Genomic DNA, 57,671 nt, shown 5'->3' with positions numbered 1-57,671 from the left:
CGGTTCCGTCCCACCGGCAAGGTCAATGACGGGGTGCCCGAGATCGGGACCGTCTATCCCGATGCTTTCGATGTCCGGCATTTTGCAGTCCGCAACATGCCGGCGCGCTGGGCCCCGTGGGAATGCGCGCGGCTGATCGGCGACCTGTTCACCGACAAGCTGCGCTTCCCCTGCCCGGCCGCGACCATGCTGTGTCTCGTCTATCCCGACCAAGAGGCTGCATCGGCGAAGGCCGGCTTCAAGTTCATGCGCACGACCAGCCTCGCCGGAACCCGCAGCGCCCGGTTCCTGCCCCGGATCGGCGAACAGGCCGCCGAGTGGCAACATGTTCAGGCCGAGCTCCAGGAAGGCCGCCGCCTCGTGCGGGTGTTTTATGGCGTGACGACCTATTCGCCGCTTGGCCAGGGCGACCGCCACGAACGCGCGATCAAGTCGATCTACAAGGCTGCAGGCTGGGATCTCACCGACGAACGCTACCTTCAGATCCAGGGACTGCTCGCCGCCATGCCGCTGACGCTTGCCGACGGGCTCGGCGCCGACATGGAGCGGCTGAAGCGGTTCAAGACCGTCCTGTCGACTACCGCGGCCAATATCGCGCCCATGCAGGGCGAGTATCTCGGCAGCGTCCACCCCCACCTGCTGTTCGTCGGTCGGCGCGGCCAGCCCTTCTTCTGGTCGCCGTTCGAGAACGAAGCCGGCAACCACAATGTCGCGATCTGCGGCAAGTCGGGATCGGGCAAGTCGGTGCTGCTCCAGGAGATGTGCGCCGCGCTGCGCGGCGCAGGCGCGCAGGTGGTCGTGATCGACGATGGCCGCAGCTTCGAGCATTCGGTCAAGCTGCAAGGCGGCCGTTTTGTCGAGTTCACGATGAAAGCGGGCTTCTGCCTCAACCCCTTCTCGATGATCGACGCAGCCCGCGCCGCCGAGGACGAGGATTATCGCCTCGACTGCTTCGGGATGATCAAGGCGATCGTTGGGCAAATGGCCCGCCACAGCGCGAAGCTGACCGATACAGAGCGCGGGCTGATCGACCGGGCGGTCAACATGGTCTGGGCCGAACACGGCGCTGCAGCCACGGTCACGACCGTCGGCGAGATGCTCGGCAATCTTGGGCATGACACCGCGACCGATATTGCGACCGCGCTGGCCCCGTACATGGCGGGAGGGACCTACGGCGCCTTCTTCGAAGGCCAGGCCAGTCTCGACCTCGATGCGGATTTCACCGTGTTCGAGATGTCCGACCTCGCGAGCCGGGAGGATCTGCGCAGCGTAGTGCTCTCCGCGATCATGTTCATGACCAGCCAGGCGATGACGCGCAGCCCAAGGTCGCTGCGCAAGCTGCTGCTGATCGACGAAGCATGGTCGATGCTGAAGGGCGGCTCGATGGGTGAATTCGTCGAAACCTATGCCCGCACCTGCCGGAAATATGGCGGGGCGCTTGCGACAGCCACCCAGTCGCTCAACGACTACTACAAGTCCGACGGGGCGACGGCAGCGCTGGAGAACAGCGACTGGATGCTGATCCTTCAGCAGAAGCCGGAGACGATCGCCGATTTCAAGGCGAGCAAACGCCTCGATATGGACGATCGCACCGAGACGCTGATCCGCAGCCTCAAGCGCTCCGGGAGCGACTATTCCGAGGTGTTCATCAAGGGGCCGGAGACCGAGGCGATCGGACGGCTCGTGCTCGACGACTATTCGGCAACGCTCTTCTCGAGTTCGCCCCAGACCTTCGCCGCCATCGATGCCGAGATCGCCCGCGGCCACCAGCTCGCCGATGCCATCGAGCGCATCGCTCATCCCAATCGCTGACACCTCTTCATCAAAGGATCTCTATCTCCATGCCTCTCCACCTCGTCACCCCGTTCGACCGGACGGATGCGCCCGAAGACGAACAACCCCTATTCCCGTCGGTGCCGACCTGGCGCTCGCGCATCGCCGATGGCTGCTACATCGTGCTGCGCGGTAGTCTGTTTCTAGGCTCGTCCTATCTGATGGCTCTGGGCCTGCCGCTGCTCTTCTTCCTGCTTCTATCGGGCGGCAATCCCGACGCCTTCTTCGCCCATGTCGCCAATCTCGGTGATCGCTTTTTGGCGGCGGATTTTACTCGGCGCGTCACATTCGTCGATCAGTGCAAGTTCGTTCTGATCGGTCTCGCCACGCTCGTCGTCGTGTGGCGCATGCCGCGCTTCATCCGTGATCTCGACCGCGAACTCTCGGGAGAAAAGCTGTGAGGAACATTCTGGCAACATCCAACCTGCGCGGGCGGCTGGCATCGATCAATCTCACCGCTGTCGTGCTCGGCGTCGGCATGATCGGGCAAGTCCTGTGGGGCGTCTGGACGACCGACAAGGTGCTCACCCTTGAGAAGCGCGAGGTCGTGACGGTCCAGCTGAGCCGGATCATGGGCGACTTCATCGAAGCCGAAGCACGATCTGGTCGTCCTCCGGAAGAAACCAGGCTGCGCGTGCAGGCCTACCTCAAGGCCGTGGAAGCCTCGGTGCAGCAGCTGGGCCGCGAAGGCCGCACGGTCCTCGTTGCCGAAGCCGTGGTGGCCGGGAGCACGCCGGACCTGACGCAATCTGTGCGCGCCGATGTTGTGCGCCGGATGGGAGCCATCCCCGATGCTGCCCGCTGATCGCCTGATCCGCTCTGCGTCCGCGCGCCGTCTCGTGCTTTGGGGCGGGCTTGGCGCCGGGGCGCTGGCACTCTCCTCGCTCGCCGCCTTCGCTCAGGGCCACGCGCTCATGATCAACGTGAGCCCCAGCCTGCCCTACTGGGCCCTCTGGGTGACGCGCGGGGCGGCCGTGCACCGCGGGGATATCATCCTATTCGATCCGCCTGCTTCCTCGTTGCTGGTGAAGCATTTCGGAGCGGCGCCGAAACCGTTCGGTAAGCGGGTGAGCGGCGTGCCGGGCGACATCGTCACCGAGCAAAACCGCACCTACTTCGTAAACGGGCAGGCTGTCGCAAAGGCCAAGCTCGCGAGCCGCCTTGGTGAACCCCTCGCGCTCGGCCCGACGGGCCGCGTTCCGAAAAGCTGCTATTTCGTCACAAGCGAACACAAGGACGGTTTCGACAGCCGCTACGCCGCAATCGGTTGGATTTGCGGCCCACGCATTCTCGGGGTCGGGAGGCCGATCCTGTGAGGCTCCTTACCTTCCCCATATGCGCCACTGCGCTGGCGCTGGCCATAGCGCCAGAAGCAATGGCTCGCGATTACGGTCAGAACGGCACGGTCTGGCCAGTCATCGAACCGGACCTGCTGCAGCAGATCCATGCCAGGCTTACGCAGCTCGAGAAGACCGGCGAGACCGCCCGCATCAATGAGGAGCTGAAGCGGCGCACGATCGCCCGGGTCAACCGGCCAGAGCCTGTCGCAGGTCTCTCCCTCGCTCCGGCAACACGCAGCTGGCGTTTCGATCCGACGATCACCGTCGAGCGCGACATTGCCGACGACAAGGGCCGGGTCATCATTGCCGCAGGCACAAGGGTCAATCCGCTCGATACCGTGCCGCTGCGGGCTCCGCTCGTCTTCCTCGATGGCGACGACCCGGCACAGCTCGCCTGGGCCACCCGTCGCTATGCCAGCACAAAGGCCAAACTCATCCTCGTGGCCGGCGCGCCGCTCAAACTCATGAAAGCCCGCCAGCGGCGCTTCTACTTCGACCAAGGCGGCACGCTGGTGAAGCACTTCGGCATTCGCGCAGTACCGGCAACCGTCGAGCAGCAGGGTCGCGCGCTCCTCATCACTGAACAGCCGGTCACTCCCAACGAGCGGGCGCCATCATGAGCAGGAAACATCGCCTTCTGTCATGGCTTTGCGGAGCACTTCTGCTCGCCAGCATGAACATCATCTCAGCCGCTCCAGCCCAGGCTGCGGCCGGTCCCGGCCGCTGCACCGGGAAGTTCGTCAATCCGATCACGGACATCTGCTGGTCGTGCCTTTTCCCGATTTCGATCGGAGGCTTGAAAATCTGGCCGTCAAGTCGGCCCGACACCAGCAACCCAGCTCTCCCCGTTTGCCTCTGCGGTTTGCGGCCCGGTATCGCCATGGGGTTCTGGGAGCCGGTCCGGCTTGCCGACGTCAGCATGAAGCCTTGGTGCTTCGTCAATCTGGGCGGGATGAAGCTCGATCCTGGGTTCGACATCGGCTTCAAGTCGATGGCGGGGCCATCTGCAGTTGGCGGCAATACCCAGTACAACTCGCAGTGGCATGTCCACTGGTATGCCTATCCGCTGATCTACTGGATGGAGATCGTTGCCGACTTCCTGTGCCTCGAGTCCGGCTCGATCGACATCCTCTACATCACCGAAATCGATCCGCTTTGGCAGGACAGCGAACTCACCGCGATCATCAACCCCGAGGCGGTCCTGTTCGCCAATCCGCTGGCGCTTGCGGCCTGCGCGGCCGACTGCGTGGCGGCAACGGCCAAGCTGCCGACCGATGAACTGTTCTGGTGCGCGGGCTGTCAGGGCACGATGTATCCGCTTAACGGCAATGTCTCGGCGACCATTGGCCATGTCCAAGCCTCGCGGCTCGCGCTCGCCCGCTTCTCCTACAAGCTCCACCGCGAGCTCGTCGCCTGGGGGACGATGGGGAGCAAGGGGCTTTGCGGCAAGTACCTGATGCCGGTGATGCGCAAGCAGCAATACCGCTTCCAGGCCACCAATCCCAATCCGCAGACCAAGGGCCGCTACGCCTGCGCGCCCATTGGTGCCTCCACCACCTTCATGTCGGCAGGCCAGGTCTATCCCGCCATTGGCGAGGACATGGGCTATCTGGTCTGGCGCAAGCGGAACTGCTGCGCACTATGAAAACCATTCCTCATCTCATTGTGATCGCCTCGCTTTCGAGCCTTGCCGCTTTCGCTGGCGCGTCGGCGCAGACGGCCGAACCGGACCTTGATGTGGCGGCCATCCGGGCACGCGCCAGCGCTGGCGCCAGTGATGCCGACGCGCTCTCTGCCAATGCTCGCGCAAGGGCCGAGGCGCTGGCGCGGGAGGCCATGACAAGCACCAGCGAGGCCGAGGCGCACGCTCGCCGCTTCACCCGTGAGGCCGCCGCAAGTGCTAAGCACGATCCGGCCAGCACCTTCGACTTTGACCGGATGGTGGCCGATGCCGGCACCATGACCAGCGAAGGCATGGGCGATGCGCCAAGGTTTATAGCCTTTGCTTCGCTCTCGATGCCGCCGGCGGCGTTACGGGCAATGATCGACGACGTGGCCAAGGCCGGCGGCATCGTCGCCCTGCGCGGTCTGCCTGGCAACAGCGCCAAGGCTCTGACGGACGCATTGGCAAAAGTCGCAAAGCCCGGCGAGCAGCTGGACGGCGTCGGTATCGACCCGCGGCTTTTCCGTGCTTTCGGGATCGAGACCGTGCCCACCTACGTCGTCACCAGCAGCGACTTCGATCTGTGCGACGGGTTCGATTGTCGGACGCAGGTCCCGCCCCACGACCGGATGAGCGGCAATGTCAGCGCAGCCTACGCCCTTGAGACCTTCGCGCACGGCGGCGGCCCCGGCGCTTTGCTCGCGGCCCAGCACCTCGCCCGTCTTGAAAGGCAGGATCCATGAAACGACCAATCCTCTGTCGCGCAGGCGTGTTCGCGCTCCTGCTCACCCTCGCCGGACCGCTTCACGCCCAGACAACAACCGATGCTGCCAAGGCGGACGGCAAGGCATTCGGGCGAGACAAGGCGGCATCCGCGCAAAGTGCGGCAACCACAAACCCGGATGCCAGTCGCATCCCCAATTTCGGCGGCACACCAAGTCAGTCGGGCTATTTCGACGATCCGGACCGGATGAGCCGCGAAGCGGCTAGCCAGGCCACCACCAGTACCGGCTACAAAGCCATGCGGGACTCGATGGACCGGCGGGCCCAGTTTGCCCCTCAGGATCTCGATGCGACGATCGCGCGCAGCAATGTAATCAGCGATGATCCGCTCGCCTATACAAGCGGGATGGCCATCGGCGGCACGCAAGGACGCTGCGTGCCCTTGCCGCCGGCCAGCGGAACCGCAGCGCGCTACATGGCAACCTGTAATGTCGGCTACACCGCCAGCCAAGAAACCCGGACCTGCCCCGTGACATTGACCGCGCGGGTCGAGCAACGTCAGGTCTACGGCTACTATTGCGTTGGCGGCAGCGGGGTTGACCCGGCTTCGGTCTACAACTGCAACCGCTACCCCGCGCCGCAATGCACGGTCACGCAGTCCTATCCGATCAACCTGTGCGATCCCTATTTCGGGATCTACTGGGGCTGCAACTCCGGCGATCTGAGGGTTGACCTCGTCAGTTGCACCGCGCCGGTCGAGGGCGCCACGCCCTATACGGTGACGGGCGAGAACGTCGTCACGACGACACGCGACGAAAGCCAGTGCGCTGGCCTCGCAGCCGACAGCTCATGTCAGCAGGACACTGAGACGTGCACCGACAGCGATCCGGTGACCCGCATTGTCGATGGCATCGCCGTGACGCAGCCTTGCTGGGCATGGAGCCGTAGTTACAGCTGCGCACAGTTTACCGAGGCTCAGGACTGCCAGACACTTGAAGACACCCCGGGCTGCAAGCTCGTGCGCGAAGACTGTCTTGCTGGCGAGCCCTGCCGCACCTGGGAGCGGGTTTATGATTGCCCGGTTCCGGACCAGCCCGCGAACAGCAATCAGTTCATCTGCGATGGCGATGTCTACTGCATCGATGGCTCGTGCGAGACCATCCAGCGCGAAGCCAATGACGAGTTCAAGGACGCGGTTGTCGCGTTGAACGCGATGAATCAGGCCCGCCGCGAATTCGATCCTGACAATCTAACCCTGTTCAAGGGGACCCGCGAAAGCTGCTCCTCGAAGGTTTTCGGCATTCTCAACTGCTGCAAGGGCAAAGGCTTCCCGCTGATTCCGGGCATCCAGCTGCTCGTGGCACTGGGCTGCAGCCGCGAGGAGATGCTGCTGCATCAAAAGGACGCACAGGGTCTGTGCGCCTACGTCGGCACTTATTGCTCGTCCTCCTTCCTTGGCGTGTGCCTGACCAAGCGGAAGGTCTACTGCTGCTTTGAATCCAAGCTCTCGCGGATCCTGCAGGAACAAGGCCGCCAGCAGCTGAACAAGCCCTGGGGCAAGCCGAAGACGGAGCAATGCTCCGGGTTCACAATCGACGAGTTCGCCCGGCTTGATCTGAGCCGAATGGACTTCAGCGAAGTCTATGCCGAGTTCACCGACGCCGCCCGCCTGCCTGATGAACTGCAGGCCACCCAAGAAATCCAACAGAAGATCGAGGACTATTATGCCCGCGCACGCCAATAAGGCCGCGTGGCGGCTGCTTGCCGCCTGCGCGATTGCCAATGCCGTTTGCGTCCTTCCGTCCGCAAACGCGCAGACGGCCACCACCCAGACCGATGCGCCACCACGCGCCGAGACGAGCGAGCGGCAGGACAGCTTCTACTGCGAGGAGCGCCGGCTTGGGTACTGGTTCTACTGCAACCGGCCCAAGCCGCCGGAACAGCAGGCACCCGCGCCGGCTGCGAGCGCCACGAGCCAGCTTGACGCAATCACGGCGACCTTGCGGGAGCTCAAGGCCAAGGCGATCCTCGAGCCCACGCCTGCTAATGTGACGGCCTACATTCGGTTCCAGCGCGCCCAGCTCGACCGGGCTTCACTCTTCAGCGACGTCTGGCAACGGGCGATCTGGCAGGATCCCGAGCTCGACTACACGCTGCAGCGCCCGGTTTCGACGCTCGGCAAGCGCCAGTGGCAGGATTCGCGCAGCGCGGAACGGAACGCGGCAATGGCGCAGCTCTCCGATCGCTACGGGCTCTTCTACTTCTTCGCCCAGAGCTGCGGCGCCTGCGAGGTCATGTCGCCGATCGTACAGAGTGTTGCCTCGACCTGGCATATCGCTGTCCGAGCGATTTCGACCGACGGCGGCCCATCGCGGCATTTCCCGAATTACACGGTCGAGACCAACCAGCGCACCCGCATGGGCCTGGAGCCCAAGATTACGCCAGCTGTCGTGCTCTGGGACGCCCTGACCGGCCGCCCTATTCCGATCGGCTACGGCGTGATGAGCGCCGACGAGCTTCAGGACCGGATTTACCTCCTCACATCGAAGGAAGCTGGACGTGACTACTAGGATGAAAAGAGTCGTCGCTGCGATCCTTGCAGCTACCCTTCCTCTCACCAGTGCATCGGCTGACGTCGGCAGTTCGATGGACTCGTTTCTGAACGACGTCGGCGGCGCAGCCAACGTCAACGGGCCGACCGCGTTCCAGGGGCAGTCAGCTGGCTATTACAGCCTCGGCAATGTCTGGACGCGCTTTCCCCAGAAGACGACCAACATTGCCAACCTGCAGCTGCCGCGCGCCCGCGCAGGGTGCGGCGGTATCGACATTTTCGCGGGATCCTTCAGCTTCATAAACGCGAGCGAGATCGTGGCGATGCTGAAGGCGGTCGCCAACAATGCCGTCGGCTTCGCCTTCAGCCTGGCGATCGACACGGTCTGCCCAGAATGTTCGAAGATCATGCAGGAGTTCAGCCAGAAGGCTCAGCTCATGAACAACCTCAACATCAATTCCTGCGAGATGGCACAAGGATTGGTGGGCGGAATCTGGCCGAAAGGCGACCTTGCCGACAAGGCGGTCTGCGAAGCTATCGGCAACTCCGAGGGCATTTTCACCGACTATGCCGCGGCCAAGCACGGCTGCGGCACCAGGGGGCAGCGTTCGAGCACGACTGCGCAAGGCTCGGGCAAGTATGACGACGTCAATCCCGGTGTGCCGCGAAACTACACCTGGACGATCCTCAAGAAGTCGGCGTTCTTCTCGCCCGGAGGCCGCTTCGACGAAGAGCTCGCCGAATATGCCATGACGCTGTTGGGCACGATCATCTACGTGCCGCCCAAGGACGATGAACCGGGCAAGTTCGTGCCGATCGTTGGCGAAGCCTCGTCGACGCTTGTGACCTCGTTGCTCGATGGCACCACGAACGGCAATGTCCTCATTTTCGACTGCGACGAGACGGAAAAGTGCCTCAACCCGGGTTTCAAGTCGCTGAGCCTGCCCGCATCGAAAGCGCTGCGGCCGCGCGTCGCGGCACTCATTGGCGGGATGGTTCAGGCGATCCGCGATGATGCGGCGATCACCGAAGAGCAGAAGGAGCTCCTGCAGGTCGCATCGATCCCGCTGTACAAGATCCTGACCGTCCAGGCGGCCTATGGCCGCGGCATGCCGACCGACGACCGCGAGACCCTGGCCGAGATCGCCAGTGTTGACCTGCTGTTTGCCGTGCTCGACCGCATTGTCAGCGAGGCTGGCCGCTCGATGTCGAGCTTCATTGGGGCCGACGAAGCGAAGATCGCGATGTGGCAGAGCCAGGTCAATGTCGTGCGTCAGGCGCTGGCTGACCGGCAGGCCAACACGCATCTAAAGGTCAATGCGGTGCTGCAGATCATCGAGAAGACGGCGTTCATCGAGAACGTGCTGGCCGCCTCGATGTCTCCCGGCATGGCCGCATCGCTCGACTGGTCGCGCGGCGTCCAGAGCCGCGCCCTCACCCACTGACCGGGCCAACCACATCCAGGCGGAACAATAGACATGGTGGAGATTTTCACGGTCGGCGGCGGCGACTATCTGGTCAACGTCTTCCAGGCAGTCGCTGCCTGGACCGGCAACGGCGGCTACAAAAGCCTGCTCCAGGTGGTCATGGTGATGGGCCTTGGCCTGTCCGCCCTGACCCTGGCGTTCAATCAGGACTGGCGCGCCTGGATCAACTGGTTCCTGGGCGCCACGCTCATTTACTCCTGCCTGATGGTGCCGCGGCTCGATGTCCATGTGACCGACCGGCTCAACCCGAGCCTTGCGCCGGCCAATGTCAGCAACGTGCCACTGGGCCTGGCTCTCATGGCGAGCTTTACCAGCCAGGTCGGCGATTATCTGACGGGCTCGGCCGAGGTGGTGTTCGGCCTGCCAGGCGATCTCAACTATTCAAAGAACGGCATGATCTACGGCGCGCGGCTCTACGATGCGACCCGGTCCTTGCGGATTTCCGATCCCGAGTTCGCCGCCAATCTCGATGAGCATTTCCGGCAGTGCGTGTTCTACGACGTCCTTCTCGGCCGCTACTCGATGAAGGAGCTGGCGGAGACAGGTGACATCTGGGCGACGATCGCGCCGGGCAGCCAGGCACGCGCCCAACGGTTCCTGACCCGCGATGCGACCACGGGCCAGGTGAGCTCGAACATCGTGACCTGCCGCGAGGCCTACGACACGCTCAATGCGCAGTGGGCCGGGCTGGTCGATGCAATGGGTTCGGTGTTCGGCCGTCAGCTCTACCCCAACCAGACAGCCGCGCTCGCCAAGGCCAAGCTCTTTGCCGATCTGCCGGTGGCCTATCAGTACCTGACCGGGGTCTCGGCCAATGCAACCGAGATCTTCAAGCAGACGCTGACGATCAATGCGATGAGCCAGGCGATGCACTCGATGTCCGGCAGCAGCGGTACGGGCAATGTTGACGTCTACGCCCAGACCCGCGCCGACATCCAGACCGAGCGGACCTATGGCTCGATCGCGAGCAACGCGATGAAGTGGGTCCCGCTCCTGAACGTCGTGCTGACCGTGCTGTTCTACGCCCTCTTCCCGGTGCTTTTCCCGCTGTTCCTGCTTCCCAAGACGGGGCCGGTCGCACTCAAGGGCTATGTGACGGGCTTCTTCTATCTGGCGGCCTGGGGGCCGTTGTTCGTGATCCTCCACATGATGCTGATGTACAAGGGCGCCGCCGACATGAGCGCGGTCACGGGCAGCAGCGGCCTCAGCCTTGCAAGCTTCACCGGCATGGCTGACGTGAACAGCGATATTGGCCTGCTGGCAGGCTACCTCATCGCCTCAGTCCCGTTTCTGGCAGGGGGTGTGGCGAAGGGCGCCATGGCAATCTCGCACCACGCGACGAGCTACCTCAACCCTAGCCAGAACGCGGCGGAAGAAGCGGCCCGAGAGGCGAGCACCGGCAATGTCTCGCTCGGCAACACCAGCTTCGAAAACTCGAGCGTCCTCACGCGTCAGTTCGCCCAAGGCACGTTTGCCCCAAGCTTCACCTATGGCGCGCCGCAGACGCGGACATTCAGCGACACCGGCTCGATGACCACGAGCTTCCCGGATGGCAGCTACGACCAGATCCCGACCTCCAGCTATCCCTTCACGCCGACGCTGGGCCAGGAATTCACGGCGCGCCTTTCGACGATGGCGTCGCAGGCCCGCGCCAACAGCGAGACCTATACCAATGTCGCCACGGAATCGACGACCAGCGCTGTCACGAAGTTCCGCGAGCTCAGGGACCAGTTCAGCCGAGGCGCATCCTTCGAGAGCGCGACCGGCACCTCGAACTCCGACAGCATCCAGACTGCATTCAGCGAAGTCGATCAGGCATCGACCAATCTGCAGCAGCAATTCGGGCTGTCCCGCAGAGCGGCCGATGACATCTCCACGGCCTGGTTCCTCGGTGGCGAAGCTGGGGCAAAAGCCGGAATTTCAAATGGCGTGCTCTCTGGGAGCATCGGAGCGAAGGGCGGTGGGACACGCACGTGGACCGACAGCGACATCGGCATCGCTTCGGAAGACCGTTCGCGGATCTTTGGGAGCCTGTCCCAGATGTCTGACAGCCGCAATTGGTCGAGCACCCGCGATGGGTTCGTTCGCTCGGTCAGTACCGCATCAAGCTCGTCGATCTCGAGCACCGCAAGCGGCATGAATGCCTCTCTGACGGAAGCACAGAGCTTCACTATCGAGGCTCGCCGAGCCGAGGAGCTTGCCAATCGTCTTGAGAGCCAAGCGTCTTTCTTCGAGGGAAACAGCGCTGCAGGCAATCTCAATCTGTCCCAAGCCTACCGAGAATGGGGTCTTGCCGAGATCGAAAGCAACCGCGATTATTATGGCAACGCTCGGTTCGACGACGTGACATTCCAGCTCAGTCCGGAAGGCCAGGCATTGCAGGCAAAGTTCGTTGAAAGTTATGCCGAGCAGCTTCGCGACGGGATCGACGATCGCCTCGTACTCGCCACCGGACTGCCCGTATCCCGACCGGTCATTTCAAGCGCGGGCTCAGTCCGCAGCCGGGCACAGACCGGCGGCGGGGGTTCCGGTTCAGTGCCCCGCGTGGGAGCCGGCGATCTCCATGAAGAGGTGCAAAGGGCTCAGGCGGTCGGTCGCCAAAGGATCAGCGGACCCACCGGACGCCTCGACGCCGTTACAAAGGGAGCCCAAGGCGCCAGTGCAGAGGCAGCGGATGAAGTGAAAGAGTGGTGATCTGCAGAGATCACCACAGTCCGAATGACGCACCAGCTAAAAATGCGAAAACGGCAACAATGACGAAGACCCCGATAATCGTCAGCTTACGCCCCCAAGGGTCGGCCCAAGACTTCTTGATACGATACTCTATCAGGCGATTCTCGCGGAGCGCCTGATCAAGCTCCGACAGACCTTCCCAATTTCGGGATGCCGGTCGGTTGCCAGTATCGATGTCAAAGTTGCTCATGATCGCATTCATCTCGCTGCTCCTTGGAACATAGCAGAAACGAGGATGGTAACCAGCAAAACATGCCCTGCATCGGAGAGTGCGCAGCCTCTCCTCCAATTCGGTCTAGGCCGTCACGTATCGGCGCCTTGATCCGGCAAGAGCATCATCTCGCTTCGGATGCCTGGACGGGTCATCATGTCCGCGACAGTCGGCAAACTTTGCGACATTGCATCAAGGAGATCAGCCTCTAACGCCCGCATCTGTGGGATGTCGATTTCAGGCGACTTCGGATTGTCCGAGCGACCTAACGTGTTCAATAACTGAAGGACTTCCCAGTCTCGGAGAACATAGATCTGAGCTGCGTTATCGCGCCAAGCACCTAGGATAATTCGAGTAACCGAGTGGTCCTGGCCAGTGACCTGATCCTCAACTGAGGCGATAAGAAAGGGAGCGGGCAATCGCGTGCAGGTCGCCAGAGCCGATTGGAGGTTTTCCCCTTCCTTCAGCGCTCGATCGAAAAGTGTGTGCCCCACGCCGACAAGACGGGTCGGGCCTTCGCCATTGCCCAAGCGAGCATTGCGATCGAACAGCAGCCCCTTGTAACGATCTTGCATGGCGTAGTCTTCATCGGCCCATTTATCGGGCGTCAGAACGTCGAGACCATCGTCCCTCCGGAAAACGCGCCGCCCCTTCGATTCCATCATCATCGCGAAAAAACGTTCGAGGTCCGGCAGATCAACCTGCGGAAGATTTCTTCCAACTTGGGCAAAGTCGAAGCGAGTGACATTGCCAAGCATGGTCTTGACCTTATCGACTAGGTCTTCTCCGCCAATCGTAGCAGATTCCCGGTCGAACCACTGATCGAGGCTTTCTCGCGGCTGGGTCTGGCCTGCAGCAAAAATCTTCTCGAAAGCACTTGGCCCAGTCATGCCTATGACGAGCTGGCTGATGTCTTCTCGCTCATCCATTGCCTCGTCCAAGGTGCGCTGGATTCGCTCGAGCTTGGCGTTCAGGAGGTCCCAAATGCGCGCCTCCACCGTGTCTGGGTTCCTCAGGATGAACACTTGAACCGGCCTTGTCTGACCGTAGCGCGACAGGCGGCCGACACGCTGATGAAGCCGCATGGGATTCCAGGGCATGTCGACATGAATGAGCGTCGCGCAGCGCTCCTGAAGATCGATCCCTTCGCCCGCTGCCTCGGTTGAAACCAGAAAGCGGATCGTGCCTTGGTTGAAGGCTTCCGCTGCCGCATCGCGCGACCAACTTTTCGGGCCCCGCGAACCGTCCGCCTTGGTAACTTCGTCCAAGCGTTCATCACCGTTGATGAAGCCGCAGCAACCGTGACCAAATCGAGCATGCAGGGCATCAACGACGAGAGCCTGGGTTGCTTTGTATTCGGTGAAGAGCAGCACTGGCTCGCCGGTGGGCAAATCGCTCTCGATGAGATCTACCAGTCGCTCGATCTTCCGCTCTTGCTGAATGGGTGCAGCCAACTCAAGCAGCTCATCCAGGCGAGCGATCTCGCCCTCCATCAGTTCGGCGAGCATCTTGCCCCACGCCTCTTCGTCGGCCCGCGCGCGGTCGTCCAATGTCTCGTCGTCATCACCCTCCGTTATGGACACAGACGGCGTACGAGCCTGCTCAGCAACATCTGCCAGTTTCGCGCGGCGTTTGGTCAAGGCGCTACGAATCGCAGCAATCGAACTCGCCGCAAGCTTCTGCAGCGCAATCAGCAAGAGCATTCTTGCCGACTGTGCCCGACCATCGAGGGTCGATGCATATGCTCGCCCATCGATGATGAAGGCACTCAACGTTTCGTAGAATGCGCTTTCCGCAGCGCTAAAGGCGTACTCCCTTGTTTGCACTGTGACCGGCGTGAAAAGGCGGTTGCCTTTGAGATCGGTAACGGTCGCCTTGTTATTACGGATCATCACATCCGGAAGCTTGGCCAGTTGCTCGTCGATGTCGTGCTCGGGTCCGAACTGATCCGGATCAAGGAGGCTCAGCAATGACAGAAAGCCGAAGTCCTTGCCCCGATGTGGTGTGCCCGTGAACAGAAGAAGAGAACGAATTCTGTGCCGTTCCTCCAGCGCGCGAAGGAGCTGAAAGGAAAGGGTCTCTCCCGTGCGTTCATCCGCGTGCAAATGATGCGCCTCATCGACCACGACCGCGTCCCAAGGATCGGCCGCAAGAAACCGGCTGCCTTCAGCCCGTCCGTCGGCGACTTCCCGGCGCAGCGTGTGGACCGACGCGACCACCATGTTTGCCGTATCCCAGAAATCCACAGCAGGTGTATCAACGGAGCGATCGTAGACCTGCAGGCGGATATCAAACATCTGCCGCAGGCGTTTCTGCCATTGGGGCACTAGCTTTGCTGGTGCCAATACCAGCAGGCGGCGAATTTGAGCCCGAGCAACCAGAGGCATGAGCACCAGACCGGCTTCGATCGTTTTGCCCAACCCCACGTCATCGGCCACCAACCAGCGGAACGGGAAAGTTCGATTAACCTTGTGACAAACCCAGAGTTGATGCGGGAGCAGCTGGACGCGTGATCGAGAAAACACCCCCCACTGATCGTTAACGGACCGGATTGCCATGGCGCTGGCCCGCATCAAAGTCTCGGCACTGTCGTCGAAAGTCCCGGTCGACAGCGCTTGATCTAGCGACCGAGCAAGCGTGAGTTCTGTGCGAAGAACCTGCTGGATCGTCGCGCCGAAACGCGCAACGACGAATTCTCCTGCATCGGCAATAACTTGTCCCACGCCGTGGCGTGGGTGAGTGACTCTTGCGTCAGCGGCCAGTGTTTCAGGCATCGTCATCTTCTGCATCGTCCCAATTATTGTCTGGCCATTCGTCGACGTCTGCATCGTGAAGGATCGACACGAGGTCATCGCGGTGCTTGGCAAGTGTGATCACGTGCAATGGCAAATCACCATCGCCATCGAAATGAGCGGCATCACCAATGCGACGCTCTACCGCTCCATACAGGGCGCGTCCCTCGTCGATGCCACGCTCAAACTGGCCCATGCCGAGCGTGTAAGCGAGGCGGCGGACGCGTTCCGCCGCACTCCAGCCATACGGCATGATCTGCTCGAATTGCGCCTGAGAATAGATACCTTTGCGGCCCAATTCGCGCACAAGCCAGTTGGCGCCAATGCCAAGCGATCTTGCTAGAGGGGCTGCTTCAATGCCCATACGAGCGGCGACGTGAGAGAATGCCGGTCGCAAATGTCCGCGCAGGCTCACGTCACCCTCTTGGGCGATCACCGCAGGCAATTTGCGGAACAGTCTCTGGTAGCTTTCGAGATGCCGCGCGATCATGCATAGATCAGGAAGGCATCTGCGCCACATCAGGTAGTTTTCATCGGCATCTGGATCGCTCCAGGCTCGGAGGCGCTCGACAAAAGGCCTCAGCTCCTCGTCACAAGGGTCGATTGTCGCGAGTTCGTGCCACCAGCCATCTTGGATTGCCTTGGTAACAAACTGCCGGGATTGAGCCGGCTTAATCCTCCCCAGTGTCTGGAAGGTTGCGAGGGAAAGCATGGTGAACCAGGCGGGCTTATCTCCATCAGCGAGGGCTGCTGACGAAAAATCTTCAGGATACACGGCTCGATCATAGGCAGCCCGCAAATCCCCATGATTGTCGCGCCACCACTGCGCGATCCTTGAGAGCGCCTCCGCAGCGTCAGGTTGCCATGGGCTGATTGGATCGACCGGTGTTGAAGGGAGGCCGAATGAATACCCTAGCTTGGCGAGCAACCGGTTCTTCTCGTCTTGCCTCAGCCCGGCCAGCAGAGGGGAGTTGGCGAGTTCGTCGACATTGGGTAGCCACTTTGCCGCGCTCGCTAATAGTGCGACGGTCCGATCATCCGCACCGACCAGATAACGAATGAAGGCTTGCTGGCGTGCGGCGCTGTCACCGGCAGTCTCAGCCCATTTGGCGACGGGTAGCTGACCTGCCTGTTCACGGGCGAAGGCAGCGAGCTCAAAGGCGGCGCCTACGTACTCTGATGAAAGGCGGCCCGAAGGAGGAGCGAATGCAGCCCTGCCTTGTTCATCGTTGTCGCCCAGCGGAAACGCTAGAAGACGGATCTGCTGCCAACTTCCATCTTCGGCGAGCCAGAGCCGCTCACGCAGTAACTTGCGGAATTCTGATTGTTCCTCACCGGTCATCGCCTGCGAAACTGCTTCCTCGCAAAGACAGGAAATGCGTCCCGCCAGCCCAGGATCTATGCCCTCGGCTCCAGCAAGGTTTTCGGCCAAGGTCACGACATCCAGTCGTTGACCCGAAGGCAGCCCAACAGATTTCAGAAGCTGTCCTGTTTCCTCAGTGACAACTGCATTCTTGAATTCCACTTCGGCGAGCAAATTCGAGATCGCAGCTTGAGCATCGCGATCGGCAAGCGCTCCCGACAAGCGCCATTTGACATCAGCCGCGCGCGTTGCACCGCCGAAAGCCAGCGGCACCACGGGGCGCTCCGCCCATAGCCTCGCAAGGCCTTGGCCTGACTTGTGTAGTGACTGTTCGGACCCCTGGCTTGCCAGATCTTGTGCAAAAAGCTGCACTAGCTTCTGCCAAAAATCCTCCCGTCCTTCCGGATCGAGACCTGTCGCTCGCGCGAAGCTTGACCAGTCAGCAAGACAATGGTCGTAAAAAGCGATGAGCCGTGGCCCAAGAGCAATGCCAAGCCGGGCAAATCGGCTATCCTTCTCATCGGCCGTGCCAGACAATTGGGTACGCCCCGGGTCAACCGGAAAGCGGCCTTCCAGAAGCCAGCCCCCCCGGCGACGTTCACCAACGAGCGGGACAAGGTGCCAAAACTGCGGCACATCATGCGGAAACGAGTAGGGCCCATTACGTCCGAAGGGCAGGAAGAGCCGGAAATCACTCCCTAAATCGAAGCGCAATACGTGGCGAGTAGCATCGATTGTCAGCCAGCTCACGCCATCGACAAGAGGATGCTCCTCATGTCGGAACACGGTCTCACCGTCTGGAGCCACCACCTCGATGGATGCTTCCTGACCGAGCGCCGCCAAGAACGGAGCCGCATCCCGAAACGCTTCCCATGCGTCTAGCGCATCTTCTGATCGGCCTGGAGCAACCGGAAGTTCGATGAGAGTCGCTTTGCGCCCCCTGTCATGGAATGGGGTGACCGTCCTGCTTCCCCCTGCCCAATCTGCAGGGATCATGCCTCCCAAGATCCGGATAGCTATGCCTCCGCTGGCGAGGCGAACTTCGTCGGCGAGCATATGCACGGTCTTGAATCCAAGGCCGAAGCGACCGGTTACCCGATCTCCATCTTTGGCAGAGTGATTGATGGCTAGCATATTCGAAAGGTCCCGTCGGTGCCCTTCTTCCTCTGCCTTACGTGGATCACTCCCTGGTTGATTGATGGGGCGCCCCCAATGGATCACTCGCAAGCAAGTGATCACTTGATCGTCATTGTAGATCGCTTCTACCCGGAAGCGTCCGATACCGTGCCATTGCGCTTGGGCATCGACAGCATTCTGGTACAGTTCGAAAACCACGCGATGGGGAGCATAGCCCATCTCGTCGATCTTCTGGCGGGTGGCTTCGAGAAGCTCCCTCGCCCCGTCGTCCGACTGCGCGGCTGCCCAAAGTGCGTTGCGCGCCTTGTCCCGGTCGCGTGGTGCGTCGCGATGATAATCATTCAATGCCGCGCGCATTACGGGCCCGGTCTTGATGCCGGCCAGGCGATCATGAAGCACCTCCTGCAACTCTTCACAGGTGTCTGCGAGCGTGCGCTGATCGCTTGTAAAATAGCTATCCAAGAGCTCCGACAATGCCGCCTTGTGACGTTCGAAGCCTAGCATCAGAGCCGGCGCCAGTTTTTTGATGAACTGATCCAACAACAGCCGCGCCTCGGCTTCATCGGATGGCGATACCGGTCCGATCACGAGGTCATAGACGTGTCGATAGCCATATTCGTTGCGCTCAATTCCTCTCTGAATACAATCCAGCAGCAGCGCATCGTCTTTGCCAGACAGCGGAACGGTGCAGTCCGTTCCAGCAGCTGATCGCACCGTAACGTGCCCGTGTTCCGGCAGCTCGACTGCAAAACGCAGTTCAGCAAGCCGGTCCAAATTTGCGTTGGTCAAGCCACGGTGTTCGTCGGCCAAATTGTCGAGATCATCGCAAATGCGGTGGAATGATCGCTGACCTTCCCATCTGGCCGCGAGCGACTGGATCCTGTCATCACGACCAAGCATCGCCAGAGCTAGCAGAATCCCATCATGCACATCGTATTGGCTGACTGGAGTGAAGGCGCGCTCGACACTCTCGAGCCAGTCCGCCTTGGCAGACTTGCTGGTTGGAATGGTGTCTGTTTTTTGATCGTCGGGCTGTTCCAGTTTGCCTGCATAATCGTGTGCGAGGAGCGCCGCAGGGTCGATACCTGCTGCTCCTAGCGCAACCCTGTCTGCCCTGCTGAACCCACCTGCTTCGGTCGGTACAAGGAGATCGGGCGGCAGATAGCTGGACGCATGTGTCAAAGCACGCAGATTTCGGGCAAATGTTGAGCGGTAAAGGCGCCGTGCTGCTTCAGCATTCGTGCCGAGCCCGCTCAGTGCAGCCATTGCATTCATTTGAGCAACGGTGTCGGCAAGAGAGGGCGCGCTCAAAACTTCAGCCATCCCCGCGATGACCTCATCGGCCACGCCGTCGCGAAGAGCCGCAGAGATCAGAGGCCACGCTTCTGCATCAAGGCCAACATTCGAGGTCGCCAGCTTGGCTAGCTCATCTAGGTGCTCGACGACATCAAGGCAAAGGCCGGTGGCTCCGTGGTCAGCGGCAAGGCGGGCGGCAAAGAGAAATGACTGGGACCGATCGGGTCTTAGCCTCGCCAAGTGCCGCTGCACACTTTCTTCGCGAAGGGAGCCGGGAAGTATGCTTGCGAACAGAAGTCCGCCTTGGTCGATAATCAGCTCCTCGAGCGCATGTTCAGCATCCAGAGGCAGGTCGAGGACTTTGATCGGTGTCCAAGCATTCCCGTCCGCAGCAATCCAGGCGGTCGCCTGAAGCTTTTCTATCAGATCAACAGGCACTTGGTCGATTGCGCCCAATGCTGAAGCAATTTCCGAGGTAAACTGATGGGGATTTGGCGCGGACAATGCTGTGCGGATCGCGGCTTCAGGCCCCCAGCGCCCGATAAGCCTGTTTTGAACCGCCGCTGCTAAAGGATCGCCCCAAAGCTCGACCAGACGGGTAAATGGCAAGAGCGCAGGTGCAACATCCGAAACACGACCGCTGAACAGATCAGTGGCCGGAAGAAGGGGTTCATGCTGGTCGGATCTGTGCAAGGGCAGCGACTTCAAAACATCGTCATCGATCCCTGACTTGAGCAATGCCATAGCCTTGGAGTCGTCCATCGGCGGCATGGTGCCAGCACACTGCGCATCGCGAAGCCATGCGCCTAATTCGGCAAGATCGATCCGTCGCAGGCCAATGTGATCGCGCAATGCCTTTTTCAATTCCGCCGCAGTCGCAGACGCTACGAGGCGATCTTCCCTGTCCTGCAACAGCGCCAGTACCAGATCATCGAGTATCCCACCGAGCTCATCGAGCTCAATCAGATTGACGTGCGAAGGCACAGCCTGATCTCTCGCAACAAGGCGCCGCAACTCCTCGCGTGGAGCATCGGCACCGAGCAGTTCAGCAAGCTCGCCACACTTGCCAGGATCCCCGAAGCGATCAACCTGCCGCAAGACTGCAAGGAGGCAATCGGCCTTCTTGGCCGAGGCCAAATCCCCCAACCCTCCATCTTTCAATGTAACACGGTAAATCGGGGGTGAGAGGACTGCGCCAGCGAGCACGACCAGCTCCCGATTTGGTGCCGCATCGAACAGCAAACCCTTGCGCTTCAATCCCGCGATAGCGCCTAAAGATAGCCGCACTTCCTCTTCGGCTTGCATCATGCGCGCCGGAATAACCTGCAATTCACTACCCCGACGATCCGCCGCCAATGCGTCGAGCGATGGACCGTTCCTCAAGAGATGCGATATCAGCGTCGAAGCTTCCTGCGCTACGGTTCCTCGAGATGACAAAAAGGGTTCGGCGGCGGTCAACAGTTCGATTGTCTCGCTCAGCCCCAATTGCCGGGACATCGCCCCACCCTGCTCCGACCACGCAGCCTTAAGCGGAATACTACCCCCTGCGGCGGCCAACGCGTTTAGGAGCTCACGATTTTCTACGCTCGGCGGGAGAACAAATATGCGATCCTGCGGGAGGCGTCGGACAAGCGGCTTCAGCTTGTCAGCAGTAGCGAAACTTTGCTCGACCATGGCGATGGCGCTGCGGCAAGTTTCGACCAACGCCATCCGTGTTGCTTCGCCGGGCTGCGCGCCCTCGAGCACTGTCGCCAACGTTTCGGCGATCTGTCCTTTTTGGAAGGCGGCCGGCCCGGCAAGGCGTACCAAGTCAGCAAGCTGCGCATCCGGCCAGTGTGGATCAGCATCAGCCAAGACCGTGCCGAATGCCAAAACGATGCCGTTTTCGCTGCACCACTCCTCGAGTCTAGGAAAAGCGGCCTTGAGGCGGGCAATCGAGGTTGCATCGCCTCTCATCACCGGACGCAGCGAGTCACCGGCGCAAACCCGCCAGCTTTCCGCCTTGTCGCCCGTCCAGCACCGGGCAAGGGCCTTGCCCTGGCAGGCTTCCACACGGTGCTCATGCCACCATCGCGTCCGCTGTAATGCTCGGATCAGCGCATGACGCTCTGCATCACTGGGTAAGCTGGGCAAGGTATCTGCAATCGCATCCAGCAGCAGCGGCAGCGCCGCCTCGCGGCGGAGCGCCTGGTTCCAACGGGTTTCGATATGATCGTCTTCACGCAGTTTTCGCCGGTCGCTCGACACGAAGAAATAGCCGTGCACGAGCAGATCGATATTGTCCGTTCCGCGTTCGAGTGGTTCGGAAAACAGAGGTTCACCCAGCGGCAAGTAAACGGCAGAACGCAACCGCAAGTGGCCCATACCTTCACGGGCAGCAGATCGGCACAGGATTACTGCACCATGCGGATTCGCCTTGGGCGGAATGAGTTTACCGTGGATGTCGAACACCTTGTCCCATCCATCGGCCGTCAACAGTCGCGCAGCTTGCCCATCATGCTTCCATTGCTGGCGTCCGCTGAACGAGAGCTCGAAGCCAGCTCCCTCGACGTTACCGTAAATGCTCGGGGCTCCGCTCTCCACACCCGGGCCAGACAAGCGCCGGGCGCCGCTACGCAGGGAGATCCTGCGCACCTCGCCCGCGACTGGCATGATCTCCACGCTCTCCAGATTGCGGAGGCAGCACAATGTCGCGGCCAATTCCTCACCATCGAGGATATCTGAGATCGCACCGTCAGGGTGCCAGTTCGTATCTGACAGGCACAGCGCGGCCCCGGGACGCAGATGTGGAGTGCGCAGCGGAAGGAACAGCGCCATGCCCCGCTCCATGCCTAGCGCCGCTGCCTTATCGAGTAGCATCTTGGCTTCGGTGGCAGAAAGCTGAGGCCAGTCGCGATGTGCCGCATTAGCTTCAGCAACCTGTTCCCATGGGTTCATAATCAGCGTTTGCGGTCGGCCTTCGCGATCCTCCACCCGGCCAAGCGCAATGAATGCGTCGCACAGATGATAGACTGATTTTTGTCCTAGACCGAACCGCCCCACTGCCGACCGTTCATCCGCTTTGCTCCCGCCGCTGGCGCGGGTGATCGCGTCCATATGCCGGGCAAGGACGGGACCATCATTTGCGATAATCAGCCCAGGGGTTCGCAGCAGCGGGTTAGTCGCTTCATCGAACCCAGCGTGACCGGCCACGACCATCCGGCGAGCACCCGCGTCTTCGGCGTTCTGGAGCAGCTCCTTGAAGATCGTGAAGCCCGAGGCATACCCCTCCCGCAAAATCTGCTGCAGTCGAAGAATGTCGCTTTCAGCTGAATGCACCAAGCCACTAGATTTGATCTCCATCTCGGCTCCGTTAGTTCCGAGTGCGTCAAAACCGGTCGCGCTTCCCTCGGTCACATGCCACACTTTGGCAACTTAGAACTTTGGTTCGGGATCACCCGCAGGACTGCTATTTTCAGCCTCCTCCCACTCAGCGTACGTCCTACCATCCGACAGCCGCCATAGAATTCGGCCGTTAGCTGCAGCACCGGTCACAGTGGCAGCAGCGGCCGACACAGATGCAAAAATATAGTCTGATGTGAAGAGGAGGCCGTCGTTCTGTTCGACCAGAATGCCCTTAGCGAGTAGGTCGGAACGTAAGGAGGCAGTCCCCTTGGGAATTGTATTCGTAGTTTTTATCCGGGCAATAGATCCCTTCTTCACAACGAACTCGCTGCTGGCAGTGATCGACATTTGAGCAGCAAAGCCTTGTCCACGATACGCGAAAATAACATTTGAAGCGGATGGCGACGCCGGGATTTCCAATTTGTTACCATTGGTCAAGTCGCCCGAGACGACCTTGAACAGATCACAGCCGAGAGCACCAACCAGCGTCTTTGTCTGGTCGATGAACTCTTCCATGGCTGCCCGGTCCGGCAGCGGTAGCTTGCCGACCTCGCTTGCTTTCTGGGAATTGAGAAGCGTCCAACGTGGGTTCAGCCCCGCGTCCGCGATCAGCCTGGCTTCGACATAGCGGGCATGGGACTTGGTGAGGTTCTCGTCCTTGCTGACTAGGACAATGGTCTCAGTCCAGAACGGCTTGCTATCCAAGCCTTTGTCGTTCCCGGCATGATACTGCAGCCGATTGGCCACGCCTTCGGACTCCCCGATATAAGCCATCAGCCGATCAGGTTGCGCTTCATCGAAGCCCAGCAGCAGGTACACCCCCGGTCGAGCCAGTTCGGGGAATGTGGCTCGCACCTGTTTCATCTGCAGTTTTCGAAACGCGATAGCCTGGATTGTCGACATCGAGATCTGAGCAACGCGGATACCGTCCGGGTCGCCATCGAGCAGAAATATGTTGATGGAGCGAGGTCTCATTATGCGCGATCGTCCGTCACAGAAGCACCTTGACCGACCACCTCCATCAGCTTTCCATAGTCCGTAACGACGTCATATCTGACACGATCCTCGGTGATCTGCCCATTGATTTCATCGAAGAATTTCCGGGCGCACTCAATTTTTGTTTTCTCGATCTCGCGCAGTTTCATCGAGGACATCGTCCCCTTCGTTTCAGCCACGAAATAGATGTGCCGCACGCTGCCAGCCTTGAACGAAATCGCCCAGTCCGGGTTATAGTCTCCGACCGGGGTCGGGATTAGGAAACCCCGTGGCAGTTTGGCGTACACGACGACCTCGGTGCTCGTGTCCAGCTCTTTGACGAATTCTCTTTCGACATCCGAGTCCGTGATTGCGTAGTCATAGACATGGTTTTTGAGCTTCGCCGAGGCGCGTGAGAAGTCCTGGCCGGTCTGGTTGGCAGTGAATATGTCGACGTCGTAACGCTCATCGACTTCGTCGTAGGCCAAGCGCTCGATGACCATGGCAGCCTTCTGCTCGGCGATGATCCGCGACGCCTCGGAAATGAAGTGTTCAGGGTTCATTTTGAACTGCCCGAATACCGCAGGCTCGGTCTGGCCAAGGATGGTTGCAGCCGTATCTCGCGTCAGCTGTGTGCTTTCGGCGACCTTTCCGACAAGGTCATATTTCACAAACGAGTGGATGGAACCTCCCTGTTCGGTAGTCGTGGCCGTAACCGTGAAGCCATCGCCGGTGCGAAGCTTGTCGTCGGTCAGGTCGTCGTTCTGTTTGCCTTCCTGAATCGTGTATTGCAGCGGCGTAACGCGCAGCTGGCTGTTCAGTGCACTGACGCACTTCCTGACCAGTTCCGCAGAATCGAACTCGACACGGTACACCGCCTTGCGATTGATCCGCGCCCACAGTTCCTGGAATTCCTTCTTATCGAAGTTCGCATTGAGCGGATTGGTCTTGGGCTTACGGCCATCACCCACCTTGGGCAACTGCGCGTCGCTGAACACGCTGTCGATCAGCTGGAACACCTGATCCGCATAGGGTTTTAGCTCGTCGGGCAGTTCCGCCATTGCACCGGCAGCCTTTGCTTCATGGTAAGTGCCTGCAATCTGATCCGCATCGTCGGTGTAGTCGTTCTTCACCAGATACCGATAGATTTGCTTCGCCATCGAGCCGGTCACCTCAACCGGACCTTGCTCGGTGGTGATCGTCTTGCCCGTGAAGTAAGCTTCGGTTGCCTCACGCGGACGCGATGAGAGGGTCTCGGCAATTTCCCTCTGAAGGCCTGTCACGAAGTCCTTGTAGCTCTCGCTCGCGACCACGGTCAGCACGTTGATATCGTGCACCACCGCTGGGTGATCCATACGGTCGCCATGCTGGTCAACGCTCAGCCGTAGTCCTCGACCGACCTCCTGACGGCGCGAAATGGTGTTGTCACTGTGCTTCAGCATGCACATGACGAAGACGTTCGGGTTGTCCCACCCCTCGCGCAGCGCTGAGTGCGAAAAAATGAAACGGGTGGGTTCGGCGAACGAAAGCAGGCGCTCCTTGTCCTTCAGGATCAGGTCGTAGGCGTCCACGTCGTCAGAATCGACCGAGCGGGCCCCAACAGCTGGATCCTTCAGGCGGTTCGTCTTCTTGTCGATCGAGAAATAGCCGTTGTGTGTCTTGGCTGGGTCGATGCCGGCAAGGTACTTCCGATACGCCTTGTTATCGATCGCGAGCTCCGACAGGTACTCAGCCTTCAGCAACTCGTACTCTTCCTCGAAGACCCGGGCATATTCGCCCTTCTCATCGGCTTGGTCGTAGTCCCGGTACTTCACCACCTCGTCAATGAAGAAAAGTGACAGGACTTTGATCCCCTGCGCGAACAGCTGCTTCTCCTTGTCGAGGTGGGCCTTGATCGTCTCGCGGACCTGGATGCGGCGGATATCACGCTCAGACACATCACCGTTGGCTTCGCCTGCATTCAGGACAATGCCGTTTGTGAACTCGACCGTGTCGGTGTTGTAATCGATCTGACTGATCGTGAAGCCGCGATACTGATCCAGATCGCCTGACTCGACGAACAGGTCGTCGCGGAATTCCAATCGCCGAATCTGGCGCTTGATTTCACCAGACTTCAGCTTCACCTCGAGCTCGATCCGGGCAACCGGGGCCTTTTTCGAGATGTCGATGCCTTCGAGATAGAGGTACGCATTTGTGCCTGCGAGGCCTCGGGTCTGGATGCCGCGCACGGCGATCTTCTTCACCAGCTTCTGGTTGTAAGCGTCCAGTGCATCTAGCCGGTGAATGCGGCAATGCTGGGTCTTGTGCGTTGCGGAGTAGCGCAGGACCATCAGTGGCTTGAAGTTCGGCAACGCCTCCATGGTTGCCGCACCTTCCATCTTCTGTGGTTCGTCCAGGATCAGGATAGGCCGGTTGGACGCGATGACGTCGATGGGTTTGCGTGACTGGAAGTCGTCCAGCTCTTCATAGATGCGCCGGTTGTCAGCCCCGCGCGCGGCGAACGCCTGGATGTTGATCACCATGATGTTGATACCGGCATCGGAGGAAAAACTTTCCAGCTCGTGCAGGCGCTTGGAGTTATAGATGAAGAACCGCGCCTTCTTGCCGTAGCTTTCCGTGAAGTGATCGGCGGTAATCTGCAGGGACTTGTAAACGCCTTCGCGGATGGCGATCGACGGCACCATGATGATGAACTTCGACCAGCCGTACCGCTTGTTTATCTCGAAAATGGTCTTGATGTAGCAATAGGTCTTGCCGGTGCCAGTTTCCATCTCGACGTCGAGGTGAATGCGGGTCGCGGCCAGCGCGTCGCGGCGATAGGCTGCCGGCGCGGCAACGCGCTGATTGTTTCGATCGAGCACCATGAACTCGTCCAGCCGCTGCGCGACAGGGAGGTTCTGGCGGCGTTGGACCGCCTGGATGTTCTCGAGAATCTGGGCCTCGCTCAGCGCGAAATCGGCGTTCTTGAACCCTTCCTCGAAAGCGGCTGCCTGTGCCTTCTGGCCAGGGTCGATGCGGTAGGTCAGACCATCGACCTTCGGTTGACCAGCGAAACAATCGACCACCGCTTCAACTGCATTGGTCTGATAGGGCTGGACCTTGAACTTCAGCTTCATGGGTGCAGCCTCAGATCACTTTGACGTCGGTAGACGGCGAAAGCTGGCGGAAGATCTGCTCGACGTTGATCTTCACAGCATCCGAGACAAAGCCGTTGTCGCGGAAGACGACGCGTAAAGGTTCGCGCTTTGCCAGTTCCTTCACCAGTTCCTCAGTCACACCACGATCAAAACAGGCGGCAAGGACATTGTCATCGACGAAGAATACCGTCTTGTTTTGTACAGTTTCGCGGCGGATCGGCAGCGTCAGGTCAACGCCCCAGTCGACCAGAACCTGAAACAGAAGGTCTTCGGACGTCCGGTCATCCTTCACATTGTCGACCATATCAAGCAGGTCTGACTGCTCCAGCTTGTCGGGACGGTAATAGACGTCCTTCATGTTCGAAGAATCCAGCTTAAGGACGCGAAATCCGAAATCCAAATCGCCTGCTTGCGGGAACTCGCTTCTAACCTTTTTAGCACTCAAACGGATTCTCTCCTTACCGATATCTGCGATCGATTTGAAACCAGCCTTTGCAGCCTCAGTGCTTGCATCAATTTCTTCCGGAATTTGAACCATAATAAAACGCCGACGAATTTTGTCCTCTGAAGACATCTGCATAACTGCATGAGCAGTACTGCATGAACCGGCGAAGAAATCTAAGATAATATCCTCATCCTCAACAGTCTTTGAAGAAAGCAAGGTTCGCATAAGGCTGGTTGGCTTGGGGTAAGAGAAATAGCTCTTCCCGCCGAATAGGCCCTCGACCTCCATCCCACCATCGCTTTTGAACGACAAAATCGATCGCAGAAGGAACTGATTCACCTCATCGAGATAGGTAATTGAACTTGGCTGTTGATTGCTATCTTTAGAAAACCAAATTTTTCCGCAGCGCACCGATCCGTCGTGCAGCTCCTCGACAGACACGTATTGCCCGTTTACCCTCTGAGCAGCGGCGTTGAATGTATCTTCCTTCCATCGCCAGCCACGATCCGGAATTTTTACAGCCTCCCTGGTAATAGGGTGCAATACCTCATAGCGGGGTCCGAACGTATTAGCGTTCGGCCAGCTCATATTTATTTTACCCCAGAGGCGATAGTCTTTGTCTAGAGAATTATAAAGCGTGATTCCCCTATCATATCCCTGCTTTCTATACAGTTTCTTTACCTCCTTCTCAGCGTCAGGGATGGGAACCTGCCTTCTTCGGAGTGACGCGAGGAGATCGTCTATCTCTTCTAAGCCATCTTTTCTCATGTAAAATTCGTGACGAACGTCATCATTCTTAACGTAAACCAAGATAAAATCGTGAATGTTGCCTACGCCCTTATCATTCTTGGGGATCCGTTTGTTCCAAGTTATACACTCGACAAAGTTATTTTCCCCAAAAACCTCGTCACATATTTTTCTCAGATTGTGGAATTCGTCATTGGCTATTGAAATGAATATGGCACCATCGTCTCTCAGAAGATTGCGCGCAATTTTGAGGCGCGCATACATCATGGACAGCCAATCAGAATGAAATCGCCCATTGGACTCAGAATTTGCGACGAGCTTGTTGCCATAGGCGTCAGACTGATTGGACTTTATCAAAAATTCACTGCCGCATTTTGAGAAATCGTCTTCATAAATAAGGTCGCTACCCGTGTTGTATGGCGGGTCGATGTAGATTAGCTTTATTTTTCCCAGGTAGGTTGTTTGTAGAAGTTTCAGAACTTCGAGATTGTCGCCTTCAATGAATAGGTTTTGCGTGGCGTCGAAATTTTCACTTTCGGCGATAACGGGCCGCAATGTCTTGGCGATCGGCGCGTTCGCAAGTGCCAGCGCCTCCCGCTTCCCCGGCCAATCCAACCGATATCGCTCCTGGGGCCCGTCCACGATGTTGTCGCTCAACTCCTGACGGAGTTGATCGAAGTCCACAGCCAGACGCACCGCACCCGTCGACTCGTCGCGCGCCTCGGTCACGCAGCCGGGAAACAGGTCTCGGATCTTCGCGATGTTGTCCTGGCTCAGGTCGGGGCTATGCATCTTCAGCTTATCCATGATCTTCCTCTTGATAGTTCGCTACAGCAGCGTCTGCGGTCCCCGCCGTCAGCCGCTCAAATTCCTGTTTGGCCGCGCGCAGCTCGGCATTGATCGCCACACGCTTGTTGAATTGCTTTTCGCGCGCCAGCCGCGCTTTGATCCGTTCGACCTCACGCAGCTGCACCTTGATCGCCTCTGCGAGCGCTATGCGCTCTTCTATCGAGGCGAGTTTTTCGGTCGAGCGATCGGTGTTCACCGCTTCGGCCATGCTTGGGACCAGCCGATTGGTTTGTTCCGTCACCAAAGGTTCGAGCAGGCGCTCGTATAGTGCGCGCATGTTTAGCGCGACTGGGAGCGGCGTGCGGCGTGCGTCCTCGGGCAGCCAGTCTCCTAGGAAATAGTCGCTCACCACCCAACGGGTTTTATCGGCCTCGCTCGGCCGCTTGTAGGCTGCGGCGAGCCTCACGCGGCCACCATGGACCACCTCAAAAATGAGCGGGAAGGGAATAGCCTTGTCGATGGCACGCAGCACTTCGTGGTCCAGAGACGGAGTGCGGGCGGTGACGCGGAAGACCTGAACCTCGGCCACTGACTTCGTTGCCGCCAGGTTGACTGTCTCGGGTGCCAACTTGTGCGACCAGACGATCTGATCAACCTCGCGCACAAAGAGGTCCTTAAGCGCAGTGTTTGCGCCAGCATGTTCGTAGATCTTGTTCTTGGGGATCACGCGTCCGAAAGCGGCAGCGCGAGGCCATTCGTAGAGGATCATGATCCCCCCTCGATGACCAGGAACGCGATCAGCTCGAAGTCGTCCAGCCCCTTGATGGTGTGGGTCAGCGCGGTGGTACGCCCGCCGCTGAACAGGCTGTCGATGTCCTTTTCTTCCTTCACCTCGATCATGGACCGGATCGCGCTGGAGAGCAGGTCGGAATAGAGACCCATCTGGCGCCCGTCATCGGTCCGCTCATTGAAGACCCGGCAAACCTCCCGGATCGGCTCTACCTGCCCCTTACAACTGGTGCGGATCAGATCGAGCAGCCGTTTGACCTCGGTATGGTCGGCGACGATCTCGCCATCGTCACCGATATAGACCAGGTAGAACGGGTGGAGCCGGTTCTGCTGGTTCACATTCACGCTGTCATGGATGTTTTTCAAGGCGAAGATGACGCCCGAATGCAATCCAAGCTCTGGTTGTGCAGGGACGATGGCGTGCATGCCGAAGGGCACGCTCTCGAGGTCACCATGCTCCTTTACGTAGTTGAGCAGGTCCATGCGGAAGTCATTCAGGCCGAGGTCGGTGATGGAAATGCCGGCCTTCACGTCCTCAAGTTCGATGACTTCTTCCTGCATCCGTTTCAGCTGTTCCTTGCGGTAGGCAATGTCGCTCGACTTGGCGGTCAGCACATTGTCGTCGCCCGTCGCCGTGACGTCCGCGATCACCATCCGGTTTTCGACGCGCTCTTTGAGGTTGATGTACTCGTCGAGCGTGATGTCCGGCCAATAGTTGACCAGCTGGATCTGGCTGTTGGGTGAGCCGATGCGGTCGATACGGCCGAAGCGCTGGATGATGCGTACCGGGTTCCAATGGATGTCGTAATTCACCAAGAAGTCGCAGTCTTGAAGGTTCTGGCCTTCCGAGATGCAGTCGGTGCCGATCAGGATGTCCAGCTCGCCCGGCTCATTAGGCAGAACAATGGCCTTGTACTTTGAACGGGGGGAAAACAGCGTCAGCACACCTTGGAAGTCGTAGGATTTTTTCAGGGTGCTCTTCGGTGCATCTGATCCGGTGACCTTGCCGACGTGCAGGCCCAGCTGCTGCGAGAAGGGCGCGAGATTGTCGTAGAGATAATTGGCGGTATCGGCGAAGGCCGTGAAGATCAGGACTTTGCGGTTGCCAGCATTCAGCGGTGCTTCGATCTTCTGACCGATAAGCGAAAGTAGGTGCTGGAGCTTCGTATCATCCCCCGGTGTCACCTTGTCCATCGACGCGATCAGGTCGTCGATCAGGACAAGGTCGGCAGCAAGGTCATGCTTCCACGACGGCAAATCCATATCGCCAAGGCTGATCTGGACCTTCTTGCCGACGGTGAACTCATCGAGGCCGGCCAGATCATCGTCTTCGGGATCAAAGGCGCTCATCTCCGCGAGATGGTCGCTGACGCTGCCAGCGCGTCCAGTTCGCTCAAACTCTTCGATTGCGTTCAGCGTGCGGGAAATATTGCTGCCGAGTGACCGAAGCGTCAGCCGGAATGCCGCGACCGAACTCTCGAGCCGCTTCAGAAGATTGGTGGTCATGAGCGCCTGGAGACTGCGCTCCCGGTCTGCCTGACGCAGTTTTCCGCGGCCGCCCTCGACCTGCGTGTCGTAGATTTCTTCGTACTTCCGCAGACGGCTGGGAAGGATGTAGCTGATGGGCGCATAGACCGCGAGCTTGAGCACCGACAGCTGCGTGAAGATATCGTTCAGCCCCATCACATTGGGGCGCTGCGTAATCGGGCAATGGAAAGACAGCGGCTTCCGACGCTGCGGAAATTTGCCGATATCCTTCGTGTCGTAGAACGTCTCGATGTGCTTGCGGGACCGGGCAATGGTCACGGAGTCGAGCAGTTCGAAGAAGTCAAAATCCAAGGTCTTGAGGATTGACGCCGCCGTCCGCTCCTCGGGAGGCAGCGATGTCCATTCGTTGAAGGCCTTCTGAGCCCGTCGGAAGATCTCTTCAATGCTGGTGTCGGTCTTGAGGTTCTTGCTGAGCCCCTCGGACTGCCCCTCGTAGGCCAGTGCGAGCTGGTTGCGCAGATCGGTGAAGCGGTTGTTCACCGGCGTTGCCGAGAGCATCAGGACCTTGGTCTTCACGCCCGCGCGGATGACCTTGTTCATCAGCTTCTGGTAGCGCGTCTCCCGATCCTTGAAGACGTCATTGTTCCGGAAGTTGTGGGATTCGTCGATGACGACCAAGTCGTAATTGCCCCAGTTTACACGGTTCAACGGGATGCCGAAGGATTCCCCGGAGGTGCGGGACAGATCGGTGTGGCACAGGACATCGTAGTTGAACCGGTCCCTGGCGAAGATGTTGGTGGTCAGGTTGGTGTTGTAGTTGCGCCAGTTGTCCGCGAGCTTCTTGGGGCAAAGTACCAGGACTGACCGGTTCCGGAGCTCATAATATTTGATCACTGCCAGCGCGGTGAAGGTTTTGCCGAGCCCCACAGAGTCGGCCAGAATGCAGCCGTTGTAGGTCTCCAGCTTGTTGATGATGCCGGTCGCCGCATCCTTCTGATAATTGAACAGCTTGTTCCAGACCACGCTATCCCGGTAGCCGGTCAGGTCGTTCGGAAGGACATCTTCATCGACCTCCTCGAGGAAATCCCGGAAGATATTGTAGAGCATCATGAAGTAGATGCGCTCCGGCGCATTCTCTTGATACACGGACTCGATATGGTCACAGATGGCGGCCGTGACGTCCTGCAATTTCTCCGGGTCCGACCAGATCTGATCGAACAGCTGCAGGTACATCTGCGCGTGGCTCGGGTCATCGAATCGCGTTACGAAATTCGAGACTGCGTCACCCTTCTGGTAACCCAAGTCGACCGCTGTGAATCCGCTGATGGGCATGTAGGCCACTGCATCAGCCGCGCCACCCACATGCATGAATTGCTGCATCGGCGCCTTTGTCCCGTTGGACCGGAACTTTGCCTTCTTGCGGATCCACTCGGCGCATTCGCGTGCAACGGCACGCTGCGTCAGCTTGTTACGAAGTTGTATCTCAAATTCGGTTCCATAAAGCCCGCTCTCTCGCTGAGCTTTCGGGATGAAGAACTCCCGTCGCTCCTTGGTGAGCCGATCGGTTGCACCGTTCGGAGTGAACGTAGGCGCGGTAAAAATGAACTTTAGACTGTCAATCCTGGAGAGCTCGGACTTGAGCGCCTCGAAGGCATAGATCGAGAAACAGGAGGCGGCGATCTTCACCCGCGAGCCCTTGGTTAGGGCCCGTTTGAGATCGTCACCCCAAAGATGGGAATTGTTATCAATGATTTGCATGGATCGCCTCCCGATTTAGCAGGACGATCTGCTGATCCTGTGGTGGCCTGGCAGCTGGGTCGGTGTCGAGGCCCAAACGCTTCAGGGCATAGTAAAGGAGTGCCCGCCGCACCGGGATGGTCGTCACGCCCCTTTCCATTCCATAGTCGAGCTCGATCGCCTTGCGCTGACCAGCACTCAACTCGGGATGAGGCGCGATTTGCAGCTCAACCAGCTCTTCCCATTCGCTATCGCCAGAAGGCCTAGCATCTGCCGGCTGCGATGAGCGCGTGTCGGTAATGCGCGAGAGAACAAAGTCCTTGAAAGCGCTGCTGCGTGGGCAATGTGCGCGAGCATGCCATCTGAACCCGTCAAACACCAAGGCATGAGGTTCGATCCAACGCCAAGCAGGCTCAGGGGATGACATTGATTGGTAGAAGACCTCGATCGCCTCGTGCCGCTTGATCGCCGTTACAATGGCCCTCAAAGTTTTGGGCGAAACGCCCCGGGCGGGAGTCGGGGCACAGGCGAAACTCGGCAAGCCTCCGATCCAGCTGTCGTCGGCGGCAATGATTCCATCCGAGAGCGATCTGAGCTGGGAGAGATATTGGGCTGCGTCGGGCTGGTGGAATACGGGGTTGAACGACGAGCTACGAACGTAAGTCCTGGCGCTCTTGTCGTAGACCATGTTCGCTTCAGCTAGGCCGAGGTATCTGTTCAGATCCGTCGATGCCTGATTGATCGAAACGCCGAAAACATCGATCAGGTCACTGCGGTTGACGTGGCCCTCCCAGAAGAGCCTGAATTCGATGAATTCGAGGCGGCTCTCAACTCCGCGCCGCAATCCCGATTCGCTGTCCATGCCCCGATCCCCCAAGAAACTGGGCTAAACCAGTTTCTGTGTGGGTAAGCGTAGTGGATGCTTGATATCGAGGCAACGAGATTCGGAAATGTCCTCGCTGTTATGTTTAGTCGTCCTACCCGCGGCTAACTGTCTCTGAACTCGCCAGAAATGCCGAGACTTTCTGACAGGTTTTTCGGCGTGGCCTGCGCCCGTCCCGTAGGTCCTGAACGAAGCGAGGATCTGCCACGACGTGCCGACCGAAGGTGCTCGGCGACGTCCGGGTTTGTGCCAGATATTCCTCGATCTGCTCCAGAAGCTCCATGGCCGTAGACTCGCTTTACGCTTGCGTTCTTGTTATGTTCTTACTAGGAAGGCTTCCTAGAGTCTAGGATCGATTTTCCTAGGTGCCCGCGATAGGACTGGCAGTCATGGACGACGCACGGAGAGCCCTGGACGAATTGATCCAGCAACGAGGGGTGAATTACTCCTCGGTTTCGCGCCTGCTGGGGCGCAATGCCGCCTACATCCAGCAGTACATCCGGCGCGGCAGCCCGCGGCAGCTGGACGAGCAGGATCGCTCGGTTCTGGCGCGATTTTTCGGGGTCGATGAGAAAATTCTCGGTGCCCCCGCCCGTCGTTCAGGTCCGGTCGTCGATCTGGTCCATGTGCCTTTGCTCAATGTCGAGGCATCAGCCGGCCACGGCGCGCTCGCGGAAATGGAAGCCAAATCAGCGCAATTCGGCTTCGACGAGAAGTGGCTACGCCGGCTGACCGCGAGCAAGGCATCGAGTCTGTCGATCATCGCCGTGCATGGCGACTCCATGGAGCCCACTCTTCATGATGGCGACGAAGTGATGGTCGATCTCGGGGACGGCCAGGCGCGCCTGAGAGACGGGATCTATGTCCTGCGGATGGACGACATGCTGAGCGTCAAGCGGATTGCCCTCGAACCGCAGGGCAAGCGCGCCTCAGTTCTGAGCGACAACCCGGCCTATCCGAGCTGGCGCGGTCTCGAGAAGCGGACGCTCAATATCGTCGGGCGGGTTCTCTGGTTCGGACGAGCACTCTAAGGGAGCCATATGATACTCGCCTTGCTTGCCGCCTCTATCGTCGCCTCCGGACAGACATTCACCTGCACACCGACCCACGTCTGGGATGGTGACGGTCCAGTCTGGTGTGTGGAAGGTCCTCACCTTCGGATCGCCGGCATCGCTGCGCGGGAAATGGACGGCACCTGCCGGACCAATCAGCCCTGCCCAGCTGCCTCGGCGATTGAGGCGCGCGATGCGCTGGTACAGCTGATGGGCGGCGCGCGCGGAACGATCTCGACCGGTCACGTGGTGGTAAGGGGGCCGCGACTGACATGCCGCTCCGAGGGGGGCGCAGGCGGAAACAGGACCGCTGCCTGGTGCCGCCTGCCGTCAGGCGCAGATCTTTCATGCGCCATGATCAAGACCGGCGCTGTCCTGCGCTGGGATCGCTACTGGAAAGGCCCGGCTTGCCGGTGAACAGCACCACGCATCTGACCGGCATCGTCGAGGGGGCGGCCAACGGGCCGGTGCTGCGAACCGATGGTGGCGGGACTTGGGAACTCGACAACACTCGCCAGGTACGCAAGTTTATCGGCTCTCGCGTCGAAGTGGTCGGGGAGCGTTCGGGGTTCAACGGGTTTGTCTGCGAACAGATATGGCCGGCCGATCAGCCTCGTCCGACAGCATTTAAACTTCGCATCGAATTCCTTCTTGCGGCCGGCTTCGTCGCCTATGGTCTCTACGCGACAGTTGGCGCGTTCGTCAGCACGCTAGGCTGATGCTCAGCGACTGGGAAGTCTGGGCCTGCGCCAACCATGTCCTGCAAACCCATGGGGACAAAGCACCTTTGCACGTCGCCGAACAGATTGGTGCTCTTGCACTTGCCGGCGACGAAGCAGGCATTCGGACATGGCAGGCTATCGCTGAGCGGATTGTCCAGCTGAGCTCCAACGCCTCTGACAAGCCAACGCACTAAGCGTCACTGACCAGGTCATCCGATTGGCGAGAGATCGCCGGGAAAGAGACAGGATTGCGCGCCTGGGCTGCCATGGCTGTCGCCTTCGATGGTGAGGCCGCGCATGCGTTCGACCAGATGGCGAGCAAGATCGACCCTGGCGCTGCGCTGGGCGCGTGGGTCATCGGCATTGAGACGGATGAGCGTGTGCTCCGGCGCAACGGCCAGCGCGACTTCGAGATGCGTAAGGAGGAGATCGTCGGAGATTCGGGGCATGGGTGAATGAGAACAAAGAAAGAACTTTTCGTCCACCGGCAGTGTGCGGACGGATGGGGACAGCAGCACGCTATATGCCGATTTCGAAGGGCTTCGTGATCGACCGGTCAAGCTCCGGCGGCTTGCGTTCCGGTGCAGGATCCACACGATCTTTGACCTGCCCTTTGGACGCAGCGTCGCGGAGGAGATCGACCGTTTCCAGCGCCGAGCGCTTCATACCGGCATTGCGCTCGACCGCAGCTTCAAGCTTGCCAGCATTGTCGACATAGAGGGTGAGGCCATCGCGCAGCCGCGTGACTGTCACCAGGAACGTCTGCTGGTTGGCCAGATTACGCTCGCGGCTATCCATGACTGCAATGCCGCGATCGGAAGTAAGCCCCTGCGCCATATGGGCATTGAGCGCATAGGCGAGATCGAGACGGCGGAGCATCGGGTCGCCCTGCTCCAGCCTGTGCTCTGCGCCCAAGGATGTCTTCACCACGACAGCCTCTTTGTCGACTGCGACAATCCGGGCCTGGTCGGCATTGAGCAGGCCGCGCTGGTGATCGGTCTCTGTCCACCGGATCTTGTCGCCGGTGTAAATGTCGAGGGCGCGGACTTCGAACAGGCGCAGCGGATCCTGCTCACCTTGCGGCCTTATCTGACCGGGACGAAACTCGAACTGGCGGCCACGCTCGTTCTCCAGCGTGACCCGCTCGCGAGGCACATCAGTTCCGACCACCCGGTACTCGCCTGCTGCAAGGCCCTGGCTCCGCTGACGCCGCGCGACCTCGACCACCATGCCGGGGGCATAGGTGCTCGCGTATCGCAGCTCCTCGCGGGTGACATTGACGCGCGACAGGGTCTGGAGCCGCATGGTTTCAGGACCGAGCTCACCGCTCGCTTTAAGGCCGGTCTGCACCGCATCGTTCACGGCGGTGCGCAAGTTTCGGCCTGAGGCATAGATTGCGGTTGCCTCGCGCTCAGCGGTCGAAAGGGACAGCCAGGCTGCGGCAGCTTCGACAGCAGCATCGTTCCCAGCCTCGACTACCTGGGGTGCGAGATGGCGCATGGCATCCTCAATGCGCCCTTCTTGCGCTGCCTGTTGGGCTTCACGCAGGCCTTCGCTGCGCGCGCGAAGATTGGTGCTCATCACCGCAGTCTCGATCCCGGCCTGCTGCATCACATCGAACGGCTTGCCGGCATCGACTGCGCCCAGCTGCTTGCGGTCACCAATGCTGGCAAAGCGGCCGAGTTCGAGCAGGTTGGCGAGGCGCACCAGCTTTTCCTTGTCGGCGTTGCCGACCATGGAGGCTTCGTCGAGCAACACGACACTGCCCCGCATATCGGCTCGGGCCTCGGCGAGGCGGTCCGTATCGGCCCCTTCGAGGAGATCGCGGTGCTGCGCGAGAAACCGCGACACCGTCATCGAGGGAATACCCGTATCCCGCTCCAGCATCTGAACCAGCGTGTTTTGCACCGCGAGCCCGAGCACGGCCCTGCCCTCCTCGCGCAGAATGTCCGCGACGGGTTTGAGGACGGTGCTCTTGCCTGCCCCGGCAACGCCCTGGATGGCGACGATGCGGTTGTTCGACCCAAGCAGCAGGCGCCCCGCCCCTTCCTGTCCGGCGTTCAAGGTGAGCCCGTACTTGATCTGGGAGAGTGCCTGCAGGCGGGGCCCGGCAAGGTCGGGAGAGACAATCGCCGGAGCGCCGCCGCGCCCGCTTTCGACTCCGGCGATGATGCGCTGCTCGAGACTGACGGCGTCGCGGGTGGTCAGCAGGTCACGGTCTGCGCCCCTGCCCTTCTCCAGATATCCTTGGCGGAGCAGTTGATCGACGCGATGCTCGACCGCGGCAAGCGATGTAGGGAGCGCAAAGCCAAGTGCGGTGCGGTAGATCTCGGTGCGCGTGAATGCCGCTTCCCGCTCGCCCAGATGCCGGACAGCCGAGGCGACCGCATGAATTGCGGCGACCTGCTCGACACTGCGATTGGTCAGCCGGGCAGGTATCAGAGGATCACCTTCCCGCAGGCCCAGACGCTCGGCAAAGGAAGTTGCGAGGGCCTGAGCATGGCGGACAAGCCCGCGCATCGTTGGACCGATGCCGGCCACTTTCCCAAGATCCTGTGCACTGCGGCCGTTGGCACTTGCAATGATCGTGGCGGGATCAAAGCCAAGCCTGGCGGACGTTTCCTGCCACTGCTGTGTAAGCGCATCGCGATCCTCGATCCGGCCCTTGTTGGCCCGGGTCATCAAGGTTGCGGCATCAAGGACGCTCGGCCCTGAGAAGTTCATTTGAGCTGCTGCCTCCAGGATCTCTGCGCGCCGGGAACTGAAGGCATCGCGCACGGCCTTGGGCACCCCGACAGCTTCGAAATTGCCGTGCTTTCCGAACTCCCCAACCTCGTAACCGAGCTTCTCCACGCCCAACCGAAACCGGGCCATTGTCATGGCATTGAGCAAGGTGTTGTGCTGCCAGAGCTTGTCGTTGCGCAGCGCCCGCCATTTGCCGTCTGGCCCCTGGGTCACATTGGCAATGACGGCATGGAAGTGGGCGTTGGGTTCCTGGTTGCGGTTGGTGTCGTGCTGGAAGAGCGCGATCGCAAGGTTGCCGGTTTGGACGGCTCGCTCCTTGCCCCGAACCTCCATCCTGGTCTCAGCGAGGTTCTTTTCGGCCCAGCGCAGGGTTTCCCGGACGGCTGACGAGTAGGCATCGAGGATCCGTTTGTCGCCGCCCACCAGAGCAAGGACCGACCAGCTTTTCGGCATCGAAAAGGTGAGGTCGGTCCCCGCGCGGTGCGCCCGATTGTCACTTCCAACCCGGCTACCATCCGGCAGCATTCCTTTAAGGACTGCCTCGAACTGCCGCGCATCCACGGCCCCAACCAGCCCCAGGGCGGCAGCGCCTTCACCCAGCCATTCGCCGGAGCGATCAGCGTCTGCGCGCGTGTAGTAGTTGTCGGCAGCAAAGTAATTGGCCGCGCCGCCTGCGGTGCGGATATTAGCTACCGATAGCATCGTTTGTCCCCCGAGGCTGCGGCAATCGGCGGCATGATCACATCTCCATGTCGCCGAGGTCGGGACCCGGGATTGGCGGCGGTTCCTGCTCGCGCAGCCCATCCTCGAGCATCAGCTTGCGCGCTACTGCATCGCTGGGTCGCACGCTCTTGGGGCCATCCTGCTTGCCCTCTTGTAGCGGATTTGCGTCCGTTGTTCCGGCTCTAGCTGTACCCTTGGGAGTAGCCGGCTGCTCCTGCGTCGGGGTGGTCTCGCCGGTAGGCAGGAGCGGGCGGGCGGAGGGGCCAGCCTTTCTCGGCCTTGCATCAGTTCGGGTTTTAGAAACATCCCGGTTGGCCCTGCCCGCCTTCTCTTTCCCGGATCGGGCTGCTCGTTCCTGTTGCTTCGCCGTCTTGCCCGATGTGCTTTCAACAGCCCGCTGCAAGTCCTTTGCGGTCGCCTCGGGCTTCTGCCTCGACCCGGATTCCGGCGCATTGTCGAGAGCCAGTTCTCCCTGCTTGGGCACGACCGGCTTCCCTGCCCCGTCGTCGTTGGCCGAGGGATGCTCATTGCCCGCCGATGCAGCGGATGGCTCAGACTGCTCCGCCGGCGGCCGGGGCTCTACGACGCGTGCCTTGGGCCCTTCCTTCACTCTTGCGATGAAGGTCTCCGCCCGCTTGGGACGGTCGACGGGAATGAGCTTGACGGGCGCGGCAGGGAAACCATCGGGGAACTTGATGTACCCGGACAGGCGCGGCAGGTTCATGAGCTGGTCGGGCAGTAGGAGCGGCTCGATGTGCTTGCGCGGGGTGAGGCTGACCGCATCACGGGCATTGTTGTAGCCGTAAGTGTAGCCCTCCTCCATGTCCCTGACCTGGCGATGGCCGATGAAGTCGGAGCACCAGGTGGCCGTTTCGCGGTCGGCGGTTCCGAGGATCAGTTTGGTCCGGGCCAGCGATGCCAGCGTCATCGCCATGTTCTCGCCGTAGACCTCCTTGAGCTTGGCATAAGCGTGAAGCCCGAGGACAATCGCGCCGCCGAAATTGCGCGCCGTCTGCAAGCCTTTCTCAAGGGCCGGCAGGCGGTGCAATGCCCCCAGCTCATCGACGAAGAACCAGCACTTGAGATCGCGGGTGCGGGGCATCGTCATCAGCGTGTTCATTGCTGTGTCGAGCCAGAGTGTGAGCAGCTGCGCGCAAACACTCATGTCGACATAGCGGGCCGAAATGAACAGGATCGAGCCTTCGCTTCGGGTGCTATCGGCTCCGTCCTGAATCCACTCGCGGACCGAGAAACGAGGGCCTGCAGTCGGTAGCAGCTTGAGCGCCTTGGCGTTGACGTTGAAGACGGCCCGGATCGATTCCGCCATGCGCGCGGCTTCCGGCGCGGTTAGCGGATCGGCGATCGTTCCGCGCATCATGGCATGCACGCGCGACAGGTCCGCGGTCATCAGCTCGCGCGCCAGGGCATCATTGGTTGCCCTGCCCTCCGCCACGAGCTTGAGGCAGAATTCGACAAACAGGGCGCGGGCAGCGATCACCCAGAACTGGGCTTCCCCGCCCCCGTCATGGGGCACGAGGGCATCGGCAGCGGCCCAGAATTCGCCTTCAGTGCGGCATTCGTCGAAGAGACTCCACTGGGGGCAGCGCGCATCGAGCGGGTTTAAAATGATGTCGCAATGGGCGGCATGGAAGTGCTCGATGAAGGCACCGGTCAGATCGAAAACCACGCAGCGCTGGCCCTTGGCTCTTGCCTCCGCAATCATGTCCGAGATCGCCACGGTCTTGCCCATGCCGGTCGTGCCAATGAGCATCGCGTGGCTCTGTTCAAGGCGCCAGGGATAGGCCACCGTGGCGATATGCGATGGCCGGTAGGGAAAGACCCGGGCTATCTCTCGCGGCAGGCTGAGCCGCCACTTCCAGCCCATAGCGGAATCGAGCTCACGTGTGCGCTCGCGCCGGTTGTGGTTTGTCAGTTCATCGACGAGCTCGGGAAGCGTGACCAGCATGGCGCCGCGCTCGTGTTTGCGCTCCTTGGAACGACCACCGAACCGCTCGGCGAACCAGTAGAAGACGGCAAAGGCAGGGACCAGCAGGAACCCCGATCGCCACAAGGCACTGGTCAGAAGATCTGTCAGCTTATCCCACGCATGGACAACCGGTGGATAGTGGTCGAGCTGTGTAATGGGAAACTGAATGGATGCGCCGAAGGCGGTTTCCAGAGTGATACGCTTGGCGGGATCGAACTCCATGAAGCCGTAGATGGCGGCATAGATCCGCATCCAGACCAGGTAGACTTCATGATCGGTGAGGCCTGCCGAAATGGTCCACCATGAGGTCCATGAGATCACAAGCGCGGCAACGATCAACGGGCCCTTGAGCCCCGCCGCGAACATGAAGCTGAAGTGTCCGAGCAGCTGGCTGCCGCGCGTGAAATTGACGAGATTACGCTTCATCGGAACCTCCCTCGCCGGTAGCGGTGGTGAGGCCGAGCTCCTTGCATTTGCGCACGTAAGCCTGGTGTGCCCGACCGCGCAAAGCGTGGTCGGGGTGCCCTGCCAGTAGCGCATCCACACCGACCATGAGGAACACCGAGCGGCGGGAAATACGTTCAATGGAAGCGTCGAGCCGGGAGGCAAGATCGTCCTCGGCGCAGGCATTGGCGAGCAAGGCACGAACCCATTCGCTCATGCTGATCCCCTTGGCCTTGGCAGCCTTGCGGATCAGCGAGCTGAGCTCGGCCGAGATGTAAACCTGGAGACAGATTGGCCGTGTCATGCACGGACTCCTTGTGGTCAGGAGCCCGGTTCACACTGCGAAAGGCAGGGTCGAAGCTAAGTCAGATTCAAGAACATGTCAAGAACATAGAATTCGGCGAAATTCCGCCAATCGCTGCGCTGCTTGGGTCAATTCTACGTGACTCCCCTCGCCCACGTCATTTTTGACGGAGAAGCTACCAATCCAGTATCCCCCACACAAATATCTGTATTTTCGTGGTTTATCGCCCATCGTTCCTGCGACCGGTCGCGTAGGGTGTGCTCAACCGTCCCCAGCTGCGAGGACAGGAACCAGCTATTGAGCCTGTAACGGATGATGCGGTCTGCGATGTCGGTTCGGCCGGTCGCTCTGCAGGTTGCCGATGCCTCGGATCCTAATAGGCACAGACGGGATCGATGCCTATGATGCGGGCATTACCTCGGGCAACAAGGAAGCACGGCATGGGCCAGGTCACATTGAGTGCGACACCGAAGGGCAACGGCTTCCAGGCGACAGTCACTTACCCGAACGGGGTGTCGATCAGTTCTTCCGAGGCTTTCCCGACGCAGGCAGAGGCAATCGAGGCCGCAGCGTTGAAGGTCCTGGATATGCCGGAGCGGCTCACCGATCTCGACCGTTCCGATACCCCCGCCTGAAGCTTGCGACCCGCCTTCCTGTCCCGGCTTAGAGATGCCAAAACAGTCTGCGAGCAAAGAGAAAGGAGGAAGCCCTGACGGACTTCCTCCCAAACCGGCGGATCAGAATTCATCGCTGAGACGGCCCGGAACTGTGTCGATTACCCTGTCCAGCATGGCCTTGGGCAAGGCGCCATAGTCCCCTTCATCGACCGCGATGTATCCGGCCTCGTCATCGGTCAGGACATACTGCGTGTAGTAGCTGTGAAAGGACCGGGCATGGGCCTGATCCAGTGCGGCAACGAAGGCGGCCTGATCTGCCTTGAGACCGGCATCGGCAATGTTCAGCGAAGCGTACATGATCTTTCCTCCTGATGTTCGATGCGTCGCATCAGGGATTGCGAAAGATGTGGGTGACGGGCTGGGTCAGGGACCGCGTCAGCGGCCGCGAAGCGGCGATGGGGGCAACGATTTTTGCCGGGCTTGCCCGGTAAAAATGGTGGGGCCCCGTCGTCCTTGACGCAGCCCCAAAGCCCGCATCAGACTTGGTCTTTCTGCGAGAGAGACCTCTCCAACGTCAGCGGGAAAGCGCACCAATCGCCGCACAAACCATTTTCCTACACGCGTCCGGAATGCCAATATCGTCAGCGGAGGGGACCAACGGCCAGCAAGAAGGAAACCCTATGGCCAGGTCCAAACCCACTGCGCGCGATGCGCTGAAGAAGCTTCGTGAACAGCGTGCGAGGCTCGAAAGCGAGGAAGCTCGTCTTCGTGAAGAGGCAGCGACCGAACTCGGCAAAGTGCTGATCGAGTGCGGCGCCGAGACGATCGAACCGGCACAACTGCGCCTGATCGTGCGCGCATCGATGGCACTGGGGATCGAAGAAACGCTGAAGCGGATCGCTCCTGCGTAGCCCCACCCAGCGGCGGCAAGGGGTTCGATGCCCCGCGCCGCCGCCTAGCCCCAGAGCAAAAGAAAAGGCCCCGATGGCGTCTGCCACCGGGGCCTTGTCGTGGGGTAAGGACATTCAGTCCTCGTCGATATCGGGAGCGCCCTCGTTGCCGCCCGAACGGCCCTTGGTAAGGAAGTCGACCTTGTCGGCGATGATCTCGCAGCCGTAGCGCTTGGTGCCGCTCTGATCTTCCCACTGGGTGTAGTGGATGCGCCCCTCGACCGTCACGAGCTGGCCCTTGGTGCAGTACTTGGCGACGTTCTGGCCAAGGCCGTTGAAGCAGGTGATCCGGTGGAATTCGCTGTCCTTGGCGGTGTAGCCGTTCTCGTCCTTGTAGGTCTTGCCATCCTTGCGGGCGGGACGGTCGGTGACGACCGAGATCGAGGTGATGCTGGTTCCACCCTGGGTGGTGCGGGTCTCGGGGTCGCGAGCGATGCGGCCAACGAGGATAACGAGATTGGTCATGGGCTTTCTCCTGATCGAGCATTCCGGGTCCATCCCGGCTGCAAAACCCGAGCAGAAGCGCCCCATGGCGAAGCGCACCGAAGGGGAACCCGGAACTGGTTCGGGTGGTGCGGGCAGCCGGGCACAGCCCGGCAACTCGGCCGGACCTGATCCGGGTTGCGCGTCTCGACGGGGGGTGATTCAGGGACAGGTTTGCATCGAAGCCGGGTGGAGCTGGATGCCTTGAACAGGTTTGCCCTGCCTAGTTTTCCTCCGGTCTTGGCCGGATCATCCCTCCCGACCTTCCACCGGAGAACCCCTTCCTAGATCATCGTACTGACCGATCCTTCAACAGGTGGCACATCCCTGGACGAAACTGCTTCGCCGCGGAAAGGCATATCGATCGTCACCCCTTCAGCGCCGTCCAGAGGGTTGCCTCGAAGCATCCAGGCCTGCGGCGTGATCAACCGCGCCCAGTCCGCAAAGGAGGGGATCGAGCCCAGGTCTTCGCGTACGTGCTGTTCGCCGACCAGACGCACCGGAACGACCCGGCCATCGGAATTGACGAGGGTCTCGCCGAAGAGTGTTTCGAGCATGAATATCCCCTCGGCATGGTGCCGCAGCGCGCGGTGACGGGGGTCTGCGAGAATAGCCTTCGACTGGTCGAACCACTGGTGCAGAGGGAGATAGTCATCGACCGTGCCGCCCCATTTTCGGACCGACGAGAGGGCGTGGTAGTAACAATGTGCCATGCAGTGTCTCCTAGAGCTCGGCCCTGTGATCATCGGTCGCGGTGAAGCGCAGACTGCAGTCGAGCACGAAGGTCGCCTCAGTCACATCGATCACCAGTTCGCCGCATGCACCGTCATTGATCTCCCAGCCCGGATGGTGGCGTTCGAGCGCCAGGTAGGTCATCTGCTCGAGTGCCTGCCGGAGTGATTGCAGCTCTTCGGAACCGGTACGATCAACGCTGTCTGCTTCGCCTTCCATGAGGGAGACTTCCGGGCACGGGATCGCCGCGCCGGCTGCATCGAGGCATGCACATTCTTCAACGGCACCGCTATCGCCGCAGCCGTCAAAGCGGATCTCGACGCGTGCGATGCCAGCCTCTCGCAACCGCGGAAGAATGGCGGTCTTGAGCTGCTGGATTTCTTCGGCCACTTGCACCTGCCGCTCCGCTTGCCGGACGACAAAATTGGCCATCACGGCCTCGATATTTAAAATGGAATGCCTCCTGGTGAATGAAGCCAACGGCTATTCGCTGGCTCCAAACGAAAGGCGCGCGCCTTTCCTCTGATGGATGACGCCAGCGCCGATTGGGCGCTGGCGCGAGGACCAGCATGACCTCAGTCAGTTCCTGCCGAAGTGCTCTTCGGATTGGTGCCAAGGGGCCCGCGGCGATCGACAACGGTGATCCGCCGAGTCTTGGCCTCGATCACCAAACGTTCGAGTACGCCATTGCCCGGAAAGGCGATGACGTATCGCGGATCGAGGGAGAGCATCCGCTCGTTACGCTTGAAGCCGGCACGGGCGCCCAGCCGCATGTCGAGCGAGAACGTGACCTGCGGGATGCCGCGACGTTCAGCCCAGCTCGACGCCAGGCGGTCGACTCCCTTGGTGTCGCCGCCATGGATGAGCACCATGTCGGGTACACGGTCACGAACCTTGTCGAGCGTTGCCCAGACATTGTTGCCGAAGGTCAGCGCATCGTCTTCGGTCGCATGACGAGTGCGCCCGCCAGCGAAGACGACCGGGGTTCCTTCGGGCACCGCCGCGCGGCGCTTGGCCTCGGCACGGGCACGCAGGAAGTCGCGCCCTTCGACGAGCGCCGAGGTGAGCATGACGCTGTGATTGAAACGCGAACTGGAGACCGGCTTCCAGGAGGAACCGAACTCGTTGAGGTAAAGGGCTGCTGCAACCTCGCGCATCTCCTCGAGCGCCAGCATCGCACTTTCGGCGCACTGCGCCCGCTCGACCTGCGTCTCGAGTTCATGGGTGTGGACCTCAGATCCATCGGCCGTAGCAATCAGCGCGCGGACCTCGTCGGTCGCCCGGTCGACTGCAGTTGATTTACGTTCGGCCGAGCGGTGAAAGATGTTGACGAAAGCCCAGCCAAGATCCTCGGCGTCGGCTTCGAGAGCGGTCCCGGACACCATGGCGAAAAGATCGGACCAGACCGCTTCGAGAGTTTGGACGACCGCCTCCCGGACCGGGAAATCGCTTGTCGATACGGGAGCGGGTCCGATCGAGAAACCGGCAAGATCGAGCCCGGCGAGTTGGTCAGCAAATGACGTGTGCATGGGATATCCTCCTGACTGACGTGACACCGGCGCATCCGTTCATGGCTGCGCCAGCGAGAGCCCGTCAGGGCCAGCATTCAGGCAGGATTGCGCACCCGTCAGGGGAAACCCGGCTTGGCGGGCTGGCGCGGGCAGGCCTTGAGCCTGAAGGGCGAAGGCCAACACGGGCCCGCCCTAGCCGGGTTGCGCAAGACTGGCGGCTGGCCCAGGGCCTCTCTCGCATGGCGCCAGGCCATGGGCGGTCGGAACAGATCCGTAGGCAGGGGCACGCCCTATGCTTCATCCATGCACTGCACCGCCCCGGCTCGGCTCAAGCCGCTCGCTTGGCGTAGACACCCTCTCCGTTCGACATATGCCCGAGACAGTCATAGTCGCCGAACACGGCATCGAAGCGGGATGCGATCTGGGACAGCCAGCGCTGTGCCCGCGGTGAGCGGGCCGTGCGCCAATCGGCGTCCCAATAGGCCCCGTCATCGCGTTCGACGATCCAGACGGCCACCAGCCCGCCGTAGACCGACACGCCGAAATCCGCATAGGCATTGCGCATGAGGATCCGGTCCTCCCGGCCGCGCCAGCCGTCATGCGGGATCAGCGACGGGAAGGCTCGGCCGGCCCGCTCGCGCAGGTCGTCACGCAGCCACTCGTATTCGAATTCCCAGTCGTCCTCGGCTTCGACCTCGAGCACGGTGAAGGCGACGATTGCGCCGCTAGGATAGCTGACTGATCGGCCCATGGCATCCTCCCTCAGGCCGCAAGCGCAGCGTCGTCTGACGCGTCGTCAAACTGTTCGGCCGTGACCCGCCCGCCAAGCTTCAGCAGCAGGGTCGAGGCCTCTTCGGCCTTGGCCGCAGCGGACAGGATGGCGCGGTCGTCATCCTTCAGAAGCTTGAGCCAATGCTCGATGTAGCTCGCGTGGCTGTCGAGATGCGTGACCGGCAGGCCCAGCTCAGCGCCGAGCATGGCGCTCGATAGCTCGGCTACCAGTTCTTCGGCGGCATAGGCCGCCGTGCCGAAGCGGTTCTTGAGATTACGCCCCAGGCGGCTGGCATGGCCGGTCCAGTGCGACAGCTCGTGGGCGAGCGTGGCATAGTAGTGGTCGAAGCCGGAAAACAGGCTGGTCGGCGGCATCGTGACGCGATCTGCAGTGGGTTCGTAATAGGCTTCAGAGCCCTGGTGGCGCAGATTGACGGGGATGGCGGCGAAGAAGGCGTCGAGCTCGGCCTCGCGCCCTTCAGGCTCGACCAGCTCCAGCGTTGCAGCCGGATGGAAGCGCTCGGGCAGACCTTCGATCTGATCGGCATTGAAGACCGGATAGGCCTTGAGCACCCGGCGGGCCTCGTCGGTCTTTTCGCCGGTATCGGTGGCTTCCACCTCTTTGGTGTAGCTCTTGTAGAAGATCGCGATGGTCGACTTCTCGCCCTTGCGGACCTGGGCGCCAAGAGACTTGGCTTGGTTATACGTCATCCAGAACGGCGAGGCATAGCCGCACATATCGGCGACCATCCACAGCCAGAACACATTCATGCCCCGGTACGGAATCCCGCAGGCCCGCAAGGGGCGGGAAACGGGCACGGCGCGCCACGGCTTGATCCACGGCTTCGTGCCAGCTTCCAGACGAGCGATGATTTCCTGGGTGATGCGGGTGGCGGGCGACAAGCCGCCGATCTGCCCCTTGCGATAGGCCATGATGGATCTCCTGATTGAGGCATCTGGACAGTCGGCGACGGGTTCGCCGGTCAGTGCCACAGGGTCCCAAGCCCCCTCTGCTCTCCTTCCAAGAAGGAAGCGGCCCTCCGGCGTAAGCCGAAGGACCGCTTCTCTAGATGCGAGTGGCCTTGCCTGTCAGGAGGAGGTCAGGCGGCCAGCTCGCGGGGGGACTGATGTTCGGTGTCGATACCGGGCTCAGCGTCATTGACGTCAATCTCCGGCTCGCCAGCATCTGGCGCAGCCGAAGTGAAGCGCATGACCTCAGGCACCCAAGCCAGAGCCTTCTCGCGCACCTGAACTTCGGTGATGTAGGTGCCAGCGAAGACACGCTCGGCGCTCATCGCAAGGTCACCCTTCTTGACCGCGGCAAAGCGCGAGGAAAGCTCGAGACCACCGACGTCGGTCAGCGCGTCGAGGATCACCTGCTTCGACACCCGGTCGAAGTAGTTGGCTGCAGTCGGTCGCCACCATTGCGCCATGTCGATGCCGATCAGGCGGCCGAGGTGGTCCTGGAACGGCAGCTGACGCTCACCGGCCATGTTGAGGCTCGCCTCGAGCGACCGGGCAACGACATAGCCAAGCCAGGCTGCGCGGCTGTCATCGGGCAGCGCCCGAAACAGATCGAAGCGGGAGATCGCATCGTCACCAGCGCGCCAGCTTTCGTCGAGACTGGAGCGGAACTCGGCAAGCCCGCTGCTCGCCGGAGCATCCTTGGCTTCGAAGCCGATGATCGGGCCTGCCGGAACAGGCGCGCGCAGCGTACTCGCAGTCCGCGCCCGCCAGTCGTAGGTATCGGCATCGGCGAGCGTGAAGACCATGATGTCGAGCGCCAGACCGGGGTCGGATGCAACGTGCAGCGCCAGAACATCCCGGCGCTGCATGGCGAGCTCGTCAACCAGGCGCTTGGACAAGGTGGTCCGGCGATTGTCCGAACCTTCCCCGCCACCAACGACTTCGATCCCATCGTCGGCTTCGGCGGGTTCAGCCTGACGCTCGCCGTAGAACACCGGCTGGAGAACCGGCGTGCCATCGCGGGAGAGCACCAGGACCATGCCTGCTTCGGCCTTGAGCTCCGCCGCGATGACGGGCGGTCGGGCGCGGATTTCCTGGCACTCGCGTTCGATGGCCTCGATTGCCGCTTCGGCCGCAGCCACAGCCTCCTCGGCACTGTCCTCGTCTTCGAGGATCGCCGCATGTTCGTCATAGGAGGTATCGAGTTCGTCGAGCCTTGCCAATTCGGCTTCGGTCAGCGGCGCCGGTTCGGCAGGAAGTCGGACCAGCCCCTCGACGAGATCGTGGCTGGCATAGGGATCGAGCGTGGGCTTGACCCAGGCGAGACCCTGCTCAGCGGCGAGCGCTTTCGCCTGATCTTCCATCTTCGCTGCGGCGAGGCTCTCGAGCAACGCGACGTCGATCCAGGATTCGCTGTCTTCGTCATCGAACAGTTCGCGCTCGATCCGACCGCCGGCTGCGATGTAGGCATCGCGGCCGACAAGGCGCGCTCGCGGATCGCTGCCCCGGACAGTCCCGGAGAGGACCATGCGCCGGATGCTGTCTGGATTGGGGGCATAGTAGGCCGAGGACAGCTGCTCGAAGACGCGGGACTGGATCTCCTGATCCGAGGTCGCTCCGAAGGCCTTGGCGATGTCGAGGGTTATTTCGCCCGAGGCCAGCGCTTCGAACACGACGGGCGCAAGCGTTGCAAGGCGCAGACGGCCCTCGACGAAGCGAACGGTCAGACCGAAACGGCGCGCAACATCTTCGACCGTTGCGCCAACTGTGACAAGCGTTGCAAAGGCCTGTGCTTCATCGGCGGGATTCATTGCGAGGCGGTGGAAGTTCTCCGCAAGGCTGGTCTCGACCGCGGCCTCAGCGGTGTCTTCGAGCACGAGGCAGGTGACTTCGTGATCGCGGGCGAGGATCTTTTCGTCTGCCAGCGCGAGCATGGCGCGGCGGCGACGCTCCCCGGCTTCGACCCCGAACTTGCCCTTGGCGGCGGATCTGACGATGAGGTTCTGCAGCAGGCCGCAGGCTGCGATGCTGGCCTTGAGCTCGGCATCTGCTGCCGCGTCACTGTGACGGCGGACATTACGGGGAGACTGAACGAGCTTGTTCAGCGGGATCGATTTGATCATGGGACAGCACTCCTGATTTTGAGCCTGGCGCATCGACCATCGACGCCCAGCTGGCTCAATCAGGGCAAAGCCCCCTCCCCTCTATCGCGATCGCCGCAGATCTCTCAGCAGTCACGGACAATGACGAGTGGCAATGATTAGGGACTTTGCTTCCGTTGCAGAGCGATAGGTCGAACGGCAGAGTCTGCCAGCAGCCGGCATTCAGCGGTTGCCCAACCGACATCGCAGAAAGGCAGAAGTTGGGCCGTCACCGGCCTGTCAGCTTTCGTCTGTATCAGAGGCGAGAATGCGGAGTGCAAATTTGGTGTTTGCTGATTGGCTCCGTCAGCAAGGTTGCGCTTATTCGCTCACCTAGGTTCCGTAGACACACGCAGTGTGGGAGAACTTCTCCGTCGTACCGTCCGGGCGATTCAGCCAAAAACAGCGCGTCCCGAAATCTGCCGTGCGAACACTGAAATGCGTTATGCCGCAGCCGATTTTCACACCGGCATCTGGATGCCGGTCGAGGGCGGCGCGAAGAATGACTGCATCGCTGGCGCTTACCTTGTCGCCCAAGTCGTAGCGGTGTAGCATAGCATTGAGATAGGCGACAGCATCTCCTCGCTTCGCGAAGTGCATCGGCCCGAGATCTATTGGCTTAGCGGGCATCCATATTTCTCCCCTAGGTCTGCTCTCCGACCGCTGCCCCATGGTCATCTAGGGGTATCAGACGCTCGCGCAGTTCCCGAACGATGATCAGCGGGATATCCATAGCTTCGAGCTGATCGCGGCGTTCAGCGACCCAAACTAGACAATCGTCTTTGCTGAGATCATCCCGCGCGATCTTTTCGTAAAGTGCGACCGCGCTCATGCGGGAAAGCCCGAGTTCCATGAGCGACAACAGAGTTCGCGACGAGACGCCGAATTCCAGCTGTGTTCCGATATCGAGATCATGCTCGATCAGATCGTCGCGGCCGATCTCGCGCAGGTGCATATGAAGCACATCCATATAAGCTGAGAAGAATTTGGGAGCCTTGAAGCGCGCGATCTGTTCAACGAGATCCATTGTGTCGCGAATGAGGGCAGGTAGCCGATAGCTCCTTCCGACGCTTTGATGCCATTCGATATTACGACGTATCATTGTGGCAAGTGAAAGGCCTCGCAACCAATTTACAACGATGACTGCGTAGCGGCGGTTCACATTCTCAGGGCCGAATGCGGGAAAAAGATGGGTGTGGATCCTTCCCATGATCGCAACGAAGCGATCGAAGCTGTCCACGCTGGCGACATCAGCCGGCAGCAGATTTTCCACATCGCCGGAATAGGAGCGGAAAGTCTCCAGAAGTCGCTGTAGCCCCATTGCGCTCACACCAGGGTGGCGGGCCGCGAGCGTAGCGTCGATGTCAATCTTGGACGCCAGATCTCCCAAAACGCGGTCAAGTCTCGCAAGCGAGGCTTCGTCGTGCCGCTTCGCAAAACTTGCCCCGGAGATCGATCCGATGCGCATGTATGTCGTCAGAAGGTAGGCGCCGACCTGCTCGAATTGATCAGATGGTCCAAGTGACGCCAGATCGGGCGTATCGCGGTGGTCGAGATAGTCGACCAATTCGTCCCCAAGTTCCAGCACAGCGTCGGTTTCGCGCTTGATTGGGTATCTGGCGCGTTGGGGTACGCCGGTCGGCCACGCTGCTTTGTCCTGCGGATTGATACAGATAATGTTACCCTGAAACTCATCACCCCAACGGCCAGCACGGCCGGCCAGGTTCCAGAAGTCGTGCGGCTCCATCGGATGACCCATGCCCTTGCGCGGACCGCGGAGGACGATGGTGCGGCAGGATAAATTGACGCCTTCAATCAGGGTCGATGTGCAGACTAGGAACCGGATCTTGCCCGCACGAAAGAGGCGTTCGATCTCCAGTCGGATAAGTGATGGCATGTTGCCGAAGTGAAAGGCGACACCACGTTCAACGAGGGGCGCGAGCCGAAAATGGGGATGCACGCCTTTGCGTGCCAAATCCGCTAAAGCTGCGAGTTCTGGGTCGATATCGACCGTCGCAGGAAGCAGCTGACTGATCAAATCGGCAACCTCCTCGGACTCCCCTGCCCCATTGGCATAGACAAGGGTGCCTCCACGCTGGCCGATCGCAGCGGCGATGAATGCGAGACGCTTGCGCAACCCGTCTGGCTTGCTGGGTAGCTCGAGGGTTCCAATCGGAAGAAGGGCCTCTCCTTGCCGGGCCGCCAAGTGCCAAAGTTTCGGTTTTCGGGGGACCTGGTCAGCAACGATTACGTTTTGCAGCACCGTAGGCGCGTCACTGTCCACCGCCACAGTCTCGATTTCCGGAGGGGCGTCGGTTAGCAGTTCTTCGGGATTTTGTGTTGCCGGACTGATGAAGACAATCTTCAGCTTGGGATTGGCGCGTGTCGCACGCTCGATTGCATCTTGAAGAATGACGCCGCGCTGATTGTCTCCGATCTTGTGGGCTTCGTCGACAATGACGAGGTCGACGTTGAAGTCGTCTCCCAGGATGTTTGCAAGAAGGTGCATCCGTTCCTGCGTGAAGACCAGGATCAGCCTCCGATCGCCGCTTCGCGCAGAATCAAATTTCTCACGCAATGGAAGCGACGAGACTTCGATTGAGTCGTTTTTGCCAAGGATCCTGGCGATGTTCGATTCGATTTCGGACACCAAGGCTCGTGTCGGCGCGAGGTAAATGGCAATACCCGCACTGCCCACGGCCATCTGGTCAACTAGCCATTGGAGCACGAGAAAGGTTTTTCCCGATGCGGTGGGCGCGGACGCCGAGAGCCAGTTCTGCCCCTTTGCATTATTCCAAAAGCGCTGCTGGAAGTCGTTGACTTGAAGCCATGCACCGCTCGACTCGACAAGAATTGAGCGCTCCATCTCGCGCCGCTGTGCTTCCAGCCGAAGCGCGACCCCCAACCGCCCTTCAAGATCTTCTGCTAACAAGTTCCGCTGACGGGCAAGCGTGACGGCGCGAAAGTTTGATAATTTTCCGAGCAGGACCGCCCCGGCGTCGCAGATTGCCTGATCTTTGCTCAAGGAAAGAGCGGCGGTTGCAATCCGCAACGCGGTCTCTTGGTCAAAGCGCTCGGCCGAGCGCGCAAGGATGCTTCCGGCCAGCAATAGGCGCGACCAATCGATCACCACCTCATTCGCCTCAGGCAACAGATTGTCGAGTTCAGTGCGAACCGTCATCCAGGTGATGGCATCTAGGTCGTCACGTATTCCCTCGTCGCGCAGCCAGGATTGTAGGTCTGCTAGACTCATTCGCCTTTCAGTCCCATCGATTTGAGGAACGCTGCGCGGAAACCCTCCGCGGACGGGAGCGGTATGCAGAACAACTGGATTTCCATGTCGCTCAGCTTTTCAGCCAAAAGACGGGCGCCGATCTTGTCCCGCCAGCCCGTCAGCGCATCGAGCGACGCAGCAACAATTTCGTCGGCGACCGCCTGCACATTATCCGCCGGATAAAACGGCGCGTCGAAGCCGACCAAGGCGATCCCGCAGTATTGAACCCGTGTAGACAATACCGAGGATCGATCGAAGTAGCGCCGGAGCGCGTCGGTTAGGGCCGGATCGGTGAGATCGGCCTTATCGCTCAGCAGCATGAGGTCACGTTCGCGTTCGGCCCCTTCATGCTCTGGCTCGATAAGAAAGGGCGCCAGCGAGGCGAGGCAGTCATGGATGGCTGAGTCCGCGCTTTTGTAGACTTTCGACTCGCCCCAATAGAGCTTGAGTGTTCCGCTCGACGTCACACCGGCATAAACCCCGTCTGCGCCGTGATAGTGCATCCGGCTGTCTGTCTTCAGATCCATCTTACAAAGAATCTGAGGTAGCTGAAGGAATCGTTCCGCCAGAAGGAATAGCAGCATCTCGCCGCCCTCGCCGGTCTTTGCGATGTCGGTAAACGACCGCTTGGCGCGCTCGACAAGCTCAGCGATGGCTTCGGTGCTGTTAAATTTCTGGTCGCGGATCTTTGCATCTGCAACCTTCGAGCGAGGGATGGCGTAGTCGACAACTGCATTGCGCATGAACTCGGCAAGTCGTTGGAGCTGGACACGACCATTTCCGTCAACTGTCAGGCAATGACAGTGGACTTTTACCTTGTGGCCATCGATCGAGATGTCGCGTTCGACCAGTGTGAGGTGAACGTCGATGGCTTCCGGATTGCCGGTCAAGATCGAGATAAGATCGGTTTCAGTCAGCTGCGACAGATGGCCCCCCATTGGCTCGTCCACCCAATTCGTAAAAGGAAGACTGGATGATCGTAGGGTGCTGAAGGGAAGACGTCCAGATAAGTTAAAACTAGGCCATGGGACGCACTGCTGCCAGTTTGCTCAATGAAGCGCGAAGAGCAAGTTTCTGCATGAGCAGCCGTTCTGGTACAGGCCTTGGAACAACTGATTCTGAATCGGTCATTGCCATTACCGCGGCGAGATCGAGTGCGTCAGTGGACGCGCTTGACAGCGATTACTATCCTACACAGCCATGTTCCACCTCCACTGCACCAAGAAGCTGCTAGATCGGATCAAGCCCGAGATCGCTGAGCCAGGACAAATCGACACCGCGCTGGGCAACTGGTATGCCACCGTCCTGTTCTGGAAGCCGCAAGTGGCTTTGCTGGTTTCGGAACGCACGCTGCTTCCCGTGCTTATGCCGCTGGCCCCGGCGGCCACGCTTGCTCGAAGATTCCCCGCACAATTGGCGCTGGTTCTGAAGGAGCATAGCGTCCCAAGCGAATTCATTGCCCAGGAAGTCTGGCGGATGGACAAGGTCCAGTACTCGAAAACTGCGAACCGGAGCGTCGTGGGCATCCTCAATGAGTTCGTTCGACAAGCCGAGTTCTGGCTGGCCGCCTATGCCTATGAAAAGGGTGATGATGACGACCTTCTGGCGATTTCCGCCAAGCTAGCGGAGACACCATGTAGCCCGCTGTACAAGGGCCCGGTTTCGCCGGACAAGGCCCTCGACGAACTCGTGAAGGCTGGTTCGCAGATTTGAGACTGCTGCCCGGAAACTGTGCTTGGAGATCTTACAGCACTCGGCCGGAAGCCCAACTCATGCCGTCAGACGGGATCGGGCGGCAAATCGACAATCCGGAAGACAGCGCCCGATCCGGCATCACGGACCAGATCAACGCGCTGGCCATCCCAGTGATAATCGAGGTGCCGTCCCTGCAAGGGGTTTGACGCGCAGTCCGGGTAGAAGAGGGCGACGCACTCCCCACCAGAATGCCGCATGCTCGGGTAGAGAATGCCGTCGGATTCCGCGCCCCTGAGAATCGCAGCCAGAGCTTGGGATGCTGCGTAACTTTCAGGATCCAGCGCCGGCGCGGGTTCTACATCTCTGAGATCATGAAGGTCTGCATCGACCGCCATGACAATCTCCCGGAATTGCGAGGTCCAGCCAGGCGCTTCCTTTGTCCGTGCCATGAAGCGGGCGTGGTGGTGGATCGTCTCGAACAGCGCGGTCTCGAACCGGTCGCCCACGTAGAGCACGCCGTAGCTGCCATCGGTAAAGCGGCTCGGCCGGTCCGTGCTGACGTGGGTGAATGGCGCCATGAGGTAAGAGGCCCCGTTGCCGCCGACGCGGCGGTCAACCGGAACGAGGTCGAGATTGCCAATTGTCGCCATGATGCGGGGATTGGTCTTCTGCTCTGCCGAGATCAGCAGCGGCCAGTCGGCAGGGTCAGCGATATCCTCGAACAGGTCGATCGGTGGAAAGGCACTGCGGATGATCCTGACAGCGCCCTTCCACTCAACTCGAGAAACGGGGATATCTGCCGCTCCGCTCACCAGCCACCACGTTCGGCGTCGAGGTAGCGACGCACCCGCATGATGTCGGTGAGTTCGCCCCCGAGCATCAGGTCGAGCGCGCTGGAGCCCGCGAAAGCCTCATTCGCCACCCTGATCCACGCGTAACCACGGGTCGCCTCGGAAAAAATGATCCGGAGCGCCTTGTGGATGCCCATGAGGTTGGAGAGACGCGCACGCCCGTCGCGCGAAATACGCCCGGGTCCTTCTGCCTTCCATCGGCGATAGGAGCGCACTGGCATGTCAAGCAGCGTTGCCGCCTGCTCGTCGGTCAGCTCCCATTTGCCGAACAGATTGAGGACCGCCCGGAACATGGCAGCGGCCTCGTCCTGGGTAATCGGATCGGGCCGGAAGGCGGTAACGGCAGTATCAACGGGTTGCAGAGCCAGCATGGCATTTCTCCATATGGCATCATATATTCTAAATAATGCCATTTGGCAAGGGCTATGCCGATGATGCCAGTCTGGCAATCACGCTCGCTGCGCCTTCGATCGGCACGAAGAGCCGGGTCTGATAGCGGATGATCTCGGTAAAGCAGCCTTGCGCCTTGTACCAGTCGAGCCGAGCAACACTCCATCCGGTGAGTTCAAGTCGCTGTGAGCCATTGACCAGGCTGCGTTTGACCATGAGCATTTCGCGGCCGGCCAATTCCATGGCCCGGCCATTTGCCAGGACGGTCTGGACAATGTCATCGGCGGACAGCGTCTGCTCGCGCTCGAGACCCAGCGCCCGGCAGAGATCCAGCACGCAATGGGCCGGAACCTCGCGGCCGAGGAGCGAACGACCATCCGCTGCCGATATGCGGTTCACCCTCACGAAATCAGACGGGAGCTTGTCCCAGACTGGCAGCAGAAGGCCCGTGGCAAGATAGAGGCGTTCACGCTTATGACTGGTCCGAGCTTCCTCGACCTCGACAACCCATGCATCGCGGAAGGCATCTATGGAGATATCCTCCCAACTGCTCTCAGTGAGCTGATCCTCGGTGATGTGACTGCGCTTGAGCGGACGCAGCAATTCGAAGCGAGCAATGCGGCTGCCGTCGTCAGCGAGAATGCTGCGAGCGGGCACAAGCAGGGCGACCCGACCTGAGCGGGCGTTTCGAACAAGCCGCTGCCGCTGCCCCGCAAAGCCATGAAGCTCCTCGAGCCGCTTGAGCGTGAGCGGCTTCAAGGCTCTGGCAATTTCCAGTTCCAGCAGATGGGTGGTTGCGCCAGATGCCGGATCGGTGCGCAGCAACATGTCCGACAGCACCGTGAAGTCCTCGACCGCGATAGTCTCAAGGCCGAGATCGAGTGTGCCAGCCTGCCGCGCGGCATCGATGCGCGCTTCGACCAGCCCCATAAACTCGTCAAAGATCGCGTTCTGTAGGGCTATGGGAAGCGCAAGGATGCGATTGAGCCAGCGCTGGATCGACGGCAGGTCATCGACCATTGAACCATCGGGTGCCTCGACCCTCAGGCCCGTCAGCTCCTGAAAACGCCCGAGACTGACCGCTTCGAGCTTTCCCGTGAACAACAGGCCGAACCAGCGATGGAGCGCCTCCTTCGCGTAGATGCTTTCGAGATTGTCGGCCGGATCGAACAGGTTCTGGCCGCCGGTCTGGCGCTGCCCGCGCGTCAGAGCGCCAAGACTGTCCAGTCGGCGCGCGATCGTCGAGATGAAGCGGCGTTCGCCGCGCACGTCGGTCGTAACGGGCCTGAACAGCGGGGCCGATGCCTGGTTGGTGCGATTGGTCCGGCCAAGCCCCTGGATTGCGGCGTCGGCCCGCCAGCCCGGCTCGAGCAGAAAATGGACGCGGCGGGCCTGGTTCTTCGCCGCCAGATCGGCATGATAGCTGCGCCCCGTTCCCCCGGCGTCGGAAAACACCAGGATCCGCTTGGCACCGGCCATGAATGCCTGCGTTTCAGCGACGTTGGCACGCGGCGACCGGGATTGCAGCTTCTGACGACCATCGCGGCCGATGATAAGCCGGCGCGTCCGACCGGTCACCTCCGCCACCTGGTCGACGCCGAAGCGTTCGATGATGGCATCAAGCGCGGTGGCAATCGGCGGCAAGGCGCAGAGCTTTTCGATCATCCGGTCGCGCGCTGCAAGCGCAGAGCGGCACAACACGGGAGCGCCTTGCTCGTCACTCATGGGCTCGGAGCGAGGATTGCCGTTTTCGTCCATGAACACCGCCATCAGGCGAACAGGAAAGCTCTTGGCGAGATAGTCGATCACA

At 60.4% G+C, this 57,671-nt stretch carries 45 protein-coding genes (1 of these 45 running past the window's edge); 19 read left to right on the top strand and 26 right to left on the bottom strand.

Annotated elements, in window-relative coordinates; translation table 11 throughout:
- The 11 genes in view from traC to SGR02S_RS01605 are tightly spaced (at most 53 nt apart) and all read left to right on the top strand, a layout consistent with a single transcriptional unit that may run on beyond the window.
- Positions 1-1,812 carry the 3' portion of a type IV secretion system protein TraC gene (traC, locus tag SGR02S_RS01655; RefSeq protein ID WP_067105284.1) on the top strand. The gene continues 732 nt to the left of window position 1, outside the view, so 1,812 of the gene's 2,544 nt are visible here — the last part of the coding sequence; its start codon lies off the left edge, out of view; the stop codon is at positions 1,810-1,812.
- 29 nt (positions 1,813-1,841) lie between these two features.
- Positions 1,842-2,234, top strand: a complete 393-nt coding sequence (locus SGR02S_RS01650; RefSeq protein ID WP_067105283.1) for a hypothetical protein — start codon at positions 1,842-1,844, stop codon at positions 2,232-2,234.
- Positions 2,231-2,638 (top strand): type-F conjugative transfer system protein TrbI, encoded by a 408-nt coding sequence (locus SGR02S_RS01645; RefSeq protein ID WP_067105282.1) that lies wholly within the window; start codon positions 2,231-2,233, stop codon positions 2,636-2,638. Before SGR02S_RS01650 ends, SGR02S_RS01645 begins: the two co-directional genes overlap by 4 nt.
- Positions 2,625-3,149, top strand: coding sequence for a S26 family signal peptidase (locus SGR02S_RS01640; protein WP_067105281.1), 525 nt, complete (start codon positions 2,625-2,627; stop codon positions 3,147-3,149). Before SGR02S_RS01645 ends, SGR02S_RS01640 begins: the two co-directional genes overlap by 14 nt.
- A complete protein-coding gene (gene traW / locus SGR02S_RS01635) occupies positions 3,146-3,793 on the top strand; it encodes a type-F conjugative transfer system protein TraW (RefSeq protein WP_082796883.1) in 648 nt (215 codons plus the stop codon). The genes SGR02S_RS01640 and traW overlap by 4 nt, the downstream gene beginning before the upstream one ends.
- Before the next feature lie 53 nt (positions 3,794-3,846).
- Positions 3,847-4,818: a conjugal transfer pilus assembly protein TraU gene (gene traU / locus SGR02S_RS01630; RefSeq protein ID WP_291549028.1), complete on the top strand. Its 972-nt coding sequence runs from the start codon at positions 3,847-3,849 to the stop codon at positions 4,816-4,818.
- A complete protein-coding gene (gene trbC, locus SGR02S_RS01625; RefSeq protein WP_067105278.1) occupies positions 4,815-5,579 on the top strand; it encodes a type-F conjugative transfer system pilin assembly protein TrbC in 765 nt (254 codons plus the stop codon). The genes traU and trbC overlap by 4 nt, the downstream gene beginning before the upstream one ends.
- Entirely contained in the window at positions 5,576-7,303 is a 1,728-nt protein-coding gene (locus SGR02S_RS01620; protein WP_067105277.1) for a conjugal transfer protein TraN, read from the top strand. The genes trbC and SGR02S_RS01620 overlap by 4 nt, the downstream gene beginning before the upstream one ends.
- Positions 7,284-8,129, top strand: a complete 846-nt coding sequence (locus tag SGR02S_RS01615; protein ID WP_067105276.1) for a conjugal transfer protein TraF — start codon at positions 7,284-7,286, stop codon at positions 8,127-8,129. Before SGR02S_RS01620 ends, SGR02S_RS01615 begins: the two co-directional genes overlap by 20 nt.
- Position 8,130: 1 nt before the next feature.
- Positions 8,131-9,555 (top strand): conjugal transfer protein TraH, encoded by a 1,425-nt coding sequence (locus SGR02S_RS01610; protein ID WP_067105275.1) that lies wholly within the window; start codon positions 8,131-8,133, stop codon positions 9,553-9,555.
- A gap of 33 nt (positions 9,556-9,588) precedes the next feature.
- Positions 9,589-12,291: a conjugal transfer protein TraG N-terminal domain-containing protein gene (locus SGR02S_RS01605; RefSeq protein ID WP_067105274.1), complete on the top strand. Its 2,703-nt coding sequence runs from the start codon at positions 9,589-9,591 to the stop codon at positions 12,289-12,291.
- Between the two features lie 10 nt (positions 12,292-12,301).
- Here the strand turns inward: SGR02S_RS01605 and SGR02S_RS01600 are convergent, their stop codons facing one another.
- The 9 genes from SGR02S_RS01600 to SGR02S_RS01560 all read right to left on the bottom strand — a co-directional run bounded on the left by SGR02S_RS01600 (position 12,302) and on the right by SGR02S_RS01560 (position 33,482).
- A complete protein-coding gene (locus SGR02S_RS01600) occupies positions 12,302-12,532 on the bottom strand; it encodes a hypothetical protein (protein ID WP_067105273.1) in 231 nt (76 codons plus the stop codon).
- Positions 12,533-12,633: 101 nt separating this feature from the next.
- Positions 12,634-15,330 carry a DEAD/DEAH box helicase gene (locus SGR02S_RS01595; RefSeq protein WP_218000081.1) on the bottom strand — a complete coding sequence of 899 codons (2,697 nt, stop codon included), beginning with the start codon at positions 15,328-15,330 and terminating at the stop codon, positions 12,634-12,636.
- A complete protein-coding gene (locus SGR02S_RS01590; protein WP_067105272.1) occupies positions 15,308-22,471 on the bottom strand; it encodes a sacsin N-terminal ATP-binding-like domain-containing protein in 7,164 nt (2,387 codons plus the stop codon). The genes SGR02S_RS01595 and SGR02S_RS01590 overlap by 23 nt, the downstream gene beginning before the upstream one ends.
- Before the next feature lie 72 nt (positions 22,472-22,543).
- Positions 22,544-23,488, bottom strand: coding sequence for a GIY-YIG nuclease family protein (locus SGR02S_RS01585; RefSeq protein WP_067105271.1), 945 nt, complete (start codon positions 23,486-23,488; stop codon positions 22,544-22,546).
- Entirely contained in the window at positions 23,488-26,604 is a 3,117-nt protein-coding gene (locus tag SGR02S_RS01580; protein ID WP_067105270.1) for a type III restriction-modification system endonuclease, read from the bottom strand. The genes SGR02S_RS01585 and SGR02S_RS01580 overlap by 1 nt, the downstream gene beginning before the upstream one ends.
- Positions 26,605-26,614: 10 nt before the next feature.
- Positions 26,615-28,624, bottom strand: a complete 2,010-nt coding sequence (locus SGR02S_RS01575) for a site-specific DNA-methyltransferase (protein WP_067105269.1) — start codon at positions 28,622-28,624, stop codon at positions 26,615-26,617.
- Positions 28,617-29,375, bottom strand: a complete 759-nt coding sequence (locus SGR02S_RS01570; protein ID WP_067105268.1) for a DUF4391 domain-containing protein — start codon at positions 29,373-29,375, stop codon at positions 28,617-28,619. Before SGR02S_RS01570 ends, SGR02S_RS01575 begins: the two co-directional genes overlap by 8 nt.
- Entirely contained in the window at positions 29,372-32,641 is a 3,270-nt protein-coding gene (locus SGR02S_RS01565; protein ID WP_067105267.1) for a helicase-related protein, read from the bottom strand. Before SGR02S_RS01565 ends, SGR02S_RS01570 begins: the two co-directional genes overlap by 4 nt.
- Complete coding sequence (locus SGR02S_RS01560; protein ID WP_067105266.1) at positions 32,628-33,482, bottom strand: BrxR family helix-turn-helix transcriptional regulator; 855 nt, start codon at positions 33,480-33,482, stop codon at positions 32,628-32,630. Before SGR02S_RS01560 ends, SGR02S_RS01565 begins: the two co-directional genes overlap by 14 nt.
- A 410-nt stretch (positions 33,483-33,892) precedes the next feature.
- Here SGR02S_RS01560 and SGR02S_RS01555 point away from each other — a divergent pair, with 410 nt between their 5' ends.
- The 5 genes from SGR02S_RS01555 to SGR02S_RS19815 all read left to right on the top strand — a co-directional run bounded on the left by SGR02S_RS01555 (position 33,893) and on the right by SGR02S_RS19815 (position 35,732).
- Positions 33,893-34,534, top strand: coding sequence for a S24 family peptidase (locus tag SGR02S_RS01555; protein ID WP_067105265.1), 642 nt, complete (start codon positions 33,893-33,895; stop codon positions 34,532-34,534).
- A 12-nt stretch (positions 34,535-34,546) separates the two neighbouring features.
- Positions 34,547-34,972: a thermonuclease family protein gene (locus SGR02S_RS20350; protein WP_218000086.1), complete on the top strand. Its 426-nt coding sequence runs from the start codon at positions 34,547-34,549 to the stop codon at positions 34,970-34,972.
- A complete protein-coding gene (locus SGR02S_RS01550; RefSeq protein WP_067105313.1) occupies positions 34,969-35,274 on the top strand; it encodes a DUF5818 domain-containing protein in 306 nt (101 codons plus the stop codon). The genes SGR02S_RS20350 and SGR02S_RS01550 overlap by 4 nt, the downstream gene beginning before the upstream one ends.
- Positions 35,274-35,471, top strand: coding sequence for a DUF6961 family protein (locus SGR02S_RS01545; RefSeq protein ID WP_067105264.1), 198 nt, complete (start codon positions 35,274-35,276; stop codon positions 35,469-35,471). The genes SGR02S_RS01550 and SGR02S_RS01545 overlap by 1 nt, the downstream gene beginning before the upstream one ends.
- Positions 35,472-35,543: 72 nt before the next feature.
- Positions 35,544-35,732 carry a hypothetical protein gene (locus tag SGR02S_RS19815; protein ID WP_067105263.1) on the top strand — a complete coding sequence of 63 codons (189 nt, stop codon included), beginning with the start codon at positions 35,544-35,546 and terminating at the stop codon, positions 35,730-35,732.
- A 64-nt stretch (positions 35,733-35,796) separates the two neighbouring features.
- Here SGR02S_RS19815 and mobF read toward each other — a convergent pair whose 3' ends face one another.
- The 3 genes from mobF to SGR02S_RS01525 are packed head-to-tail and all read right to left on the bottom strand — an operon-like array spanning position 35,797 to position 41,480.
- A complete protein-coding gene (gene mobF, locus SGR02S_RS01535; RefSeq protein WP_067105262.1) occupies positions 35,797-38,724 on the bottom strand; it encodes a MobF family relaxase in 2,928 nt (975 codons plus the stop codon).
- 37 nt (positions 38,725-38,761) lie between these two features.
- On the bottom strand, positions 38,762-41,158 hold the full coding sequence (locus tag SGR02S_RS01530; RefSeq protein ID WP_067105261.1) for a type IV secretion system DNA-binding domain-containing protein: 2,397 nt from the start codon (positions 41,156-41,158) through the stop codon (positions 38,762-38,764).
- Positions 41,148-41,480 (bottom strand): hypothetical protein, encoded by a 333-nt coding sequence (locus tag SGR02S_RS01525; protein ID WP_067105260.1) that lies wholly within the window; start codon positions 41,478-41,480, stop codon positions 41,148-41,150. The genes SGR02S_RS01530 and SGR02S_RS01525 overlap by 11 nt, the downstream gene beginning before the upstream one ends.
- 440 nt (positions 41,481-41,920) lie before the next feature.
- On the opposite strand from SGR02S_RS01525, the gene SGR02S_RS01520 reads away from it, so the two are divergent.
- Positions 41,921-42,115, top strand: a complete 195-nt coding sequence (locus SGR02S_RS01520) for a hypothetical protein (RefSeq protein WP_067105259.1) — start codon at positions 41,921-41,923, stop codon at positions 42,113-42,115.
- 102 nt (positions 42,116-42,217) lie between these two features.
- Here the strand turns inward: SGR02S_RS01520 and SGR02S_RS01515 are convergent, their stop codons facing one another.
- Positions 42,218-42,454, bottom strand: coding sequence for a hypothetical protein (locus tag SGR02S_RS01515; protein WP_066120159.1), 237 nt, complete (start codon positions 42,452-42,454; stop codon positions 42,218-42,220).
- A gap of 323 nt (positions 42,455-42,777) precedes the next feature.
- On the opposite strand from SGR02S_RS01515, the gene SGR02S_RS20490 reads away from it, so the two are divergent.
- Complete coding sequence (locus SGR02S_RS20490; RefSeq protein ID WP_255211363.1) at positions 42,778-43,008, top strand: DUF6437 family protein; 231 nt, start codon at positions 42,778-42,780, stop codon at positions 43,006-43,008.
- Between the two features lie 114 nt (positions 43,009-43,122).
- Here SGR02S_RS20490 and SGR02S_RS01505 read toward each other — a convergent pair whose 3' ends face one another.
- From SGR02S_RS01505 to SGR02S_RS01465, 10 genes are all read right to left on the bottom strand, one after another.
- Entirely contained in the window at positions 43,123-43,512 is a 390-nt protein-coding gene (locus tag SGR02S_RS01505) for a single-stranded DNA-binding protein (RefSeq protein ID WP_037445600.1), read from the bottom strand.
- A gap of 302 nt (positions 43,513-43,814) precedes the next feature.
- A complete protein-coding gene (locus tag SGR02S_RS01500) occupies positions 43,815-44,243 on the bottom strand; it encodes a DUF6915 family protein (RefSeq protein ID WP_067105257.1) in 429 nt (142 codons plus the stop codon).
- A gap of 10 nt (positions 44,244-44,253) precedes the next feature.
- Positions 44,254-44,694 (bottom strand): DUF6878 family protein, encoded by a 441-nt coding sequence (locus SGR02S_RS01495; RefSeq protein ID WP_255211362.1) that lies wholly within the window; start codon positions 44,692-44,694, stop codon positions 44,254-44,256.
- Positions 44,695-44,837: 143 nt separating this feature from the next.
- On the bottom strand, positions 44,838-45,791 hold the full coding sequence (locus SGR02S_RS01490) for a DUF2493 domain-containing protein (protein WP_067105256.1): 954 nt from the start codon (positions 45,789-45,791) through the stop codon (positions 44,838-44,840).
- Positions 45,792-46,101: 310 nt separating this feature from the next.
- A complete protein-coding gene (locus SGR02S_RS01485) occupies positions 46,102-46,524 on the bottom strand; it encodes a hypothetical protein (protein WP_067105255.1) in 423 nt (140 codons plus the stop codon).
- Positions 46,525-46,535: 11 nt separating this feature from the next.
- A complete protein-coding gene (locus SGR02S_RS01480; protein ID WP_067105254.1) occupies positions 46,536-47,477 on the bottom strand; it encodes an ArdC family protein in 942 nt (313 codons plus the stop codon).
- 167 nt (positions 47,478-47,644) lie between these two features.
- Positions 47,645-49,633: a ParB/RepB/Spo0J family partition protein gene (locus tag SGR02S_RS01475; RefSeq protein WP_067105253.1), complete on the bottom strand. Its 1,989-nt coding sequence runs from the start codon at positions 49,631-49,633 to the stop codon at positions 47,645-47,647.
- A 351-nt stretch (positions 49,634-49,984) separates the two neighbouring features.
- Positions 49,985-50,206, bottom strand: coding sequence for a DCL family protein (locus SGR02S_RS20675; RefSeq protein WP_369691222.1), 222 nt, complete (start codon positions 50,204-50,206; stop codon positions 49,985-49,987).
- 88 nt (positions 50,207-50,294) lie between these two features.
- Entirely contained in the window at positions 50,295-52,904 is a 2,610-nt protein-coding gene (locus SGR02S_RS01470; RefSeq protein ID WP_067105252.1) for a DEAD/DEAH box helicase, read from the bottom strand.
- Positions 52,901-53,875 carry a HamA C-terminal domain-containing protein gene (locus SGR02S_RS01465; protein ID WP_218000079.1) on the bottom strand — a complete coding sequence of 325 codons (975 nt, stop codon included), beginning with the start codon at positions 53,873-53,875 and terminating at the stop codon, positions 52,901-52,903. Before SGR02S_RS01465 ends, SGR02S_RS01470 begins: the two co-directional genes overlap by 4 nt.
- 250 nt (positions 53,876-54,125) lie before the next feature.
- On the opposite strand from SGR02S_RS01465, the gene SGR02S_RS01460 reads away from it, so the two are divergent.
- Positions 54,126-54,638: a DUF6933 domain-containing protein gene (locus tag SGR02S_RS01460; protein ID WP_067105250.1), complete on the top strand. Its 513-nt coding sequence runs from the start codon at positions 54,126-54,128 to the stop codon at positions 54,636-54,638.
- A gap of 65 nt (positions 54,639-54,703) precedes the next feature.
- Here SGR02S_RS01460 and SGR02S_RS01455 read toward each other — a convergent pair whose 3' ends face one another.
- The 3 genes from SGR02S_RS01455 to SGR02S_RS01445 form a co-directional block, all read right to left on the bottom strand.
- Positions 54,704-55,432, bottom strand: a complete 729-nt coding sequence (locus SGR02S_RS01455; protein ID WP_067105249.1) for an RES family NAD+ phosphorylase — start codon at positions 55,430-55,432, stop codon at positions 54,704-54,706.
- Complete coding sequence (locus SGR02S_RS01450; RefSeq protein ID WP_062765202.1) at positions 55,429-55,842, bottom strand: MbcA/ParS/Xre antitoxin family protein; 414 nt, start codon at positions 55,840-55,842, stop codon at positions 55,429-55,431. The genes SGR02S_RS01455 and SGR02S_RS01450 overlap by 4 nt, the downstream gene beginning before the upstream one ends.
- 52 nt (positions 55,843-55,894) lie before the next feature.
- On the bottom strand, positions 55,895-57,671 hold a 1,777-nt coding region (locus tag SGR02S_RS01445), incomplete at its 5' end, for a strawberry notch C-terminal domain-containing protein (RefSeq protein ID WP_067105248.1).

Origin of the sequence: Sphingopyxis granuli NBRC 100800 (assembly GCF_001591045.1) — a bacterium.
Classification (GTDB): domain Bacteria; phylum Pseudomonadota; class Alphaproteobacteria; order Sphingomonadales; family Sphingomonadaceae; genus Sphingopyxis; species Sphingopyxis granuli.
Note: the sequence above shows the minus strand (reverse complement) of the source record. Positions and strands in the feature narration are given on the sequence as shown.

Coding starts and splice junctions, on each gene's coding strand:
- SGR02S_RS01650 (WP_067105283.1), top strand. CDS start 1,842: ATGCCTCTCCACCTCGTCACCCCGTTCGACCGGACGGATGCGCCCGAA.
- SGR02S_RS01640 (WP_067105281.1), top strand. CDS start 2,625: ATGCTGCCCGCTGATCGCCTGATCCGCTCTGCGTCCGCGCGCCGTCTC.
- traU (WP_291549028.1), top strand. CDS start 3,847: ATGAACATCATCTCAGCCGCTCCAGCCCAGGCTGCGGCCGGTCCCGGC.
- trbC (WP_067105278.1), top strand. CDS start 4,815: ATGAAAACCATTCCTCATCTCATTGTGATCGCCTCGCTTTCGAGCCTT.
- SGR02S_RS01620 (WP_067105277.1), top strand. CDS start 5,576: ATGAAACGACCAATCCTCTGTCGCGCAGGCGTGTTCGCGCTCCTGCTC.
- SGR02S_RS01615 (WP_067105276.1), top strand. CDS start 7,284: ATGCCCGCGCACGCCAATAAGGCCGCGTGGCGGCTGCTTGCCGCCTGC.
- SGR02S_RS01610 (WP_067105275.1), top strand. CDS start 8,131: ATGAAAAGAGTCGTCGCTGCGATCCTTGCAGCTACCCTTCCTCTCACC.
- SGR02S_RS01605 (WP_067105274.1), top strand. CDS start 9,589: ATGGTGGAGATTTTCACGGTCGGCGGCGGCGACTATCTGGTCAACGTC.
- SGR02S_RS01600 (WP_067105273.1), bottom strand. CDS start 12,532: ATGAATGCGATCATGAGCAACTTTGACATCGATACTGGCAACCGACCG.
- SGR02S_RS01595 (WP_218000081.1), bottom strand. CDS start 15,330: ATGCAGAAGATGACGATGCCTGAAACACTGGCCGCTGACGCAAGAGTC.
- SGR02S_RS01590 (WP_067105272.1), bottom strand. CDS start 22,471: ATGGAGATCAAATCTAGTGGCTTGGTGCATTCAGCTGAAAGCGACATT.
- SGR02S_RS01585 (WP_067105271.1), bottom strand. CDS start 23,488: ATGAGACCTCGCTCCATCAACATATTTCTGCTCGATGGCGACCCGGAC.
- SGR02S_RS01580 (WP_067105270.1), bottom strand. CDS start 26,604: ATGAAGCTGAAGTTCAAGGTCCAGCCCTATCAGACCAATGCAGTTGAA.
- SGR02S_RS01575 (WP_067105269.1), bottom strand. CDS start 28,624: ATGGATAAGCTGAAGATGCATAGCCCCGACCTGAGCCAGGACAACATC.
- SGR02S_RS01570 (WP_067105268.1), bottom strand. CDS start 29,375: ATGATCCTCTACGAATGGCCTCGCGCTGCCGCTTTCGGACGCGTGATC.
- SGR02S_RS01565 (WP_067105267.1), bottom strand. CDS start 32,641: ATGCAAATCATTGATAACAATTCCCATCTTTGGGGTGACGATCTCAAA.
- SGR02S_RS01560 (WP_067105266.1), bottom strand. CDS start 33,482: ATGGACAGCGAATCGGGATTGCGGCGCGGAGTTGAGAGCCGCCTCGAA.
- SGR02S_RS01555 (WP_067105265.1), top strand. CDS start 33,893: ATGGACGACGCACGGAGAGCCCTGGACGAATTGATCCAGCAACGAGGG.
- SGR02S_RS01545 (WP_067105264.1), top strand. CDS start 35,274: ATGCTCAGCGACTGGGAAGTCTGGGCCTGCGCCAACCATGTCCTGCAA.
- SGR02S_RS19815 (WP_067105263.1), top strand. CDS start 35,544: ATGGCTGTCGCCTTCGATGGTGAGGCCGCGCATGCGTTCGACCAGATG.
- mobF (WP_067105262.1), bottom strand. CDS start 38,724: ATGCTATCGGTAGCTAATATCCGCACCGCAGGCGGCGCGGCCAATTAC.
- SGR02S_RS01530 (WP_067105261.1), bottom strand. CDS start 41,158: ATGAAGCGTAATCTCGTCAATTTCACGCGCGGCAGCCAGCTGCTCGGA.
- SGR02S_RS01525 (WP_067105260.1), bottom strand. CDS start 41,480: ATGACACGGCCAATCTGTCTCCAGGTTTACATCTCGGCCGAGCTCAGC.
- SGR02S_RS01520 (WP_067105259.1), top strand. CDS start 41,921: ATGGGCCAGGTCACATTGAGTGCGACACCGAAGGGCAACGGCTTCCAG.
- SGR02S_RS01515 (WP_066120159.1), bottom strand. CDS start 42,454: ATGTACGCTTCGCTGAACATTGCCGATGCCGGTCTCAAGGCAGATCAG.
- SGR02S_RS20490 (WP_255211363.1), top strand. CDS start 42,778: ATGGCCAGGTCCAAACCCACTGCGCGCGATGCGCTGAAGAAGCTTCGT.
- SGR02S_RS01505 (WP_037445600.1), bottom strand. CDS start 43,512: ATGACCAATCTCGTTATCCTCGTTGGCCGCATCGCTCGCGACCCCGAG.
- SGR02S_RS01500 (WP_067105257.1), bottom strand. CDS start 44,243: ATGGCACATTGTTACTACCACGCCCTCTCGTCGGTCCGAAAATGGGGC.
- SGR02S_RS01495 (WP_255211362.1), bottom strand. CDS start 44,694: ATGGCCAATTTTGTCGTCCGGCAAGCGGAGCGGCAGGTGCAAGTGGCC.
- SGR02S_RS01490 (WP_067105256.1), bottom strand. CDS start 45,791: ATGCACACGTCATTTGCTGACCAACTCGCCGGGCTCGATCTTGCCGGT.
- SGR02S_RS01485 (WP_067105255.1), bottom strand. CDS start 46,524: ATGGGCCGATCAGTCAGCTATCCTAGCGGCGCAATCGTCGCCTTCACC.
- SGR02S_RS01480 (WP_067105254.1), bottom strand. CDS start 47,477: ATGGCCTATCGCAAGGGGCAGATCGGCGGCTTGTCGCCCGCCACCCGC.
- SGR02S_RS01475 (WP_067105253.1), bottom strand. CDS start 49,633: ATGATCAAATCGATCCCGCTGAACAAGCTCGTTCAGTCTCCCCGTAAT.
- SGR02S_RS20675 (WP_369691222.1), bottom strand. CDS start 50,206: ATGCTACACCGCTACGACTTGGGCGACAAGGTAAGCGCCAGCGATGCA.
- SGR02S_RS01470 (WP_067105252.1), bottom strand. CDS start 52,904: ATGAGTCTAGCAGACCTACAATCCTGGCTGCGCGACGAGGGAATACGT.
- SGR02S_RS01460 (WP_067105250.1), top strand. CDS start 54,126: ATGTTCCACCTCCACTGCACCAAGAAGCTGCTAGATCGGATCAAGCCC.
- SGR02S_RS01450 (WP_062765202.1), bottom strand. CDS start 55,842: ATGCTGGCTCTGCAACCCGTTGATACTGCCGTTACCGCCTTCCGGCCC.